The organism is Streptomyces scopuliridis RB72, assembly GCF_000718095.1.
Classification (GTDB): domain Bacteria; phylum Actinomycetota; class Actinomycetes; order Streptomycetales; family Streptomycetaceae; genus Streptomyces; species Streptomyces scopuliridis.
Map to the genome: position 1 here is coordinate 1 of NZ_JOEI01000012.1, position 57,671 is coordinate 57,671.

At 70.8% G+C, this 57,671-nt stretch carries 48 protein-coding genes and 2 tRNA genes (1 of these 50 running past the window's edge); 8 read left to right on the forward strand and 42 right to left on the reverse strand.

What is annotated here, in order from left to right; translation table 11 throughout:
* Both hemW and IF11_RS0116300 read right to left on the reverse strand, forming a co-directional pair.
* Positions 1 to 1,144 (reverse strand): radical SAM family heme chaperone HemW (gene hemW / locus IF11_RS0116295; RefSeq protein ID WP_030352326.1); only part of this gene is annotated, 1,144 nt, incomplete at its 3' end.
* A 63-nt stretch (positions 1,145 to 1,207) separates the two neighbouring features.
* Entirely contained in the window at positions 1,208 to 3,235 is a 2,028-nt protein-coding gene (locus tag IF11_RS0116300) for a SpoIIE family protein phosphatase (RefSeq protein ID WP_030352327.1), read from the reverse strand.
* A gap of 271 nt (positions 3,236 to 3,506) precedes the next feature.
* Here IF11_RS0116300 and IF11_RS0116305 point away from each other — a divergent pair, with 271 nt between their 5' ends.
* Entirely contained in the window at positions 3,507 to 4,091 is a 585-nt protein-coding gene (locus IF11_RS0116305) for a response regulator (protein ID WP_030352328.1), read from the forward strand.
* Between the two features lie 45 nt (positions 4,092 to 4,136).
* Here the strand turns inward: IF11_RS0116305 and IF11_RS0116310 are convergent, their stop codons facing one another.
* Both IF11_RS0116310 and lepA read right to left on the reverse strand, forming a co-directional pair.
* Positions 4,137 to 6,026, reverse strand: a complete 1,890-nt coding sequence (locus tag IF11_RS0116310) for an AMP-dependent synthetase/ligase (RefSeq protein WP_030352329.1) — start codon at positions 6,024 to 6,026, stop codon at positions 4,137 to 4,139.
* Positions 6,027 to 6,285: 259 nt separating this feature from the next.
* Positions 6,286 to 8,154, reverse strand: a complete 1,869-nt coding sequence (gene lepA / locus IF11_RS0116315) for a translation elongation factor 4 (RefSeq protein ID WP_030352330.1) — start codon at positions 8,152 to 8,154, stop codon at positions 6,286 to 6,288.
* Between the two features lie 203 nt (positions 8,155 to 8,357).
* Here lepA and rpsT point away from each other — a divergent pair, with 203 nt between their 5' ends.
* A complete protein-coding gene (rpsT, locus tag IF11_RS0116320; RefSeq protein WP_030352331.1) occupies positions 8,358 to 8,624 on the forward strand; it encodes a 30S ribosomal protein S20 in 267 nt (88 codons plus the stop codon).
* 204 nt (positions 8,625 to 8,828) lie between these two features.
* On the opposite strand, the gene holA is transcribed toward rpsT, so the two are convergent.
* From holA to leuS, 8 genes are all read right to left on the reverse strand, one after another.
* Positions 8,829 to 9,815: a DNA polymerase III subunit delta gene (gene holA / locus IF11_RS0116325; protein WP_030352332.1), complete on the reverse strand. Its 987-nt coding sequence runs from the start codon at positions 9,813 to 9,815 to the stop codon at positions 8,829 to 8,831.
* A 63-nt stretch (positions 9,816 to 9,878) separates the two neighbouring features.
* A complete protein-coding gene (locus IF11_RS0116330) occupies positions 9,879 to 10,124 on the reverse strand; it encodes a hypothetical protein (RefSeq protein WP_030352333.1) in 246 nt (81 codons plus the stop codon).
* Positions 10,125 to 10,209: 85 nt separating this feature from the next.
* Complete coding sequence (locus tag IF11_RS0116335; RefSeq protein ID WP_030352334.1) at positions 10,210 to 11,094, reverse strand: YceI family protein; 885 nt, start codon at positions 11,092 to 11,094, stop codon at positions 10,210 to 10,212.
* A 155-nt stretch (positions 11,095 to 11,249) separates the two neighbouring features.
* Positions 11,250 to 13,769, reverse strand: coding sequence for a ComEC/Rec2 family competence protein (locus IF11_RS0116340; protein WP_030352335.1), 2,520 nt, complete (start codon positions 13,767 to 13,769; stop codon positions 11,250 to 11,252).
* Complete coding sequence (locus IF11_RS38945) at positions 13,766 to 14,776, reverse strand: ComEA family DNA-binding protein (RefSeq protein WP_078490726.1); 1,011 nt, start codon at positions 14,774 to 14,776, stop codon at positions 13,766 to 13,768. Before IF11_RS38945 ends, IF11_RS0116340 begins: the two co-directional genes overlap by 4 nt.
* Positions 14,777 to 14,919: 143 nt before the next feature.
* Positions 14,920 to 15,765, reverse strand: coding sequence for a DegV family protein (locus IF11_RS0116350; RefSeq protein WP_030352337.1), 846 nt, complete (start codon positions 15,763 to 15,765; stop codon positions 14,920 to 14,922).
* Positions 15,766 to 15,840: 75 nt separating this feature from the next.
* Entirely contained in the window at positions 15,841 to 16,584 is a 744-nt protein-coding gene (locus tag IF11_RS0116355; RefSeq protein WP_030352338.1) for a hypothetical protein, read from the reverse strand.
* 137 nt (positions 16,585 to 16,721) lie between these two features.
* Positions 16,722 to 19,625: a leucine--tRNA ligase gene (gene leuS / locus IF11_RS0116360; protein ID WP_030352339.1), complete on the reverse strand. Its 2,904-nt coding sequence runs from the start codon at positions 19,623 to 19,625 to the stop codon at positions 16,722 to 16,724.
* Positions 19,626 to 20,233: 608 nt separating this feature from the next.
* On the opposite strand from leuS, the gene IF11_RS0116365 reads away from it, so the two are divergent.
* Together IF11_RS0116365 and IF11_RS0116370 are read left to right on the forward strand one after the other, a co-directional pair.
* Positions 20,234 to 21,919, forward strand: coding sequence for a ferric reductase-like transmembrane domain-containing protein (locus IF11_RS0116365; protein WP_051745984.1), 1,686 nt, complete (start codon positions 20,234 to 20,236; stop codon positions 21,917 to 21,919).
* Entirely contained in the window at positions 21,916 to 23,511 is a 1,596-nt protein-coding gene (locus tag IF11_RS0116370; RefSeq protein WP_030352341.1) for an NADH-quinone oxidoreductase subunit NuoF family protein, read from the forward strand. The genes IF11_RS0116365 and IF11_RS0116370 overlap by 4 nt, the downstream gene beginning before the upstream one ends.
* A gap of 154 nt (positions 23,512 to 23,665) precedes the next feature.
* Here IF11_RS0116370 and IF11_RS0116375 read toward each other — a convergent pair.
* Positions 23,666 to 23,738, reverse strand: a tRNA-Ala gene (locus tag IF11_RS0116375).
* A gap of 129 nt (positions 23,739 to 23,867) precedes the next feature.
* Between IF11_RS0116375 and IF11_RS0116380 the strand changes: the two genes are divergently transcribed.
* Positions 23,868 to 25,097, forward strand: coding sequence for a glycosyltransferase 87 family protein (locus tag IF11_RS0116380; protein ID WP_030352342.1), 1,230 nt, complete (start codon positions 23,868 to 23,870; stop codon positions 25,095 to 25,097).
* On the opposite strand, the gene IF11_RS0116385 is transcribed toward IF11_RS0116380, so the two are convergent.
* From IF11_RS0116385 to IF11_RS41310, 9 genes are all read right to left on the reverse strand, one after another.
* Entirely contained in the window at positions 25,066 to 25,299 is a 234-nt protein-coding gene (locus IF11_RS0116385) for a hypothetical protein (RefSeq protein ID WP_030352343.1), read from the reverse strand. The two genes, IF11_RS0116380 and IF11_RS0116385, sit on opposite strands and share 32 nt — an antisense overlap.
* A gap of 3 nt (positions 25,300 to 25,302) precedes the next feature.
* Entirely contained in the window at positions 25,303 to 25,467 is a 165-nt protein-coding gene (locus tag IF11_RS41300) for an IS1 family transposase (protein ID WP_116641144.1), read from the reverse strand.
* Positions 25,468 to 25,699: 232 nt separating this feature from the next.
* A tRNA-Ala gene (locus IF11_RS0116390) sits at positions 25,700 to 25,772 on the reverse strand.
* A 94-nt stretch (positions 25,773 to 25,866) separates the two neighbouring features.
* Positions 25,867 to 26,520: a histidine phosphatase family protein gene (locus IF11_RS0116395; protein WP_030352344.1), complete on the reverse strand. Its 654-nt coding sequence runs from the start codon at positions 26,518 to 26,520 to the stop codon at positions 25,867 to 25,869.
* Entirely contained in the window at positions 26,517 to 27,002 is a 486-nt protein-coding gene (gene rsfS / locus IF11_RS0116400; RefSeq protein WP_240627794.1) for a ribosome silencing factor, read from the reverse strand. The genes IF11_RS0116395 and rsfS overlap by 4 nt, the downstream gene beginning before the upstream one ends.
* Positions 27,003 to 27,101: 99 nt before the next feature.
* Positions 27,102 to 28,844, reverse strand: coding sequence for an LCP family protein (locus IF11_RS0116405; RefSeq protein ID WP_030352346.1), 1,743 nt, complete (start codon positions 28,842 to 28,844; stop codon positions 27,102 to 27,104).
* Positions 28,845 to 28,863: 19 nt separating this feature from the next.
* The gene (nadD, locus tag IF11_RS0116410) at positions 28,864 to 29,499 is read right to left on the reverse strand and encodes a nicotinate-nucleotide adenylyltransferase (RefSeq protein ID WP_030352347.1); all 636 of its coding nucleotides are present in this window, start codon (positions 29,497 to 29,499) and stop codon (positions 28,864 to 28,866) included.
* Positions 29,500 to 29,537: 38 nt separating this feature from the next.
* Positions 29,538 to 29,699 (reverse strand): hypothetical protein, encoded by a 162-nt coding sequence (locus IF11_RS41305; protein WP_030352348.1) that lies wholly within the window; start codon positions 29,697 to 29,699, stop codon positions 29,538 to 29,540.
* 84 nt (positions 29,700 to 29,783) lie between these two features.
* The gene (locus IF11_RS41310) at positions 29,784 to 29,936 is read right to left on the reverse strand and encodes a hypothetical protein (RefSeq protein ID WP_037727909.1); all 153 of its coding nucleotides are present in this window, start codon (positions 29,934 to 29,936) and stop codon (positions 29,784 to 29,786) included.
* Positions 29,937 to 30,090: 154 nt separating this feature from the next.
* Here IF11_RS41310 and IF11_RS0116425 point away from each other — a divergent pair, with 154 nt between their 5' ends.
* Entirely contained in the window at positions 30,091 to 31,209 is a 1,119-nt protein-coding gene (locus IF11_RS0116425) for a M48 family metallopeptidase (protein ID WP_030352349.1), read from the forward strand.
* A 36-nt stretch (positions 31,210 to 31,245) separates the two neighbouring features.
* Here IF11_RS0116425 and IF11_RS0116430 read toward each other — a convergent pair whose 3' ends face one another.
* From IF11_RS0116430 to proB, 5 genes are all read right to left on the reverse strand, one after another.
* The gene (locus IF11_RS0116430; protein ID WP_030352350.1) at positions 31,246 to 32,364 is read right to left on the reverse strand and encodes an SCO2583 family membrane protein; all 1,119 of its coding nucleotides are present in this window, start codon (positions 32,362 to 32,364) and stop codon (positions 31,246 to 31,248) included.
* A gap of 119 nt (positions 32,365 to 32,483) precedes the next feature.
* Positions 32,484 to 33,074, reverse strand: coding sequence for an SCO2584 family spore wall biosynthesis protein (locus tag IF11_RS0116435; protein ID WP_030352351.1), 591 nt, complete (start codon positions 33,072 to 33,074; stop codon positions 32,484 to 32,486).
* A 133-nt stretch (positions 33,075 to 33,207) separates the two neighbouring features.
* On the reverse strand, positions 33,208 to 34,491 hold the full coding sequence (locus tag IF11_RS0116440; protein WP_030352352.1) for a glutamate-5-semialdehyde dehydrogenase: 1,284 nt from the start codon (positions 34,489 to 34,491) through the stop codon (positions 33,208 to 33,210).
* Between the two features lie 72 nt (positions 34,492 to 34,563).
* On the reverse strand, positions 34,564 to 35,079 hold the full coding sequence (locus IF11_RS0116445) for a hypothetical protein (RefSeq protein WP_030352353.1): 516 nt from the start codon (positions 35,077 to 35,079) through the stop codon (positions 34,564 to 34,566).
* Between the two features lie 143 nt (positions 35,080 to 35,222).
* Complete coding sequence (proB, locus tag IF11_RS0116450; RefSeq protein ID WP_030352354.1) at positions 35,223 to 36,341, reverse strand: glutamate 5-kinase; 1,119 nt, start codon at positions 36,339 to 36,341, stop codon at positions 35,223 to 35,225.
* 391 nt (positions 36,342 to 36,732) lie between these two features.
* Between proB and IF11_RS36700 the strand changes: the two genes are divergently transcribed.
* Both IF11_RS36700 and rfbC read left to right on the forward strand, forming a co-directional pair.
* Positions 36,733 to 38,748 carry a glycosyltransferase family 2 protein gene (locus IF11_RS36700; protein ID WP_240627791.1) on the forward strand — a complete coding sequence of 672 codons (2,016 nt, stop codon included), beginning with the start codon at positions 36,733 to 36,735 and terminating at the stop codon, positions 38,746 to 38,748.
* A 62-nt stretch (positions 38,749 to 38,810) separates the two neighbouring features.
* Positions 38,811 to 39,410: a dTDP-4-dehydrorhamnose 3,5-epimerase gene (gene rfbC, locus IF11_RS0116460; protein WP_030352356.1), complete on the forward strand. Its 600-nt coding sequence runs from the start codon at positions 38,811 to 38,813 to the stop codon at positions 39,408 to 39,410.
* A gap of 73 nt (positions 39,411 to 39,483) precedes the next feature.
* On the opposite strand, the gene IF11_RS0116465 is transcribed toward rfbC, so the two are convergent.
* The 15 genes from IF11_RS0116465 to IF11_RS0116530 form a co-directional block, all read right to left on the reverse strand.
* Positions 39,484 to 40,278: an O-methyltransferase gene (locus tag IF11_RS0116465; protein ID WP_030352357.1), complete on the reverse strand. Its 795-nt coding sequence runs from the start codon at positions 40,276 to 40,278 to the stop codon at positions 39,484 to 39,486.
* Positions 40,279 to 40,435: 157 nt separating this feature from the next.
* Entirely contained in the window at positions 40,436 to 41,317 is an 882-nt protein-coding gene (gene rfbD, locus IF11_RS0116470; RefSeq protein ID WP_030352358.1) for a dTDP-4-dehydrorhamnose reductase, read from the reverse strand.
* Positions 41,314 to 42,300, reverse strand: coding sequence for a dTDP-glucose 4,6-dehydratase (rfbB, locus tag IF11_RS0116475; RefSeq protein ID WP_030352359.1), 987 nt, complete (start codon positions 42,298 to 42,300; stop codon positions 41,314 to 41,316). Before rfbB ends, rfbD begins: the two co-directional genes overlap by 4 nt.
* On the reverse strand, positions 42,297 to 43,364 hold the full coding sequence (locus IF11_RS0116480; RefSeq protein ID WP_030352360.1) for a glucose-1-phosphate thymidylyltransferase: 1,068 nt from the start codon (positions 43,362 to 43,364) through the stop codon (positions 42,297 to 42,299). The genes rfbB and IF11_RS0116480 overlap by 4 nt, the downstream gene beginning before the upstream one ends.
* A gap of 251 nt (positions 43,365 to 43,615) precedes the next feature.
* Positions 43,616 to 44,875, reverse strand: a complete 1,260-nt coding sequence (locus IF11_RS0116485; RefSeq protein ID WP_030352361.1) for a glycosyltransferase family 2 protein — start codon at positions 44,873 to 44,875, stop codon at positions 43,616 to 43,618.
* A 197-nt stretch (positions 44,876 to 45,072) separates the two neighbouring features.
* Positions 45,073 to 47,178, reverse strand: a complete 2,106-nt coding sequence (locus tag IF11_RS0116490; protein ID WP_078490728.1) for a hypothetical protein — start codon at positions 47,176 to 47,178, stop codon at positions 45,073 to 45,075.
* Between the two features lie 136 nt (positions 47,179 to 47,314).
* On the reverse strand, positions 47,315 to 48,820 hold the full coding sequence (locus IF11_RS0116495) for a bifunctional cytidylyltransferase/SDR family oxidoreductase (protein WP_030352363.1): 1,506 nt from the start codon (positions 48,818 to 48,820) through the stop codon (positions 47,315 to 47,317).
* Between the two features lie 323 nt (positions 48,821 to 49,143).
* Positions 49,144 to 50,580: a GTPase ObgE gene (gene obgE, locus IF11_RS0116500; protein WP_030352364.1), complete on the reverse strand. Its 1,437-nt coding sequence runs from the start codon at positions 50,578 to 50,580 to the stop codon at positions 49,144 to 49,146.
* A gap of 129 nt (positions 50,581 to 50,709) precedes the next feature.
* Complete coding sequence (gene rpmA, locus IF11_RS0116505) at positions 50,710 to 50,964, reverse strand: 50S ribosomal protein L27 (RefSeq protein ID WP_030352365.1); 255 nt, start codon at positions 50,962 to 50,964, stop codon at positions 50,710 to 50,712.
* A 14-nt stretch (positions 50,965 to 50,978) separates the two neighbouring features.
* Positions 50,979 to 51,299 carry a 50S ribosomal protein L21 gene (gene rplU, locus IF11_RS0116510; protein ID WP_030352366.1) on the reverse strand — a complete coding sequence of 107 codons (321 nt, stop codon included), beginning with the start codon at positions 51,297 to 51,299 and terminating at the stop codon, positions 50,979 to 50,981.
* Between the two features lie 257 nt (positions 51,300 to 51,556).
* Positions 51,557 to 55,129 carry an Rne/Rng family ribonuclease gene (locus IF11_RS36705; protein ID WP_425315192.1) on the reverse strand — a complete coding sequence of 1,191 codons (3,573 nt, stop codon included), beginning with the start codon at positions 55,127 to 55,129 and terminating at the stop codon, positions 51,557 to 51,559.
* 29 nt (positions 55,130 to 55,158) lie between these two features.
* A complete protein-coding gene (locus tag IF11_RS43205) occupies positions 55,159 to 55,437 on the reverse strand; it encodes a hypothetical protein (RefSeq protein WP_425315193.1) in 279 nt (92 codons plus the stop codon).
* Positions 55,438 to 55,669: 232 nt separating this feature from the next.
* Positions 55,670 to 56,452, reverse strand: a complete 783-nt coding sequence (locus IF11_RS0116520) for a TIGR03936 family radical SAM-associated protein (protein WP_030352367.1) — start codon at positions 56,450 to 56,452, stop codon at positions 55,670 to 55,672.
* A 258-nt stretch (positions 56,453 to 56,710) separates the two neighbouring features.
* On the reverse strand, positions 56,711 to 57,244 hold the full coding sequence (locus IF11_RS0116525; RefSeq protein ID WP_030352368.1) for a GNAT family N-acetyltransferase: 534 nt from the start codon (positions 57,242 to 57,244) through the stop codon (positions 56,711 to 56,713).
* A gap of 83 nt (positions 57,245 to 57,327) precedes the next feature.
* A protein-coding gene (locus IF11_RS0116530; protein WP_030352369.1) for a TIGR03960 family B12-binding radical SAM protein crosses the window boundary here: on the reverse strand, positions 57,328 to 57,671 show its end. 1,582 nt of this gene lie beyond the right edge of the window; 344 of the gene's 1,926 nt are visible here — the last part of the coding sequence; its start codon lies beyond the right edge, outside the window — the gene reads right to left on this strand; it ends in the stop codon at positions 57,328 to 57,330.

Below are 57,671 nucleotides of genomic sequence, written 5' to 3' on the forward strand. Positions count from 1 at the left end.
CCAACAACCCGTCCCCCACCGCCCGCCCCGCCGCCGCCAGCCCCGCCGGCGCCAGCAGTGACAGGTCGCAGCCGTCGGACAGCCGCAGCTCCAGCAGGATGCGCTCCACCCGGCGGTCCTCCGCCGTCAGGATCTCCCGCCCCGCGCCCGGCGACCGTCCCGACGCCAGCGCCGCCGCATACGCGCCCGGGTGCTTCACGTTCCACCAGCGCACGCCCCCCACGTGGCTGTGGGCGCCCGGACCCGCGCCCCACCAGTCCGCGCCGCGCCAGTACAGCTCGTTGTGCAGACAGCGGGCCGCCTCCGAGGTCGCCCAGTTGGACACCTCGTACCAGGAGAAGCCCGCCGCCGCCAGCACCTCGTCCGCGATCAGATACCGGTCCGCGTGCTCGTCGTCGTCCGTCATCGGGACCTCGCCGCGCCGGATGCGCCGGGCCAGCTGGGTGCCCTCCTCCACGATCAGCGCGTAGGCGGAGACATGATCGGGCCCCGCCCCCACCGCCGCGGCGAGCGATTCGCGCCAGTCGTCGTCGGTCTCCCCCGGCGTGCCGTAGATCAGATCGAGGTTCACATGCTCGAAGCCCGCCGCACGGGCCTCCGCGACGCACGCCTCGGGCCGCCCGGGGGTGTGCGTACGGTCCAGGACCTTCAGTACGTGCTGCTTCGCGCTCTGCATGCCGAAGGAGATCCGGTTGAAGCCGCCTTCCCGCAGGGCCGCCAGATACGCCGGGTCCACGGACTCCGGATTCGCCTCGGTGGTGATCTCGGCGTCGTCCGCGAGCCCGAACTCGTCGCGGATCACCCCGAGCATCCGTACGAGATCGGCCGCCGCGAGCAGCGTCGGCGTACCGCCGCCGACGAAGACCGTACGGACCTGCCTCGGGTCGTCGCCCAGCACTTTCCTGGCCAGCCGGACCTCGTCGGCGAGGGTCTCCGCGTAGTTGTCACGGGAGGCCAGGACACCGCCCGAGCCGCGCAGCTCGGTCGCCGTGTACGTGTTGAAGTCGCAGTAGCCGCAGCGGGTCGCGCAGTACGGAACGTGCAGGTAGAAGCCGAGAGGCCGGTCCGCCGCGCCCGCGAGGGCGTGCGGGGGCAGCGCGCCGGTCTCGGGCATGGGGTCGCCGTCGGGCAGTGCGGAAGGCATGCCCCCAGTGTCCCGTACGCGACGGGTGGACCGGGCCGGTGCCGGTCCACCGGGTCGGGCGGCTCAGGTCGCCTGGAGCACCAGCAGCGCCACGTCGTCCTCCGGCGGCGACTCGTCGAAGTCGTGCACCACCTGCCGTATCCGCTCCGCGACGCCCTGCGCCGTCAGCCCCACGCACCCCGCCAGGGCCCGCGCGAGGCCGTCGCCGTCGTCGAGCATCCGCCGGCCGGAGCGGCGCTCCGTGACGCCGTCGGTGACGCAGAGCAGGGTGTCGCCGGGCTCCAGGTCGAACGTGCTGCTCTCGTACGCGACCTGCTCGACGACCCCGAGCAGCAGCTGCGGCTCCGCCGCCGGGCGTACCGTCCCGTCCGGCCGCAGGAGCAGCGGCAGTGGATGGCCGGCGCTGGCGAGGGTGCACCGTACGGCGCCGCCCGCGCCCGGCAGTGGCATCAGCTCGCCGTACAGCAGGGACAGGAAGCGGGCCTGGCTGCCCTCGGACGGTGACGGCGGGGTCGCCGGCAGGGAGGACACGCCGGACGCGGCAGAGGCCGCGACCATCAGGGACGCGGACTCGGCCGCCTCCGTCGCGTCGTCCAGGAGCAGCCGGTTCAGCCGGTCCAGGACCGCGCCGACGCGGTAGCCCTCGCGGGCGAGCAGCCGCAGCCAGGGACGGGCCAGGCCGGTGACGACGGCGGCCTCGGGACCGCTGCCCTGGACGTCGCCGAGCATGAAGCACCAGCGGTCGCCCGGCGGGCACGGGAAGACGTCGTAGAAGTCGCCGCCCGCCAGACCGTCGTCGCTCGGCTCGTACACCAGTGAGCTGGCGATGCCCGGGATGCGCGCCACCTGGCTGGGCAGCAGTCCGCGTTGCAGGACCCGGCTGATGGTGACCTGACGGGTGTAGCGGCGGGCCGCGCCAATGGCGAGGGCGACGCGGCGCGCGAAGTCCTCGATGAGCGCGGTCACTTCGTCGGGGACCGGGCCCCGCCCCGGCCTGCCGAGCAGCAGCGTGCCGAGCGCGCGCCCGTTCGCGACGAGCCGACAGGCGAGCGCCGCCCCGGAGTCGGGACCGGAGCCGGAGCCCGAGTCGGCACCCGCCCCGGAACCCGCGCCCGGCCAGGGCATCCGCACCGGACCGCCCCTCGGCGAGACCGGTAACCGCGGCGGCTCCTTCTCCAGGATCCGGCGCAGCGGCTCGATCCTGGCCTCGTCCGCGTGCCAGACCCGCGCCAGCCGGGGCGCCGCGCCCTGCTGTCCGCCCTCGCCGTCCAGCCAGACCGCGCACCACTCCGCGAGCCGTGGCACCAGCAGCTGTCCGGCGAGCGCCGCGACGAGATCCTCGTCCAGCTGCCCGGCGAGCAGCTCGGACGCCTCGGCGAGGAACGAGAGGGCGCCCCGGCCGGTCCACTCGGGGTCGTCGCGCACCGTACGACGCGTCGCCGGCGCGAGGATCTCGGCGGCGCGCAGCCCGCGCCGCAGGGCGGGCTCGGTCCCCTGGTCCTGTCCCGGGTCCCGGCCTTCGAGCGGGAGGCGGGCCCAGACGGTCTTGAGGCCGGAGCGATAGGTGATGCCCCAGCGTTCGGCGAGCGCGGCGACCAGTTGCAGCCCGCGGCCGTACTCGGGGGTGCCGGCCGGTGCCTGTCCCGTCGCGTCGCTCTGTATGGCGCGCGCGGGGTGGTGGTCGGAGACTTCGAGGACCACGGCCGCGGGCTCCTCGCCCTCCCCATCCGGGGTCCCGGAGGCGTCCTCGCCGGGGTCTTCGAGCCGGCAGAGCAGATCGACGGTGGTGCCCGCGTGCACCACCGCGTTGGTGACGAGTTCGTCGACGATCAGCACCGCGTCGTCCGCGAGCAGATCGGTGCTGTGCTCCCCCGGGGAACAGCCCTCGTCCCCCTGGCAGAACGTACAGGTGGTGAGCAGCCCGAGACTGGTCCAGTCCGCCAGCGCCGCGCGGGTGAAGCGGCGTGCGGCGGACGGGGCCAGCGGGTTGCCCGGCAGGCTGGTACGTGATGTCGACCGCGTGTCCCTCCGTAACGGCACCTGGGATGCCGGTAGATGAAGGGTCTCGCGCGGGATCGGAATGCGCCCCACTGCGGCTCCTGATCCGGTTCTGGCGTTGTGCCGCTTACGATCCCGACAGAGTGACAGACGGAGCCCGCTCATACGCGCCGAGTCATGGAAGTGGGCAAGATTTGACCATGAACCGGAAGCACACCCGCCGTATCTGCGGTGGTACGGCGGGGAGCCCGGCCGGTGCGGTGGCGACACGGGGCCAAACCGCCGGAAGGACGTGCCAAAACGCTTCGCACAGAGCATTCTTGCCTCCCTGGCCTGAACGCGGGGGCCGGACAAGGGGAGCGGGATGAGCAGGACAACAGCCACCACGGACCGCGCGAGCATCCTGATCGTCGATGACCTGGAGGACAACCTCGTCGCACTGGAAGCGGTCCTCGCCTCGCTGGACGAGCCGCTGGTACGGGCCCGTTCGGGCGAGGAGGCGGTGCGGGCGCTGCTGCGGGAGCCGTTCGCGCTGATCCTGCTGGATGTCCGGATGCCCGGCATGGACGGCTTCGAGACCGCCTACCGGATCAAGCGGCTGGACCGGGCCAAGGACATCCCGATCATCTTCCTGAACGGTCCGGAGTCCGACAGCGGTTATGCCTTCCGGGGGTACGCCACGGGCGCGGCGGACTTCCTGACCAAGCCCTTCGACCCGTGGATGCTCCGTGCCAAGGTCAGCGTCTTCCTCGATCTGCACCGCAAGAACCGCCAGTTGGAGCGGCTGCTGGCCAGGGAGCAGGAGCATCTGGGGGAGATCACGGACCGGCTGGCAGCGATCGAGGACGAGTTGCGCGGGGGCGCCCCGGCCGGCCTCGACTCGGTGGGGAAGCAACTGTCCCGAATAGAGGAGACGCTGGACGAACTGCGGCGCGGCCGGGGCCAGTAGGGCGTATGGCGAAAGTCCCGGCCGGCCCCAGCTCCACGGCCGCCCTCAGGACTCCCGGGAGCCCTCGTACATCTCCTCGATCAGATCCTTGTACGTCCGCTCCACCACCGGCCTCTTGAGCTTGAGGCTCGGCGTCAGCTCACCGTGCTCGATGTCCAGATCGCGCGGCAGCAGCCGGAACTTCTTGATGGTCTGCCAGCGCTGGAGGCCCTCGTTGAGCCGCTTCACATAGCCGGCGATGAGCCGCTCGGCCGCCGGGGACGCGACCACCTCGGCGTATGTCCTGCCCGTCAGGCCGTTCTCGGCGGCCCAGCCGAGGATGGCCGGCTCGTCGAGCGCGATCAGCGCCGTACAGAAGTTACGGTCCGCGCCGAGCACCAGGATGTTGGAGACGAACGGGCACACCGCCTTGAACTGGCCCTCGACCTCCGCGGGGGCGATGTACTTGCCGCCCGACGTCTTGATCAGGTCCTTCTTGCGGTCGGTGATCCGCAGATAGCCGTCGGGGGACAGCTCGCCGATATCGCCGGTGTGGAACCAGCCGTCGGGCTCCAGTACCTCCGCCGTCTTCTCCGGCAGCCTGTGATATCCGGCCATGATCCCCGGGCCGCGCAGCAGGATCTCGCCGTCGTCGGCGATCCGTACCTCGGTGCCGGGCAGCGGCTTGCCGACCGTGCCGGTGCGGTACGCCTCCCCCGGGTTGACGAAGCTGGCGGCGCTGGACTCGGTCAGTCCGTAGCCCTCCAGGATGTGGATCCCGGCGCCGGAGAAGAAGTAGCCGATGTCGGGCGCGAGCGCGGCGGAGCCGGAGACCGCGGCGCGCAGCCGGCCGCCGAACGCCTCGCGCAGCTTGGCGTAGACGAGCGCGTCCGCTGCCTTGTGCTTGGCGCCGAGGGCGAACGGTACGGAGGCCGTGCCCGTACGCCGGAAGTTGTCCTGGGAGACCTTGGCGTACTCGCGGGCGACCCCGGCGGCCCACTGGAAGATCTTGTACTTGGCGGCGCCGCCGGCCCGCGCCTTGGCCGCGACCCCGTTGTAGACCTTCTCGAAGATCCGCGGCACGGCCGCCATATAGGTCGGCTGGACCACCGGCAGATTCTCGATGATCTTGTCGACGCGCCCGTCCACGGCGGTGACATGCCCGACCTCGATCTGTCCGGAGGTCAGTACCTTGCCGAAGACATGGGCGAGCGGCAGCCACAGGTACTGGACGTCGTCCTTGGTGATCAGTCCGGTGCCGGCGGTGGCCTTGGCCATGTACGACCAGTTGTCGTGCGGCAGCCGTACGCCCTTGGGCCGGCCGGTGGTGCCCGAGGTGTAGATCAGCGTGGCGAGCTGGGTGGCCGTGATCGCCGCGACCCGCTCCTTGACCGTCTCCGGGTGCGCGACCAGATACTCCGTGCCGCGCGCCTCCAGATCGGCCAGCGAGAGCACCCAGCCCTCCGGGTCGCCCTCGGCGGGGAGCGCGTCGGCGGCGTCGATCACGATGACATGACCGAGATGCGGCAGCTCCGCCCGGCTTTCGCGCGCCTTGGCGAGCTGGGCGGCGTCCTCGGCGATCAGTACCCGGCTCTCGGAGTCGGCGAGGATGTACGCCGACTCCTCGGTGTTGGTCGAGGGGTAGACCGTGGTGGTCGCGGTGCCCGCGCACATCACTCCGAGGTCGGCGAGGATCCACTCGACCCGGGTGGACGAGGCGAGCGCGACGCGCTCCTCCGGCCGTACGCCCAGCGCGATCAGGCCGGCGGCGATGGCGTACACCCGCTCGGCGGCCTCGCTCCAGCTCAGTGAGCGCCACTCGTCGGGGCCCCGGCCGGCCGGCGCGGGTACGGGGAAGCGGTAGGCCTCCGCGTCCGGCGTGGCGCTCACGCGCTCAATGAAGAGGGTCGCCACGGAGGGCGGCCGGTTCTCGATCAAGTTCTGTGTGTCGCTCACGACATCCTCCGGGCCCGCGGCAGCGCTGCGTGACTGACCTGATTGTGTGACTGGCGAGTAACTAACCGACGAGTAACTAGGCTCGGTGATCAGCCTAGAGGCCACCCGCCCGGTACGTAAGGGGCAGCGAGGCGCCGCTTCATAACGAACCCGCCCCAGGGGGCGCGGTCAACGCGAACGGGCCCCTGCGCCACAGCGCGGGGCCCGTCCTGTCCGTGTCCATGCCGATGGATCACGCCGTGCTACTACTCCTCCGCTCCTACTTCTTCGCCTTGCCGCCGGACTCGTCGCTGGAGAGCACCGCGATAAAGGCTTCCTGCGGGACCTCCACGCTGCCGACCATCTTCATCCGCTTCTTGCCCTCCTTCTGCTTCTCCAGCAGCTTGCGCTTCCGGGAGATGTCACCGCCGTAGCACTTGGCGAGGACGTCCTTGCGGATGGCGCGGATCGTCTCGCGGGCGATGACCCGCGAGCCGATGGCCGCCTGGATGGGCACCTCGAAGGCCTGCCGCGGGATCAGCTCGCGCAGCTTGGCGACCAGCCGGACACCGTACGCGTACGCCTGGTCCCGGTGGGTGATGGCGGAGAAGGCGTCCACCTTGTCGCCGTGCAGCAGGATGTCGACCTTGACGAGTTGGGCGGTCTGCTCGCCGGTGGGCTCGTAGTCGAGCGAGGCGTAGCCCCGGGTCTTGGACTTCAGCTGGTCGAAGAAGTCGAAGACGATCTCGGCGAGCGGCAGCGTGTAGCGGATCTCGACCCGGTCCTCGGAGAGGTAGTCCATGCCGAGCAGCGTGCCGCGACGGGCCTGGCACAGCTCCATGATCGAGCCGATGAACTCGCTCGGGGCGAGGATCGTGGCCCGTACGACCGGCTCGTGCACCGAGTCGATCTTGCCCTCGGGGAACTCGCTCGGGTTGGTGACCGTGTGCTCCTTGCCGTCCTCCATCAGCACGCGGTAGACCACGTTGGGGGCGGTGGCGATCAGATCGAGCCCGAACTCGCGCTCCAGGCGCTCCCGGATCACATCGAGGTGCAGCAGCCCCAGGAAGCCGACGCGGAAGCCGAAGCCGAGGGCCGCGGAGGTCTCCGGCTCGTAGACCAGGGCCGCGTCATTGAGCTGGAGCTTGTCGAGGGCGTCGCGCAGCTCGGGGTAGTCCGAGCCGTCCAGCGGATAGAGGCCGGAGAACACCATCGGCTTGGGGTCCTTGTAGCCGCCGAGCGCCTCGGTCGCCCCCTTGTTGAGGGTGGTGATCGTGTCACCGACCTTGGACTGCCGTACGTCCTTCACACCGGTGATGATGTAGCCCACCTCACCGACACCGAGGCCGTCGGCCGGGGTCATCTCCGGCGAGGAGACCCCGATCTCCAGCAGCTCGTGGGTGGCGCCGGTGGACATCATCCGGATCCGCTCGCGCTTGTTGAGCTGGCCATCGATGACACGTACGTACGTGACGACACCGCGGTAGGAGTCATAGACGGAGTCGAAGATCATCGCGCGGGCGGGCGCGTCCGCGACACCGACCGGCGGCGGGACGTCCTTGACCACGCGGTCGAGCAGCGCGTCCACGCCGACGCCGGTCTTCGCCGAGACCTTGAGAACGTCCTCCGGCTGGCAGCCGATGAGGTTCGCCAGCTCCTCGGAGAACTTCTCCGGCTGGGCGGCCGGCAGATCGATCTTGTTGAGCACCGGGACGATGGTGAGGTCGTTCTCCATCGCCAAATAGAGGTTGGCGAGGGTCTGCGCCTCGATGCCCTGGGCGGCGTCCACCAGAAGGACCGTGCCCTCACAGGCCGCGAGCGAACGGGACACCTCATAGGTGAAGTCCACGTGGCCCGGCGTGTCGATCATATTGAGGACATGCGTCGTGCCCTCGCCCTCACCCGTACGGGGAACCCAGGGCAGCCGGACCGCCTGAGACTTGATCGTGATGCCGCGCTCGCGCTCGATGTCCATCCGGTCGAGGTACTGGGCGCGCATCTGCCGCTGGTCGACCACTCCGGTCAGCTGGAGCATCCGGTCGGCGAGCGTCGACTTGCCGTGGTCGATGTGCGCGATGATGCAGAAGTTGCGGAGCAGGGCCGGGTCCGTACGGCTCGGCTCGGGCACGTGGAGAGGGGTCGCGGGCACGCAGGGTCCTGATTCTTGAGACGCGCGGCGTCTCGTCTCGGGTCGACTCGGATCGATACGTAGGCTCCATGGTCCCACGGGTACGGGACTGCGCCCGGTTTGGGCCGGTCGGAGGGTGACTGGTAGCCTGAACAGCTGTGTCTCGTGCCGTCTCGGCGCGGGACGGCTCAGTCAAGATTCACCGAACCTGAAAAGGCTCTTTCGTGGCGAACATCAAGTCCCAGATCAAGCGGAACAAGACCAACGAGAAGGCACGCCTGCGCAACAAGGCTGTCAAGTCGTCGCTCAAGACCGCGATCCGCAAGGCCCGTGAGGCCGCTGCCGCGGGCGACGTCGAGAAGGCCTCGCTGGCCGCTCGTGAGGCGTCCCGCAAGCTCGACAAGGCTGCCTCGAAGGGTGTCATCCACAAGAACGCCGCCGCCAACAAGAAGTCGGCGCTGGCTGCCAAGGTTGCCTCCCTCCAGGGCTGAGCGCTCTCTTGATTTGACCGCCGGACGGGACTCAGCGGGCCCTCTCTACCGCTCCTGACCGGCGTCCCCGAGCTCGTACGCGACTGCGTTCGCCACGCGGGTGCGAGTTCACCGGCTTTGACGTCGAGGCCCCGGCCCCGTCCTCCCCAGGACGGGTCACCGGGGCCTTCGGCGTACGCGCGCTCGTATGCGCTCGTGTGGTGGTTACCGGTTCGACCGGGCGGCACGGGCGATCGCGACGACCGCCTTCTCCAGCGCGTACTCCGGGTCGTCACCGCCCCCCTTGACCCCCGCGTCGGCATCGGCGACCGCCCGCAGCGCCGTCGCCACCCCGTCCGGGGTCCAGCCGCGCATCTGCTGGCGCACGCGGTCGATCTTCCACGGGGGCATCCCCAGCTCACGCGCGAGATCGGCGGGCCGGCCGCCGCGCGCGGAGGAGAGCTTGCCGATGGCCCGTACCCCCTGGGCGAGGGCGCTGGTGATCAGTACGGGCGCCACCCCGGTCGACAGCGACCAGCGCAGCGCTTCGAGGGCCTCGGCGGTCCTGCCCTCCACGGCGCGGTCGGCGACATTGAAGCTGGACGCCTCGGCGCGGCCCGTGTAGTAGCGGCCGACGACCGCGTCGTCGATCGTGCCCTCGACATCCGCCGCGAGCTGGGACACGGCGCTCGCCAGCTCCCGCAGATCGCTGCCGATCGAGTCGACCAGCGCCTGGCAGGCCTCGGGCGTGGCCGAGCGGCCCAGCGCGCGGAACTCGGAACGTACGAAGGTGAGCCGCTCCGCGGGCTTGGTCGTCTTGGGGCAGGCGACCTCACGGGCCCCCGCCTTGCGCGCGGCGTCCAGCAGGCCCTTGCCCTTGGCGCCTCCGGCGTGCAGCAGAACGAGCGTGATCTCCTCGGCCGGGGCGTCGAGATACGCCTTGACGTCCTTGATCGTGTCGGCGGAGAGGTCCTGCGCGTTCCGTACGACGACGACCTTGCGCTCGGCGAAGAGCGACGGACTGGTCAGCTCGGCGAGGGTGCCGGGCTGGAGCTGGTCGGAGGTGAGGTCGCGTACGTCCGTGTCGGCGTCGGCGGCGCGGGCCGCCGCCACCACCTGCTGCACGGCGCGGTCGAGCAGCAGGTCCTCCTGGCCCACGGCGAGCGTGAGCGGGGCGAGCGGGTCGTCGGAAGAAGTCTTTCTGGTGGCCATCGCGGTCCAGCATCGCACGGGCCACTGACAGCCGGGGCGGCCGGTGACACCGCGCGGTGGGCGCTACGGGGCTTCCCGCCAGCCGTCCCAGTCCGCCACGAACGCGTCCAGGGCCTCGGCGTCCATCCGGGCCTCGGGGTCCTCCACGACGACCAGCCACTGGGCGTCCTCGGCGTCGTCCTCGCCGGCCAGGGCGTCCCGTACCAGCCGCGGTTCCTCGGCCGCGCCGAATCGCTCGCCGAGCGCCCGCGCCACCTCCTCCGCGGCATCGCGGTCGGGCAACACCAGCACATGTCTCACATCGCTCACGACCGCATTCTTCCAGTCCGCCCGGGGAGGAGCGGGCCGAGGCCGGTCGTGGGCTCCGGCGTCGGCTCCGGCGTCAGCTCTGTCGTCAGCTCTTGGGGATGATCTGGATATCCATCTCGATCTTGATGCTGGAGCCGACGACCGCGATGCCGCGCGCCAGCATCGACTGCCAGTTGACGGTGTAGTCCTCGCGGTGCAGTTCGGTGGTGGCGCGGACGGCGGCGCGGGTCTCGCCCTCCATGCCGTTGCCGATACCGAGGTACTGGGCGTCGAGTGTGACCGTACGGGTGACGCCATGAAGCGTGAGCGCTCCGGTGATCGCCCAGTTGTTGCCGCCGCGGTGGACGAAGCGGTCGCTGTAGAACTCCAGCGTCGGGAAGTTCTCCACGTCGAGGAAGTCGGCGGAGCGCAGATGGTCGTCGCGCATCCGCACGCTGGTGTCGATCGACGCGGCGCCGATGACGACATGCATCGCCGACCGGTCCATCGTCTCGCCGATCCTGATCGCGCCGGCGAAGTTGTCGAACCGGCCGTGGACCCGGGCCAGTCCGATATGACGGGCGATGAACCCGATCCGGGAATGGGCCGGTTCGATCTCCCAGTCACCGGGCGCGGGCAGCGGAAGCGACGGGGCCACCTGGAGCGTGATGTCCCCGAGTCCGCTGGGCTCCGCGCCGTCGGTGATCGACACATTGCCCCGGTACGGGGAGAAGCTCTCGGCCGAGATGGCGAGCCGGTACTCCCCGAAGGGCACCATCGCCACGATCAGCCCGAAGGGGTCAGTCTCACCACTCACGATCTTGCGGCCACCGCTGTCACTCACCGTGAACTCGGCCTGCCCGACAGGCTCGTTGACGGGGTCGAGCACCCGGCAGGTGAGCAGCCCCGCGCCCGAGGGCACCGAGAGCCCGGCGAGCGGGTTGCTTCGCTGATGAGCGGCCGTCCGTCGGCCTAGAAGGCGGCTGATCATGGTGTACGTACCCCTGTGCGTTCGGGCTCTGGCGGGGCCGCGCACGGGAGACGTCGTCGTCTGGGGCGGCGACCCATGACGAATAGGCATTCGATCACCCTTGCGTTGTTCGAGGCAAACGTACCGACTGGTACAGGACTTCGCGGAGTCGATTGTCACCCGTTGTTAAGCAGTCGTCCTCGGGGCACGGCCCGTAGCCCGGCCCCGGCTCCCACTACCGCGATCGCTCCGTCCGTATCCGTACGGAGCACCGCCGCTCCCCCGGCGCGGAGCGCGTCGACGGTACGGGGCGAGGGGTGTCCGTACGGGTTGTCCCGCCCCGCCGAGATGAGGGCCAGACGAGGGCGTATGTCACGCAGGAGCCCCGGGTGCTGGAACGGCGAGCCGTGGTGGGCCACCTTCAGCACATCCACCGGTGGCAGCGTCGGATAGTCACGCGACAGGCCCCGCTGGGCGGGTGGTTCGAGATCGCCGAGGAGCAGCAGCGTCGGGCCCCGGGCGACCCGTACGAACAGGGTGACGCTGGAGTCGTTCGGCTCCCCGGCCGCCGGGGCCGTCCCGGCCCGTGGCCACAGCACCCGCCAGGTCAGCGGTCCGATCCGCCGCTGCTCGCCCGGCCGCGCGCGGACGACGGGCACGCGCGCCCCGGCCGCCGTTCTCCGTACGAACGCGGCCTGTTCCGGGGGGTCTTCGGAGACCGTCGTCTGGATCGCGCCGATCGCCCGGCCCCGCAGGACGCCGGGCAGCCCCGCGACATGGTCCGCGTGGAAGTGGGTGAGCACCAGCAGCGGGACGCGCGTGACGCCGAGATCCCGCAGACAGCGGTCGGCGGGCCCGGGGTCGGGTCCCGCGTCCACGACCACGGCCGTGGAGTCGCCCGCCGCGAGCACGGCCGCGTCGCCCTGACCGACGTCGCACATCGCGAACGTCCATCCCGGCGGCGGCCATCCGGTGACGATCCGGGTGAGCGGCGGCGGCCGCAGGACCGCGAGCAGCAGCAGTACGGCGCAGACGGCGGCCGTCCAGGGATGGCGCGGGACGCGCCGGAGGGCGAGCAGGACGAGGACCGTCACCACGGCGAGCAGCAGCCCCCCGCGCCAGCCGCCGGGCCAGGCGGCCTCCGCGCCCGGCAGGGCCGCGCCGGCGCGCGCGACGGACGCGATCCACCCGGCCGGCCACCCCGCACAGCGGGCCAGCACCTCGGCCACGGGCATCGCCACGGGCGCCACGGCGAGCGCGGCGAAGCCGAGGACCGTGGCCGGGGCCACCGCCAGTTCGGCGAAGAGATTGCAGGGGATCGCCACCAGCCCGACCCTGGCCGCGAACACGGCCACCACCGGCGCGCACACCGCCTGCGCCGCGCCTGCCGCGGCCAGCACCTCCGCGAGCCGTGGCGGTACCCCGCGCCGCATCAGCGCCGCGCTCCACCGCGGCCCGATGGTGAGCAGGGCGCCAGTGGCCAGTACGGAGAGGAGGAAGCCGTAACTCCGGGCCAGCCAGGGGTCGTAGAGCACCAGCAGCAGTACGGCGGCCGCCAGCGCCGGAAGCAGGGTTCTGCGCCGGCCCGTACCGATGGCGAGGAGAGTGATCGCCCCGCAGGCGGCGGCCCGCAGCACACTGGGCTCCGGCCTGCAGACAACCACGAAGGCGAGCGTGAGCGCGCCACCGAGCAGCGCCGTCGACCGCAGTGAGATCCCCAGACGCGGGGCGAGCCCGCGCCGTTCGGCTCTGATCGCCAGCCCGGCCGGCCCGATCAGCAGAGCGAGCACGATCGTCAGATTGCTTCCGGAGACGGCCATCAGATGCAGCAGATCGGTCGCCGCGAACGCGTCGTGCAGCTCGGGCGGGACCCGTGAGGTGTCGCCGACGACCAGCCCCGGCAGCAGGGCACGGGCATCGGGCGGCAGTCCCTCGGTGGCCTCACGCAGCCCGGCGCGCAGCTCTCCGGCCGTGCGCTGTACGCGGGTTGGCTCTCCGATGACCGGCGGCGGGCCCGTCCCCTCCACCCGTAACGCCGCGGCGTAGCGGTCGTCCTCGCGCAAGGGAGGCGCGAGCTTCCCGGTCAACCGCAGCCGCGTGGAGGGCAGCAGGCGCTGCCATCGGCCGGAGTGCTCACCGGGCGCGACGATCACCAGGACGGGCGTCCGGCCGGTGGTGGTCCCGTCCCGGGGCGTCATCACTTGGGTGAGGTCCGCGTCCAGGACGAACCCGCCACCCGCGATCCGATCCCCGCGGACCTTGGGACGCGTGGGCCGGGGGTCGGAAGTGACCGTCAACTCCGTGGTGACACGGGCGTACCGCTCCGCGAGGTCCGGGACGGGCCCCCGGTGCGGATCGGCGCCGTGCAGCCCGGCGGACGCCGCCCCGGCGGCGGCGCACAGCAGCACCCCCGCGACGGCCACCCCATTGAGCCGTCGCCTGGGCTGTCGCTCGCCCCCTCGCTCGCCCGCTCGATCCGGCCCGGCACCGGGCCACACCAGCAGCAGACCGGCACCCAGCAGACAGGCGAGCACGCCGAGGGCGGTCCAGCGCCCCGGGGTTCCCAGCGCCAGGGCCGCCGCGCCCCACGCCGCCAGGGCGAGCGGGACCAGCCGGAGGTCGGCCGGCGCCTCCTGGTGGGGGTTGGCGGACCCCAGGCGGTGGCCGGCCGTCGCGTGAACCACCGGGCGCGTCATGGCCGTACAAGGGACTGGAGGTCCGCGAACCTGCGCTCCCCGATGCCGTTGACCTCGCGCAGTTCATCAACGGACCGGAAACCGCCGTGCCTGCCCCGGTAGTCGATGATGTGTTGAGCGAGCACCGGACCGACGCCGGGGAGCGTGTCGAGCTGTTCGGGCGTGGCGGCGTTGAGGCTCACCGGCCCCGCCGCGGCCGGGGCGCCATTGGCCGCGCCCGTGCCGACGCCCGCCCCCGGTGGAGCGGGGCCGCCCACCAGGACCTGTTCGCCGTCCATCAGCACCCGCGCCCGGTTGAGCCCGGTCAGATCCGCGCCGGGCTTCGCTCCCCCGGCGGCATGCAGTGCGTCGGCGACCCGTGACCCTGCGGGCAGCCGCAGAACTCCGGGCCGCCGCACCTTCCCGCTCACATCGACGACGACACGGTCCGACGGTGTGGGCGAGGGCAAGGTCTCCGGCGGGGCCTTGGGGATCACGGCCTCCGCGCCGACGTTCTCCGGAGCCTTGACGGTCCCCGGCCGACCGCTCCAGAAGTGATGACCGGCCAGGATCACGCCCACCACCAGAACCACCGCGAGCGCCGCCAGGGTCCGGGGCTCCAGACCGCATCTGAGCTGTACCCACAGGGGCAGCCGCTCGCGCAGGGCGGACAGCGCCCACGCGCGCCGACGCCCCGCCCGGTCCGCGTCCGACACCACGGCCGCGTCCGCCCCGCGCGTCACGGTGCCGTTGCCACCACCCGTCCCGGATGTCGCACCGGCGAAGAGCGCCTCCGCACGGCGGCGCACATCCGTCCGGGCAGGAGGCGGGTCCGGGGCAGCGGGCGGCATGGTGTCCAGGACCGGGGTCGTACCGCCCGCGCCGCCGACGCGCGGCAGCTCCGTACGCGGGCGGGTTCGTACACCGCCGGGTCGGCCATGGCGCCCATGGCGGGCCCGGCCGTCGGAGCCCAGGGCACGGCCGGGGCCGCTGGTGACAGAGGTTACGGAGCGTGTTCGGAGAGCCATGCCACAAGACGGTAGGCACATCTGCCCGACCCCGCTGAGCAGGCCGAATTGTCGTGGACAACAAGCGAGTTGTGGATAACTCCATCACTCGTACGAGTGGCATCACGCCTACTAAGCCGACGACCGGCCACCCGCCAACCCGGTCAGCGCGGGGAGATCACAGCCCCCAGCAACCCCGGCCCCGTATGCGCCCCGATCACCGCGCCCACCTCGCTGACATGCAGATCCACCAGCCCCGGCACCCGCTCACGCAGCCGCTCGGCCAGCGTCAAAGCCCGTTCGGGTGCGGCCAGATGGTGCACGGCGATGTCCACCTCACTCGTGCCCGCCCGTTCGGCGACGATCTCCTCCAGCCGCGCGATCGCCTTCGAGGCCGTACGCACCTTCTCCAGCAGCTCGATACGCCCGCCGTCCAGCTGGAGCAGCGGCTTCACGGCGAGCGCGGAGCCGAGCAGCGCCTGGGCGGCGCCGATGCGGCCGCCCCGGCGCAGATAGTCCAGCGTGTCCACATAGAAGTACGCGGAGGTCCCGGCGGCCCGCTTCTCGGCGGCGGCCACCGCCTCGTCGAGCGTGCCGTCCCCCTCCGCCGCCTCGGCCGCCGCCAGCGCGCAGAACCCGAGCGCCATCGCCACCATGCCGGTGTCCACCACCCGTACCGGCACGGGCGCGTCCTTCGCCGCCAGCACGGCGGCGTCGTACGTCCCCGAGAACTCGGCCGACAGATGCAGGGACACGATCCCGGTCGCACCGGACTCGGCCGCCTCGCGGTACGCGGCGGCGAAGACATCCGGGCTCGGCCGCGACGTGGTCACGGAGCGTCGCTTCTGAAGCGCCAGGGCGACCGAACGGGCCGAGATCTCCGTGCCCTCCTCCAGCGCGCGGTCACCGAGCACGACGGTCAGCGGCACCGCGGTGATGCCGTGCCGCTCCATCGCCTGCGGCGGCAAGTAGGCCGTGGAATCGGTGATGATCGCGACATGGCGGGACATGAGCGGGAGGTTACCCGTCGTCGCCCCCGGTCGGCAGCCCGCCCCCATGTCAGTGATCGTTTCTGCCCCGGACCCTCACGTCGTGGTCTCGGGCTTGGCCTGCCCCGGCGCCTTCTGCCAGGGGTACGTCTGCTGCCGCCGGGGATCGGGCGGCTCGATCGCCTCGGGCCTGCCCTGGTCACCCGTCGGGCCCGCCTGCTCCGCCCCGGCGGCCCCGGCCCCGGAGCCCTCCGGCTCAGGCCACACCATCGGCTCACGCTCCGGCTGTTCCTCCGCCGACGACCAGTGCCGCAGCGCCCCGGACTCCACATCGATCTGCGCGCTCAGCGACGACAGATCGTCCTCCGCGAACTTCCGCGCCCGGTCCCGCGCCGCCCACCGCAGCGAGTCCGCCGCGTGCGTGATCCGTTCCGTACGCTCGCGTACGTCCTGGAGCCGCTCCGCGACCCTCGCCCGGTCCGGGTCCCGCTCCAGCTGCCGCAGCTCGTCGTCCAGCTCATGGCCGTGCGCGCTGAGCCGCTGGAAGAGCTCGACCGACTCCGACAGCGAGGCGTCCTCCGCCACACCGGCCTGGAGCGCGTCCTGCGTGGCCCGCATCGAGGTCCGCAGCCGCAGCCGCAGCTGCGCCAGCTCCCCCGCCGTGCCCGTCTGACCGATGCTTCTGGCGCGCAGCGTGGTGTCCTCGACGGTCCGGCGGGCCTGCGAGATCGTACGGTCGACGCCCCTCTTGGCCGCGCGCACCGCCTTCACGCTCACAAACACTCCCAGCGCGACGAAGGCGACGAAGAGCAGCGCCACAATCAGGATCACGACGTCCATGGGCGCCCCTTCGCGTTCGGTCATGTTCGAGAGCGGCTTCCCGCTTCTTCCACCGTAAACGGAACAGGCAGGCCGAGGGTTCCGTAGGAACCCCCAACCTGCCCGTAGGGGAAAGCCCTGTGTCCCGGTACGCGGTTCTACGCGGGGACGATGTTCACCAGCTTCGGCGCCCGCACGATCACCTTCCGGATGCCCCCGCCGCCCAGCGCCGCGACCACCGCCGCGTCACCCAGCGCCAGCGCCTCCAGCTCCTCGTCCGAGATGGACGGGGAGACCTCCAGCCTCGCCTTGACCTTGCCCTTGATCTGCACCACGCAGGTCACGGTCTCGTCGACCACATACGCCGGGTCCGCGACCGGGAAGTCCTGGTGGACGACCGAGTCGGAGTGGCCCAGCCTGCGCCACAGCTCCTCGGCGATATGCGGGGCCAGCGGCGCGATCAGCAGCACCAGCCGCTCGGCGACCGACCGCGCGACCGGGCCGCCCGTCTTGGTCAGGTGGTTGTTCAGCTCGGTCAGCTTCGCGATGGCCGTGTTGAACCGCAGCCCCGCCATGTCCTGCGAGACCCCGTCGATCGCCTTGTGCAGCGCGCGCAGCGTGTCGGCGTCCGCCTCGGGATCCAGCTCCGTGTCCACGACGGTGACCTCGCCCGTCGTCTCGTCCACCACATTGCGCCACAGCCGCTGCAGCAGCCGGTACTGGCCGACCACCGCGCGGGTGTCCCACGGCCGCGAGACATCCAGCGGGCCCATGGCCATCTCGTAGAGCCGCAGCGTGTCCGCGCCGTACTCGGCGCAGATCTCGTCCGGAGTGACCGCGTTCTTCAGGGACTTGCCCATCTTGCCCAGGACGCGGCTGACCTTCGCGCCCTGGTACCAGTACGCGCCGTCCCGCTCCTCGACCTCGGCGGCCGGCACCGCGATGCCGCGGCTGTCCCGGTAGACGAACGCCTGGATCATGCCCTGGTTGTACAGCTTGTGGAACGGCTCGACCGAGGAGATGTGCCCCAGGTCGAACAGCACCTTGGACCAGAAGCGCGCGTACAGCAGATGCAGTACGGCGTGCTCGGCGCCGCCCACGTACAGATCGACACCGCCGTGCGGCTGGCCCTCCCTGGGGCCCATCCAGTACTGCTCGATGGCCGGGTCGACCAGCTTCTCGCTGTTGTGCGGGTCCAGGTAGCGCAGCTCGTACCAGCACGAACCGGCCCAGTTCGGCATGGTGTTGGTCTCCCGGCGGTAGCGCTTGACGCCCTCGCCCAGACCCAGGTCCAGCTCCACATCGACCCAGTCCGCGTTCCGTGACAGCGGCGTCTCCGGCTGCGTGTCCGCGTCGTCGGGGTCAAACGTGCGTGGCGAGTAGTCGTCGACCTCCGGCAGCTCCAGCGGCAGCATCGACTCGGGCAGCGCGTGCGCCGTACCGTCCTCGTCGTAGACGATCGGGAACGGCTCGCCCCAGTACCGCTGACGGCTGAACAGCCAGTCGCGCAGCCGGAAGTTGACCGTCCCCTCGCCGATACCGCGCGCGGCCAGCCACTCCGTGATCCGCGCCTTGGCCTCGGTGACACCCAGGCCGTCCAGCGAGATGTCCTCGCCGGTCGAGTTGATGAGACGCGCGTCGTACGAGGCGAACGCGTCGTCCCACTCGGCGGGGTCGGTGGAGCGGCCGTCCGAGGGCTCGACCACACAGCGCATCGGGAGCTCGAAGGCGCGCGCGAACGCGAAGTCACGGCTGTCGTGCGCCGGTACGGCCATGATCGCGCCCGTGCCGTACCCCATCAGCACATAGTCGGCGATGAAGACGGGTACGCGGTCGCCGCTGACCGGGTTGGTGGCGAACGCGCCGGTGAAGACACCGGTCTTGTCCTTCGCCTCGGCCTGCCGCTCGACGTCGGACTTCGACGCGGCCTGCTTGCGGTACGCGTCGACGGCCTCGGCGGGGGTCGCGTGGCCGCCCGTCCATACGTCGTGCGTGCCCTCGGGCCAGGCGGCCGGGACGATCTTCTCGACCAGGTCGTGCTCCGGCGCCAGCACCATGTACGTGGCGCCGAACAGCGTGTCCTGACGCGTGGTGAAGACGGTGATGGCGTCCATGTGACCGTCATCACCGACATGGACCGGGAAGTCGACGCGCGCGCCCTCGCTGCGCCCGATCCAGTTGCGCTGCTGGAGCTTGATGGCCTCGGGCCAGTCCAGCGCGTCCAGATCGTTCAGCAGCCGGTCCGCGTAGGCGGTGATGCGCATGTTCCACTGGCGCAGCTTCGCCTTGAACACGGGGAAGTTGCCGCGCTCGGAGCGGCCGTCCGCGGTGACTTCCTCATTGGCCAGGACGGTGCCCAGTCCGGGGGCCCAGTTGACGGGCGCGTCGGAGGCGTACGCCAGCCGGTACTCGCTCAGCACGTCGGCGCGCCCGGCGGCGTTCAGCGCGCTCCAGGGGCGCCCGTCGGGCGTCGCGCGCTCCCCGCTCTCGAACTGCGCCACCAGCGTCTCGATCGGCCGCGCCTTGTCCGCGTCCTTGTCGTACCAGGAGTTGAAGATCTGTACGAAGATCCACTGGGTCCACTTGTAGTAGTCCGGGTCGATCGTCGCCACGGACCGGCGCTTGTCGTGGCCCAGCCCCAGCCGGCGCAGCTGGACCTTCATGTTGTCCATGGCGGCCTCGGTCGACACGCGGGGGTGCGTGCCGGTGGCGACCGCGTGCTGCTCGGCCGGCAGGCCGAAGGCGTCGAAGCCCAGCGTGTGCAGCACGTTGTGCCCGGTCATGCGCTGGTGGCGGGCGAACACATCGGTGGCGATATAGCCCAGGGGATGACCGACGTGCAGCCCCGTGCCCGAGGGGTACGGGAACATGTCCATGATGAACTTCTTGGGCTTAGCGACCAGCTCCGGGTCGCCGGCCAGATCGCCCGTCGGGTTCGGCGCCTCGTACGTGCCCTCGGCGTCCCAGAAGTCCTGCCAGCGTGCCTCGATGTCGGCGGCCATGGCCGCCGTGTAGCGGTGCGGCGCCACCGGCTCAGCGGCAGCGGAATTCGTCTCGCTCATGATTCTCTGAAGCTCCATCGATCGTCTCTGCCAGCGGATTCGGCCGTGCCATTCGGCGAATGGCGGCGCCGGTCGGTGAACGAAAAAGGCCCCTCACACAGGAGGGGACGCCGCGCCGATTCCGACCGGATCTCTGTCATCCGTCGGGACTGATCAGCGCGGCCCGCTAAGCAGAAGGCGTACGGCACGCATGGCGTCAGGGTACCGCAGCGCCCGGACGGCCCGCACCGGCGTATCACGCGGGGCCACGTCCGGCCAAGATCACGCCCGAGATCCGCCCCCGGAAGGGGAGAGTCCGGGGAGACAGCGGGGAGGAGACAGGGAGGGACCGGGGAGAGTGTGCGCAGAGATGGGGCGAGGGCGGGCGAAAGGGTTGACAGAAGGGCTTGACAGGGAAGCGGCGTTGGGCATATCGGAGGCCCACGCGAGAACGCCGCGGCGATCGCCGCACCCGGCTTACTCCGCGTATCAGCCCCTATCCGGGCAACCGCGGAGTCGGATAACTCACCTTGCCCCGGCTAAACCCGCAAACCGGGTACTGACCGGTATGGCGCCACCTAGCATGCGGCAACGGGACCGCTTTCCCGAGCCATTCGGAGTTGCCCCCCATGAACCCTCAACGCAAGCCCAGTTCGTCGCTCAGCCTGGATCCCGCCAAGAGCCGGCAGATACAGGGCGGAGTATCCGTCGCCGCGCTGGTACTGGTACCGCTACTCGCCGTAGCGGGAGGCGACGATTTCCGTGCCTTCCTCGATTTCGGCGCCGGCGTGCTCTCGCTGCTGTCCCTGTCCGGGGCCGTCGTCTGGGGCCTGATAGCCACCGACCGGTTATTGCTCTCCCCACGGCACCGGCTGCTGGCCCAGGCCGTCCACCGGGCGACGGCGGTGGCCTCGCTCGGCTTCCTGCTGCTGCATGTCACCGTCAAGGTCTCCCTCGGACATGTGGCGCTGATCGGCGCCCTCGTGCCGTTCGGACTCGGTATCAACGGCGCCAACGGCCTCATCGGCTTCGGTTCGCTCGCCGGACTGCTGATGATCATCGCCGCCACGACCGGTGCGATGCGCAGCGCCTTCGCCCTCCCCGGCCGGTTCGCGGGCCGCTGGCGGGCGGTGCACATGCTGGCCTACCCGGCCTGGTGCTTCGCTCTTGTGCACGGCCTCTTCGCGGGCCGCCCCGCGGCCACGTATGTCACCACGCTGTACTGCCTCACCCTGGCCGGCGTGGCCGCCGCCGTGTCCGTACGGCTCTTCCCCCGCCCGGTCAAGCGCCGGATCGCCGACAAGATCGTGTCGCTGACCGGCGCGAACGGGGCGACCGGCGCGGCCGGGGCCGCCCGTGACGCGGCGGAGACCGAGCCGTCCCGGCGCGATCTCGCCTCGGACCCGCTGCCGGGCGCGACGGGCGTTCCGCCGCAGCCCCGGTACGCGGGGCGCCTCCAGCGCGAGCCCGCCATGCCCGGCCCGTCGCTGGGATTGCCGCTCGACCCGCCCCGTACGCCGCCACGGCTCGCCGCCCCTTCCCCGCCGCTGTACGAGGCGCCCCGGCCGCCGGCCGATCCCTTCCCGGCGGTCGACCCGCTGGCCGACACCTTCGTCGCCCCCCGCCCCGGCGCGTACCAGGACCTCGGGGCCGATCCGCTGTCGGACACCGGTACGGGTATCTCCGCCGGCTACCGCGCGGTCTCGCTGGGGACCGAGGCCACCACACGGATGCCGGTGCCGCCCCCGGGGCCGCCTCCCGGCGGGATACCGCTCGCCGAGCGGATACCGATGACCGAGGAGATCCCGGTCATCCCCGAGGAGCCCACGGGCAGGGCGGGCGGCTGGCCGGCCCCGTCCCCGCCGCGGCCGGCGCAGGCCTTCGCCCCGCCCACGTCGACCCCCTACGACTCGGGCGCGATCCCCACGTACGAGAGCGGCGCGAGCCCCGCGCCGCAGTACGCCCCGGATTCGCCGCCCCCGTACGACGCGGGCCCCACCGCGGCCTACGGCCCGACGGGAGCGTCCCCTTACGGCACCGGCGCCTATGACACCGGATCCGTCCCCGCGTACGGGACGGGCGCCGTTCCCTCGTACGACACCGGCTCCACCCCCGCGTACGACAGCAGGTCCTACGACGGCGGGTCGTACGACGGGCAGGCGTCGGCCTCCCCCGGCCCGGCCTTTCCCGGGCCCGCCGCCGACCCGGCCTTCCCCGGGCCGGACACGCCCGATGCCGCCGATCCGCCGCCCGGTCCCCTCTATCCGCCCCCGGCCGGGGAACCCTGGCACGCACCCGCAGGAGACCGACCGTGAACACCCCGCTCCCTGATGTCCCCGAAGTCCGCGTCGTCGGCCTCCCCCAGCTGACCCAGGGATTCGACCTGGTCGAACGCCTCGATCTGCCCATGCACCTCAAGGTGCACGGCCCGCTGGAGCCGATGACCGGCGAGCGGCTGGCACAGCTCGCCGAGAACATCTCCCTGACCGGCCGCGGCGGCGCGGGCTTCCCGTTCGGCAAGAAGCTGCGGGCGGTCGCCAAGGCCGCGATCCGCCGCGGTGTCCGGCCGGTCGTCGTGATCAACGGCAGTGAGGGCGAGCCCCCCTGCCGCAAGGACACCGTCCTGATCAACCGCGCCCCGCATCTCATACTCGACGGCGCGCTGCTGGCCGCCGAGGCGCTCGGCGCCCGCACGCTGGTCGTCGCCGTCACCCGCAACTCCACCGAGGTCTCGATCCGCGCGGCCCTCGCCGAACGCGGACTGTCCGACCGGCGCGGCCAGGCGCTGCGCGCGCGGGTGGTCCGTACCCCCGAGCGCATGGTCTCGGGCGAGGCGTCGTCCGTGATCCGGGCCATCGGCGGCGGGCCCGCCCTGCCGCCCGGCCGCCGTGAGCGCGCCGCCGAGTCCGGGGTGGGCGGTCTCCCCACGCTGCTGTCCAACGCCGAGACCTTCGCCCAGCTGGCCGTCGCCGCCCGTATCGGCGCCCGCCGTTACGGCCACACCGGGCTCGACAGCGAGCCGGGCACGGTCATGCTCACCATCTCCGGCGCGGTCGCCCGTCCCATGGTGGTCGAGGCACCGTCGGGGGTGCCGCTGCGGTACATCCTCCAGATGGCCGGCGCCCCGCCGATGCCCCAGGGCGTGCTGACCGGCGGCTACCACGGCAACTGGATCGACGCGATGGCCGCCCATGAGGCCGTCATCTCCAAGGAGTCCTTCGCGTCCTTCGGCGGCGCGCTGGGCGCGGGCGCGATCCTGCCGATCGGCCCCGAGACCTGCCCGCTGGGTGAGGCGCTACGGGTCGCCAACTGGCTGGCGGCCGAGACGGCGGGGCAGTGCGGCCCCTGCAAGCTCGGGCTGCCCGCGGCGGCGGGCGGCCTCTCCGATGTCATCAACGGCGGCGGCCAGGCCGCGCTGGAGGCGCTGCGCGCGGTGACCCAGGCGGTCAAGGGCCGTGGCGCCTGCAAGCACCCCGACGGCTCCGCGCGGTTCTTCGCCTCCACCCTGTCCGCGTTCACCGACGACCTCGCCGCGCATGTGCTGGACGGCGGCTGCGGGCGCGAGACGACGGGGGTGCTGCCGCTGCCGGGACCGGGCTACCAGGAGGCGGAGGAGTCCATTCCGAGCGGGGAGAAGCTCGCGGTGGACTGGACGCTGTGCCAGGGCCACGGTCTCTGCGCGGACATCGTCCCCGAGCTGATCCGGATGGGACCCGACGGCTATCCGGCGCTCGCGGACGCGTCGGTTCCGATGCATCTGCGCGGGCGTGCGCAGCGCGCGGTGCGCCGTTGTCCCGCGCTCGCGCTCCGTATCGAGCAGCCCGCCCCGGCACGCCCCGAGCGGTCCCCGCGCGCGGCGCTGCCGCCCAGTGGTGGCCGCAAGGCCCTGGGCCCCGGGCGCGGTTGAGACATCCGGCCGGCGAGCGCCCACCGCGGGCGCCCGCCGGCCCGGGGACATCCATGACAGACATCCCTGACACAGAAGCGGGCCACCCGATCCGGGTGACCCGCTTCTTGTACTGCTGAATATCGCTGAACCGGCTGCGACAGCCGAAGAGATGTGGAGCTAAGGAGAATTGAACTCCTGACCTCCTGCATGCCATGCAGGCGCTCTACCAACTGAGCTATAGCCCCTTGCGGTGTGCCGCCCTCCGGGCTCTCCCCTCGGCGGCATCGCCAACATTACACGGTCCCTCGGGGTCACCACCAAATCGTTTCCCGTCTGAACGGATAAGACCGATACGCCCGGTACTGTCGCCCTTCGTGACTGTCGCCACGCTCCTGCGGAACACGCTCCGCACCCCCTCAGGCCGGCGCCCCCTCCTGCTCGCCGCCTCGGTCTGCCTGCTGTCCTTCGCCACGTTCTGGGCGGCGCAGCGCGCGGCCGGGGTCTCCATGATCGACCTGATGGTCTATCGCGCCGAGGGCCGTACGGTGCTGGACGGCCGGGACCTGTACGCGATGCGCGCGACCTCCGTCCAACTCCCCGCGACCTACCCGCCGTTCGCCGCGCTGCTGTTCACCCCGCTCACCCTGCCGGGCGTTCCCGGGCTGCGTACGCTCGCCACCGCCGGGAATCTGCTGCTCCTGGTCGTGTTCGCGCAACTCTCCCTGCGACTGACACTCCCCGCCGACCGGCTCCCCCGGCCATGGGTCACCACGCTCTGGGTGGCCGCGGCCGCCGTCTGGTGCGAGCCGGTCTGGACGACCCTGCGCTACGGGCAGATCAATCTGCTGCTCGCGGTGGCGGTGCTGTGGGACCTCACCCGCCGCGACGGGCACCGCTGGGCGGGCGCGGGCACCGGCTTCGCCGCCGCGGTCAAACTCACCCCCGCGCTCTTCGCCGTCCTGTTCCTGATCGTCGGGCTGGTACGGGCCAGGGAGGACGGCTGGAACCCGTGGCTGCGGCGGGCCGCGACGGCCGCGCTGGTCTTCTGCGCGGCGACGCTGACGGCCGCCGCCGCTCTCCCCCGCGACTCGCTCCGCTTCTGGTCCGTGACCCTCTTCGAGACGCACCGGGTGGGCAGCGCGGAGAACACCGCCAACCAGTCGCTGCGCGGGGTCCTCGCCCGGCTGCTGCACACCGGCGAGCCGGCGCTCTGGTGGACCGCCACGGCCGCCGCGATGGCCGTGCTCGGCCTCGCGACGGCGGTCGCGGCGGCGCTGCGCGGGGAGCGCGCAGCCGCCATGGCCGCCTGCGCGGCGACGGCGCTGCTGATCAGCCCGGTCTCCTGGTCCCACCACTGGGTGTGGTGCGTACCGATCGCGCTGTTCCTCTGGACGCGCGCCGGGGCCCGGTGGGCGCTCGCCGCGGCGCTGGTCTTCTGCTCGTACGCCCTGTGGTGGGTCCCGCACGGCACCGGCCGCCCTGAACTGGCCCAGGGCGCCGCCCAGATGGCGTTCTCCGCGCTCTATCCGCTGACGGCCACTGCCCTCATCGGGTACATGGCCGTCTCCGTGGTCAGGCCGTGGCGAACGAGTAGAACCGCTTGAGCGTGCAGTGCTCGTCGAGGAGCCGGCCGTAGATCGGCTCGCCCTCCAGCTCCCGGTACGTCTCGATGGGGTCGCCCTTTATGATCAGCGCCCGCGCGCACTCCTCGCACCAGTACTGGTACTCGGGGTTGAGCGGATCCATGTCCCGGACGATCGGCGTACCACTGCCGCACCAGTCGCATTTACGCCTGTGTGCACCCATCACTCAGCTCCAGCTGTGGCCGCAGGCCGTGCACACGTAGGAAATTCCGCCATTGTCACCAAGTACTTGAGCCACATGGGACGAGCCGCACGAAGGGCAGCTGAGGCCGGTGCGCGCCTCCGCCGCGGCGAGCAGCTCATCGGGTTCCTCGACGCTGCTGGCGGACATGTACGCGCTCCCTCCCCATGCGGTCCGTCGCCCCCCTCCGGCGGTCCGATTCTGCCACGCCGAGGACTGGGGAGCAGCCTGAAAAAGCCTGCCTGTTAGGGCTTATACCGGACGCGGGACCGCGTGCCGCGAGTCCACGGGGCGAGGGAGGGGGCGCGTGCGGGGACGAACGTCCCGAAACCAGAAATCCCGCCCCTTGCCAGGGACGGGATCCGAAGGATGAAGCTGATTGTGGAGCTAAGGAGAATTGAACTCCTGACCTCCTGCATGCCATGCAGGCGCTCTACCAACTGAGCTATAGCCCCGCGTGTTCCCCGCGCTCAGCGCCGCGAACAAGAAGAACTTTAGCCTGCGACCAGCCGGAAAGTGAAATCCGGCCCCACCGCCGCGGGGGGCGGCTCAGTCGTCGTCACCGAGGACCGGTTCCGGCAGGGTTCCCGCGTTGTGCTCCAGGAGCCGCCAGCCGCGCGCGCCCTCGCCGAGGACGGACCAGCAGCAGTTGGAGAGCCCGCCGAGCCCCTCCCAGTGGTGGGATTCCAGGCCCAGCAGATGGCCGATCGTGGTGCGGATCGTGCCGCCGTGGCTGACCACAACGAGCGTGCCGTCGTCGGGCAGCTTGTCGGCGTGGTGGAGCACGACCGGCGCGGCGCGCTCCGCCACCTCGGTCTCCAGCTCACCGCCGCCGCGCCGGACGGGCTCGCCGCGCTTCCAGGCCGCGTACTGGCCGCCGTACTGCCCGACGATCTCTTCATGGGTCAGGCCCTGCCAGGCGCCCGCGAAGGTCTCGCGGAGCCCGACGTCGTACGCGATGTCGTGCCCGGTGATCGCGGCCAGCTCACGGGCCGTGGCCGCGGCCCGCCGGAGGTCGGAGGCGATGATCGCGTCCGGCTTCAGGGAGGCCAGCAGCCGGGCGGCCCGGTGCGCCTGGGCGACACCGGCGTCGGTCAGCTCGATGTCCGTGGTGCCCTGGAAGCGGCGCTCCAGATTCCACGCCGTCTGGCCGTGCCGCCACAGGATGATGCGGCGGCCCCTGCCGCCCGTTCCGCCGTTCAGCTCAGCTCACCGTCCGTGTCGCCGAAGACCCCGGCGCGCTCCCCGCCATCGCCCGCCGACTCGGCGTGCTCCGCGGCCTTGCCCCGGGTCTTGACGGCGTCCTCGGGAAGCGGCAGCTCGGGGCAGTCCTTCCAGAGCCGCTCCAGGGCGTAGAAGACCCGCTCCTCGCTGTGCTGCACATGCACGACGATGTCGACATAGTCGAGGAGGATCCAGCGCGCGTCCCGGTCGCCCTCACGGCGCACCGGCTTGGCGCCCAGCTCCTTCTGGAGCCTCTCCTCGATCTCGTCGACGATCGACTTGACCTGACGGTCGTTGGGCGCCGAGGCGAGCAGGAAGGCATCGGTGATCGACAGCACATCGCTGACGTCGTACGCGATGATGTCGTGCGCGAGCCGGTCGGCGGCCGCCTGGGCGGCGGCGTTGACGAGCTCGATGGAACGATCAGTAGCGGTCACAAGCAGGCTTCCGTCGGTGGTCATGGAGATACCAAGGATCTCACGGACCACCGACAGCCGGTGCGGCGCGGGAGCGGGGCCGGACCACGCGCCCGGCCCCCGTACGTTCGTCCCTCGCCGGCCTCAGTTGACCTCGTAGTCCTGGCCGAGGACGACCGACACATCCGCGTTCGTGGCGGCCTTGCCCTTCTTCACCGCGCCGACCGGCAGTCCGAGGGTCTTGGCGACCTCTTCCGCCTCCGGCTTCTTGGCCTCGTCACCGTAGGTGACCTGCGAGGATGTCAGGACCTCCGCCGTGCCCGCGTCCACGAAGCCATAGCCGCCGTTGACCAGCGAGATCCGGGCGGACTCCGCCGCGTCCTGGTCCCCGCTCGCGTTCTTCACCCCGACGCGTACGGCCGAGCCCTTCTCCGGGGCGGTGACCGAGCCGCCCAGGATGTCCTTCACCACACTCTCGGCGGCCCGCTCACTGAGCAGGCCGTTCTGCTGGACGGGCAGCAGCGTGGTCTTGTAGTCGCCGACCTTGGCGTGCTCGGCCAGCTTGGCGAGGGAGGCTCCCAGGTCCTTCTCGGGCAGCGAGGGATCGAGGATCTGCGCCAGGGTCTCGACGGTGACCGTCGCGGCCTGCGGGTCGTCGGACATCTTCCGCAGCACCCCCTGGAGGACCTGGCCGAACCGCTGGAGCTGCTTGGCCTCCGGCTCGCCGGGCGCGCTGTACGTGGCGTAGGCGACGGCCATCCGTCCGCTGAGCGTCTGGTTCTCGCCCTTCTTGACCACCGGGTCGTCGCCCTTCTTCGCCCCGGGCACCTCGACATCGGTGGTCAGGTCGATCGTGCCGACGAGTTCGACGAGGTTCTCCAGATACGGGGTGTCGAGCCGCCAGGTTCCGGTGATCTTGGTGCCGAGCAGCGTGCCGATGGCATCGCGCGTTCCCTCCGAGCCGTCGTCGTCGACGGACTTACCGAGGGGGGTGGAGACGCCGTCGTCATCGGCGACGGCGAGGGAGTTGGGCAGCAGGACGGTGGTGCCCTGGCCGGTCGTGGCGTTGTTGACCAGCAGCGCCGTGGAGGTGCCCTTCTCCTTGGTGTTGTGCAGATGCACCACGATCACATCGCGCTTCTGCGGCCCCGTGGCGGTGGTCTTCTTCTCGTCCGCGGTGCCGAGACCGGGCAGCTTGCCCGCGTACCAGAGATAGCCGACGCCGCCGGTGACCGCGAGGGCGAGAACGACGACGAGGGCGACGATCCGGCTGCGGCCGCGCCGCTTGGCCTCCTCGCGCCGCTCGGAGCGGCTCTCGGTGAACTTCAGCCAGTCGATGACGTCTTCGGAGTCCTCGTCCGGCTCCTCTATGAACGAGAACTGCTCGGTGCGGTAGTCACGGTCCTGGCCGTCGGGGCGCCGCTGCTCCGGTACGGGTACGGACGCGGGCGCCTGAGCGGGCGCGGCGGCGGCCGGCTCGGGCGCCGGCTCCTCGGTCTGCCGCTGCTGCTGCGGGATGTTCCACTGCTGGGTCGTGTCGACGCTCACGGGCTGCTGCTGCCCGGTGTCGTAGCCGTAGCCGTCGTATCCGTATCCCTGCTGCTGCGGCGGCTGTTGCTGCTGCTGCGGTGAGGGCTGGGCGTACGGGTCGTACTGCTGCGGGGACTGCGGGGACTGCGCGGTCTGCTGGGGCTGGGCGTACGGGTCGTATCCGTACCCCTGTTGCGGCTGCGCCGGCTGTTGCTGCTGCGGCTGCCCGTAGGCGTCGTACTGCTGCTGCGGCTGGGGCTGTTGGTACACCGGCTGCCCGTACTCGTCGTAACCGACGATCCGGGGCTGCGTGTAATACGGGTCGTACGGATCGTACGGCTGCTGCTGGTCGTTCACCGGTGCCCCTCTCCGTGGCTCATGCGCCGCGGTACAACTGCCGCTTGTCGATGTAGCGCACCACACCGTCCGGCACCAGGTACCAGACCGGATCGCCCTTCGCGACCCTCCCCCGGCAGTCGGTCGACGAGATCGCCAGCGCGGGCACCTCCACGAGGGAGACCCCGCCCTTGGGCAGTCCGTCGTCCGTCAGATCATGGCCCGGCCGGGTCACTCCGATGAAGTGGGCGAGCGAGAACAGCTCTTCGTGGTCCCGCCAGCTCAGGATCTGGGAGAGCGCGTCGGCTCCGGTGATGAAGAAGAGGTCCGCGTCGCCGTGGACGGCCCGCAGGTCCCGCAGCGTGTCGATCGTATAGGTCGGGCCGCCGCGGTCGATGTCGCTGCGGCTGACCGAGAACTGCGGATTGGACGCGGTGGCGATGACCGTCATCAGATAGCGGTCCTCGGCCGGGGAGACCGCGCGCTGGCTCTTCTGCCACGGCTGCCCGGTCGGCACGAAGATCACCTCGTCGAGGTGGAACAGGGCGGCCACTTCGCTGGCCGCCACCAGGTGTCCATGGTGGATCGGGTCGAATGTCCCGCCCATCACGCCGAGTCGGCGCTTGCCGCGACCGGACCCGGGTTCACGACCGCCGGCCGCTTGCTGCTCTCCCATGCGTGCAGAGCCTACTGGCACAAGATGACGCCCCGGTGTCAGCGGTCGCGGTTGAAGCGGGTGGTGATCCACAGCAGCAGAAGCAGCCCGAACAGGGCGCCGCCGCCGATGAGGAAGGGGCTGAGGCTTTCGTGGTTGCCGCCGTGCTCGGCGCCCTCGGCGAGCGTGACCAGGTGGGCGGCGGTACCGGTGAGGCTCATCTTCTACGGGCCCTTTTCTTCGCGGGTGGGAGCGGAGACTTCGCGCACATCGTATGCGGGGGCTCCGGGCACGCTCACGCCGACTCAGTCGTTGTGATCGTTGTCGCGGTATCCGCGCAACAGGAACCAGGCGAGCAGGACGACTCCGGCCATCGAGACGACCAGCACGATCCGCAACGTATCGCCCGGTCCCTGCTGGTCCGATGCGGCGGCGAGCAGGGTGACGGTTTCCGGCATGTCGGGTGTGCTCCTCGGTCTCGTCCGGCGGTGCCCGGGGTAACGGCTCCCGGGAAACACGGCCATGGGCCCCCGCCACACGGTAGACCCACCCCCTAGGGTGGGGGCCGTCAGGGGGACGAGCTTTGGACTCGTATGAACAGGGGATATCCATATGACCGAAGACAGTCACGAGGCAGCCGCCCACGAAAACGTGCCGAGCAGGCAGCGCAAGCGCTTCCCTGGCATTTCCTCACGGGCGTACGAACACCCCGCGGACCGCTCGGCGCTGGTCGCCCTGCGCAAGCTCACCGGCTTCGACACGGTGTTCAAGGCGATGAGCGCGCTGCTGCCCGAGCGCAGCCTGCGGCTGCTCTTCCTCTCCGACTCCGTACGCGTCAGCGACGCGCAGTTCGCGCATCTGCACGCCATGCTGCGGGACGCCTGCTACATCCTGGACCTGGAGAAGGTTCCCGCGATGTACGTGGCGCAGGATCCCAAGCCGAACGCCATGTGCATCGGTCTGGACGAGCCGATCATCGTGGTCACCACCGGGCTGGTGGAGCTGCTCGACGAGGAGGAGATGCGGGCGGTCGTCGGCCATGAGGTGGGCCACGCGCTCTCCGGTCACTCCGTCTACCGGACCATACTTCTCTTCCTCACCAATCTGGCGCTCAAGGTCGCCTGGATCCCGCTGGGCAATGTCGCGATCATGGCGATCGTGACGGCGCTGCGGGAGTGGTTCCGGAAGTCGGAGCTGTCGGCGGACCGGGCCGGACTGCTTGCCGGCCAGGATCTCCAGGCCTCGATGCGCGGCCTGATGAAGATCGCCGGTGGCAATCACCTGCACGAGATGAATGTGGACGCGTTCCTGGAGCAGGCCGCGGAGTACGAGGCGGGCGGCGATCTGCGGGACTCCGTGCTCAAGATCCTCAACGTGCTGCCGCGTACGCACCCCTTCACGACGGTGCGCGCGGCCGAGCTGAAGAAGTGGGCGGAGAGCCGTGACTTCCAGCGGGTCATGGACGGCCACTACCCGCGCCGCGAGGACGACAAGGACACCTCGGTCACGGACTCGTTCCGCGACTCCGCCGCGCATTACGCGGACACGGTCCGCAGCAGCAAGGACCCGCTGATGAAGCTGGTCGGCGACATCGCGGGCGGCGCGGGCGATCTGGGCGGCAAGCTGCGCGACAAGTTCACCGGTGGCGGCGGTAGCGGCGGCAACGGCAGCCGCGCCTCGGACGAGGGCACCGGCGGCGAAGGCCGGGACCAGGGCCCCGGCAAGAGCTGAACCGTACGGAGAGCAGGCCGAGCCCGGTCGTCCCCGTCAGGAGGCCGGGCTCGGTTCCGCCGCGCGGGACAGCGTCCCGCAGAGCGCCGTATTGGCCGGACCCGTCGCGTACGGGTCCGTGCCGGCCGGTTCACGGAGCTTGGCCCGCTGCCCGGCCAGCAGGGGCCGCAGCGTCGTCGGCGGCTCCGCCGAGCACGCCTGTGGCCCGGCCTGCACCTCACTGGTCAGCAGTCGCGCCGTATGGCGCGGCAGCGCGTCCAGGTCGAAGCGGAAGCGCAGCTCGCGCCGGACGGTGAAGAGCGAGGCGTCCCGTACGGGCTGCGCGTCGGAGCTCGCCGGGCGCAGCGCGTAGACGAAGACATGGTCCGAGACCACCTCCAGCGTCCCGGGCGAGGTCTCCTGGTAGCGCAGCGTGCCGTGCACCCGCACCTCGTCGTCGGCCTGGGCCACCTTCGCCGGGTCGAAGCGCACCAGCCAGCCGGTCGGCGCGTGCCGGCCGTCGTCGGCGGGCGCGGCGAATCCGGCGTCGAACTGGTCGAGCTGGTCGGCGTCGAGCAGCACCCGTACCGGCCGTTCCGAGCGGCCCTCGATGACGTCGGGGTCGAGCGAGGACGCCACGAGATAGTCCTTGACGGTGGTCAGCGCGGCCATCACCTGACTCTCCGAGAAGCCCCCGGTCTCCCGGACGGCGGGCATCGTGATCCCGGCCGCTCCCACGCGGAACTGCGCGGCCGGGCTGTGCTTGAAGAGATCCGCGGGGGTGCCGCCCGGCACGGGCCCCTGGGGCGCCAGCGGGATCACCGACATCCGCACCTGGTCCACGGAACGGCCGGTGGCCGGCCGGTAGGGATTGCGCAGGCCCAGATAGATGGCCGTACCGAACGCCAGGACCACCACCAGGACCAGCAGCAGAAGCTGTCGCGATCCGCGCCAGAAGATCCCCCGGGCCCGCCCTTTGGCCGGTGGCGGAGGCTGCGCCGGAGGAACCCTCCGGACGGCGTCGGCGTGATCGGTCATCCGCTCCCGCGCCGAGAACTCCTGAAGGCGGGCCTCCCGGATGAAGGATTCGTCGAAGACGACGGAGCGGTACTCGTCGTCATCGCCGCCGGGCAGCCCCTCAGGTTCCCCTTCGGGTGGGTCTCGACGCCCTGCCATACCTTCAGGGTAGGTCGGCGGGGCCGAACATAAACGCTGGGCAAGCCGGGAAGTTCCGGGAGCCACGCGATCGGCCGTTCAGGTCGTACCCGGCCGTCCGAGGGAGGTCCGGGGCGCGTTCAGGGCGTACGCGGCACCGCGGAGACCGCCGGCGCCGACTGGTTCGCGGACGCCGAGGGAATACCCGGGGCCGGCTTGTCGATCCCGGTCGTGGCGGGCTGCGGCACCTTGCCGTCGCGGCTGTTGGAGGCGCCTCGGTAGACGGCCGAGAAGGCCAGCGCGACCATCCCGATCCCCATCAGCAGGGCGAGCAGCCAGGCGACGGGGCGGTGCCAGCGGGCCGCGCCGCGGTACGGCCGCAGCGAGCCGCCGTGGCGTCCGTAGGGCCCGGAGAGCGCGTCGGGGTCATCGGGGTCGTACTCGCCGTCGTAGCCGGGGTCGGGTCCGTACGCGCCGTCCCGGCCGTACAGCTCCTCGTACAGCTCGTCCTCGGGCCGTCCCCCGCCGGACCGCGCGCGGGCCGCCTCGGCCTCGGCGCGCGCCTGGGCAGCGGCCAGCAGCCGTTCCACGGCGGAGGGTTCATGAATGGTGGCGGCCTTGACGAAGTCCTCGTCGAAGACCACGGGGGCGAAGTCCTTGTCCGCGCCACCGCGGTCGTCGTCGGGCTCCCAGCCGTCCGGGAACGGCTTGCCCCCCACGTCGTCCGGCACCCCTTCAGGGTAGACCTGGCGGGTCGTTTTGGGCAGGCGGAGTCCGAACTCTCCCGAGTTCGTCTTGGTCACATCGCGGTCCCGGCGCCCGCCCGTCGCCGCGGGCGCCCCTGCCGTATCAGTGGCCCCACCGCTATCGCGTGTGGCCGTCGCCGATCACGATGTACTTCGTCGAGGTCAGCTCCGGCAGCCCCATCGGCCCCCGCGCGTGCAGCTTCTGCGTGGAGATTCCGATCTCGGCGCCGAAGCCGAACTGGCCGCCGTCGGTGAAGCGCGTGGACGCGTTCACAGCGACTGTCGTGGAATCGACCAATTGGGTGAATCGGCGGGCCGCGGCCTGTGAGGTGGTGACGATCGCCTCCGTATGGCCGGACGACCAGAGCCGGATATGGGCGACGGCGGCGTCCAGCGAGTCGACGACCGCGGCGGCGATGTCGTACGAGAGGTACTCGGTCTCCCAGTCCTCCGCGGTGGCCGGCACGATCTCGGCCTTCGACCCCGCGCCGTACGCGAGCACCCGCTCGTCGGCGTGGACCGTGACCCCGGCGTCGGCGAGCGCGTCCAGCGCGCGCGGCAGGAACACACCCGCGATGTCCTGGTGGACGAGGAGCGTCTCGGCGGCGTTGCAGACGCTGGGCCGCTGCGCCTTGGAGTTGATCAGGATCTCGACGGCCATGTCGAGATCGGTCTCGGCGTCCACATACACATGGCAGTTGCCGGTGCCGGTCTCGATGACGGGGACGGTGGACCCCTCGACGACGGTACGGATCAGGGAGGCGCCGCCGCGCGGGATCAGCACGTCGACCAGGCCGCGGGCCCGCATCAGCTCCTGTACGGCGTCCCGCCCCTCGCCGGGCACGAGCTGTACGGCGTCGGCGGGCAGCCCGGCTCCGCCGACGGCGTCGCGCAGCACCCGTACGAGGGCGGTGTTCGAGGAGATCGCCGAGGAGGAGCCGCGCAGCAGCACCGCGTTGCCCGACTTCAGACAGAGCGCGGCGGCGTCCACGGTGACATTGGGGCGGGCCTCGTAGATGATCCCGACCACACCGAGCGGCACCCGCACCTGGCGCAGATCGATGCCGTTGGGCAGTGTCGAACCGCGTACGACCTCACCGACCGGGTCGGGCAGCGCCGCCACGTCCCGTACGTCCGCGGCGATGGCCCGCACCCGCTCCGGTGTCAGCGTCAGCCGGTCGATGATCGCCTCGCCGGTCCCGGCCTCCCGGGCCCGCGCGATGTCCTCGGCGTTGGCCGTGACGATCTCGTGGGTACGGACTTCCAGCGCGTCCGCGATCGCCAGCAGCGCGTCGTCCTTGGCCGCACGCGGCAGTGGCGCGATATCGGCTGCCGCGGCGCGGGACCGGTAGGCGGCCCTGGCGACCGGGGAGAGGTTGTCGTACGGCGAGAGCGAGGTCATGCCCGCAGGGTAATGCGCGCCCTGCGGGCATTCCGCACGTATTCCGGACTCCGAGACACTTCCGGAGGGGGATCAGAACGGATGAACGCCCACCGGGGCCGCCGGTGGCGGGCCGTAGCCCTCCGCGATCCGCTGGTGGTACGTCTCACGGTCGATGACCTCAAGACCGACGATCTTCCACGGCGGCAGCTTGGCGCTCGACCGGTGCTCGCCCCAGAGCCGCAGCGCGACGGCGGCGGCGTCGTGCAGGTCCCGGGCCTCCTCCCAGTACCGGATCTCCGCGTGATCGTTGGCGTACCGGCTGGTCAGCAGGAAGGGATGGTCATGGGCCAGTTGTTCCAGGCCACGCCGGACCTCGGGCAGCGGAGCCTCGGCGCCCGAGACGCTGAGCGTGATGTGCCAGAGCTTCGACAGCGCACGGCCCTCCGCGCGCGCGTCCGTTCTCGATACGACCTCCCGCTGTTGCTCGTCGTCGAAGTCGTCCCCCGCTTCGACGCTGGTCAGGGCTCGTTCCTCGCCCGCGGCCCTCCGGGCGTGGGCGCTGCCCCCGGTCCCTCGGGGCACCGCCCCCGGGCGCGCTCGTCTCACCAGCGGCCTCCTGTTGATGCGTTGTCGTGCTGTACCCCGTCTGTACCCCTGGGACAAAGTTGACCAGTCCCGGGCAGGGCATGGGGCGGTTTTGGTAAAGGTCCCTGTTCAAAGACCGGAGTTTCAGCCGTTTCAGGGGTGGGTCAGGGATGGAGGATGACCAAATCGTCTCTGTGTACGACCTCACGCTCGTAGGCGGGGCCCAGCTCGCGGGCCAGTTCGCGGGTGGAGCGGCCCAGGAGCTGGGGGATCTCCTTGGCGTCGAAGTTGACGAGACCGCGGGCTACCGGCCGGCCCGCCGTGTCCCGCAGCTCCACCGGGTCACCGGCGCTGAACTCGCCCTCGACGGCGGCGATTCCGGCCGGCAGCAGTGAGGTGCGCCGCTCGACGACGGCCCGTACCGCCCCGTCGTCCAGGGTGAGCGCGCCCTGCGGGGTGGAGGCGTGGGCGAGCCACAGCAGCCGGCCCGCGGAGCGCCGTCCGGTGCGGTGGAAGTACGTACCGGTGTCCCGCCCCGCGAGTCCGTCGGCGGCATGGCTCGCGGAGGTCAGCACCACCGGGACCCCGGCCGCGGCGGCGATCCTGGCGGCCTCGACCTTGGTGACCATGCCGCCGGTGCCCAGGCCCGCCCTGCCCGCGCTGCCGAGGGAGACGCCCGCCAGATCGGCGGGACCGCGCACCTCCGCGATCCGCGCGGCGCCGGGGGTACGGGGGTCGCCGTCGTACAGCCCGTCGACATCGGAGAGCAGGACGAGCAGATCGGCCCGTACGAGATGGGCGACGAGGGCGGCCAGCCGGTCGTTGTCGCCGAACCGGATCTCGTCCGTGGCGACGGTGTCGTTCTCGTTGACGACGGGGACGGCGCCCATGCCGAGCAGCTGGTCCAGGGTGCGGTAGGCGTTGCGGTAGTGGGCGCGGCGGCTGGTGTCGTCGGTGGTGAGGAGCACCTGCCCGACGCGGACGCCGTAGCGGGCGAAGGAGGCGGTGTAGCGGGCGACCAGCAGCCCCTGTCCCACGCTGGCGGCGGCCTGCTGGCGGGCCAGGTCCCGGGGGCGGCGCTCCAGTCCGAGCGGGGCGAGCCCGGCGGCGATGGCGCCGCTGGAGACGAGCAGGACCTCCTTCTCGTCACCGCTCCCGGCACCGCGTCTGACCTGGGCGAGTACATCGACGAGGGCGTCGACCCGGTCGGCGTCGAGCCCGCCGGAGGCGGTGGTGAGCGAGGAGGAGCCGACCTTCACGACGATCCTGCGGGCCTGTGCCACCGCGTCCTGCCGTGCCGTCACGCTCTGCCGTGCCGCTGCCACGTGCTGTGCCTCTGCTCTCACTGTCGGCCACACCTCACCGGCCGGCCCCCGCCGGCTGGTCGTCCGCCGGTCGCTCAGCGTACGCGGGCGATTCCCCGGCCGACGAGGCATTTCAGTGGGTGGGACGCGGCCGGTGGGCCGGTCTCCGCGTCAAACCCGCGACTCCGGCACAACCGGATGCCGGTGAAGACAGTCTGTCAGGTGTAACAACAGTCGGGAAACGTTCCCGCCCGGGCAGGGATAAGCTGGCCTCCACGGCGCCCGCGTGCTCGCCGATGGCGGCGACTCCCCCCACTTGTACCCCCCGCGCAACCACACACGAGATGGGCCATCAGTAATGCCAGTAAAAGTGAGCGTCGTCATTCCGGTGTACAACCCGGGTAAGTACATCGACCCCTGCATCGATTCACTGCTGGCCCAGACGCTGCCGGCCGCGGACTTCGAAGTGCTCTTCGTGAACGACGGGTCGACCGACGACAGCCCGGCCCGCCTGGACAAGCTGGCGGCCGAGCACCCTCATTTCCGGGTGATCCACATCCCCAACTCGGGCTGGCCCGGCAAGCCGAGGAACATCGGTGTCGCCGAGGCCAAGGGTGAGTACGTCCAGTTCGTGGACCAGGACGACCACATGGCGTCCGACGCGCTGCGACGCCTGTATGAGATGGGTCACCGCAACGGCTCCGACATCGTGATCGGCAAGGTCGCGTCCAATTTCCGCGGCGTCCCGCACGGCGTGTTCAAGAAGAACCGCGAGAAGTGTGATCTGAGCAATGCGCCGCTGTACGACAGCCTCACCCCGCACAAGATGTTCCGTACGGAGTTCCTGCGCGAGAACGGCATCGCGTACCCCGAGGGCAAGCGGCGCCTGGAGGACCAGCTGTACATGATGCAGGCGTATTTCCCCGCCAAGGTCGTATCGATCCTGGGGAGTTACACCTGCTACTACTACTCGAAGCGGGACGACGGCCAGAACGCCGGCTCCGCCAAGATCGTTCCGGCCGGCTACTACGGCAACCTGCGCGAGGTCCTCAAGGTCGTCGTGGAGAACACCGAACCGGGTGAATTCCGGGACCGGCTGCTGCGGCGCTTCTACCGGGTCGAGATGCTCGGCCGGCTGAGCGAGCCGTCCGTGGTCAACTACACGCCCGAGTACCTCGACGAGATGTGCGACGCGATCCGTCCGCTCGCCGAGGAGTTCATGCACGACGGCGTGCACAACGGCCTCGGTTCGCTGGTCAGACTCCGCTCCACCCTGCTGCGCGCCGACGACCGCCAGGGGCTGGTGAAGATCGCCCGGTTCGCCAAGTCGGTGAAGGGCGCGGCCCGGCTGGAGGACTTCGACTGGCAGCCGGACGGCACGGCCGCGATCACCGTGACCGGCCGCCTCGTCCACGGCGAGGACACGGAGCCGCTGCGGCTGGTCCGCCGCGACAAGCGCTACTTCCTGCACCCGGACATCACCGAGGGGCTGCTGCCTGACGGCGAACTCCTCGATGTCACCGACGACATGGACAGCTTCAAGGGCGAGGTCTCGCTGCGTAACCGCGAGACCGCCGTCGAGTGGCCGTGCGTCGCGGAGTTCACCGCCAAGGTCGAGGCGCTGGGCGACGACACGTACGAGGTCGTCCTGCACGGCACCGGCGTGGTCACCAGCGAGGCGGTCAAGGGCCGCGGCCGGGTCTCCCGCGGCTTCTGGGACATCTGGGTGCCGCTGCGCGGACTCGGGCTGGTACGGAAGGCCAGGCTCGGCGCGGACCGCGCCACGTCGGTCGACGCCAAGTGCCTGCCCGCGCTGCTCGGTTCGCCCGCGCGGCCGGTGATCCCGTACTTCACCGACCCGCACGGCAACCTGACCCTCGATGTCGCGGGCCGGGCCAAGAAGATGGCCACCTATCTCGCGGACCGGCCCGTGCGGCGGATGCCCGGCAGCCGTCCCGAGCTGCGCCTCGATGTGTTCACCGGCACCAAGTCCGGTTCGCAGGCGGTCGAGTTGGTGCTGACCCCGGCGGACGGCAACGCCATGACCGCGCCGTCCACGCTCCGTCCCGACCACGGCCGGGCCCACCTCGGTGTCCCCGCCCGGGTGCCGGACCTGCCGGCCGGGCAGGCGCAGCTGTCGGTGCGGCTGGACGGTCCGAAGGGCCCCGTGCTGCCGCTCTGCGAGGTGCCCGTGGCCCAGGGCGGCCGGATCCGGCTGGAGCAGAGCGGTCTGGAGACGGTCGATCCTCTTCTCGTCAGGGTGGTGACGGTGAAGCGCCGCCGGGCGACGCTGCGCCGGGTGCTCCGCTCGGCCGGCGGTCCGATCGTGCGCCGGCTGCCCTCCTCGGCGCGCAAGAAGGTGCGTCGGCTCGCCGCCCGTCTCTGACCGGCGTCGCCCTCTTCTCCCGAGCAATGAGCGACAAGCACACAGAACAAGGACGTGATCACATGCGGCAGCTCTCGGTCGCAGGCGCCTGGGTACATGAACCGAAGATCTTCCCGGACAGCCGTGGCAGCTTCCACGAGTGGTTCAAGGCCTCGGACTTCACCGAGGCGGCCGGCCACCCGCTGAACCTCGCCCAGGCGAACTGCTCGGTGTCCAGCCGCGGCACGCTGCGCGGGATCCACTTCGCCGATGTGCCGCCCAGCCAGGCCAAGTACGTGAAGTGTGTTCGCGGCGCGGTCCTCGACGTCATCGTGGACATCCGGGTCGGCTCCCCCACGTACCGGCAGTGGGAGGCGGTGCGGCTGGACGATGTGGATCACCACGCCGTCTATCTCGCCGAGGGGCTCGGCCACGCGTTCATGGCGCTGACGGACGACGCGACGGTGGTCTATCTCTGCTCCGAGGGATACGCCCCCGGGCGTGAGCACGGCATCAACCCGCTGGACCCGGCGCTCGGTATCGAGTGGCCCGAGGGCATCACCCCGCTGCTCTCCGACAAGGACGCGGCGGCGCCGACCCTCGCGGAGGCCGAGGCCCAGGGCCTGCTCCCGTCGTACGAGGAGTGCACGGCGTACTACACCGAGCTGGCCGCCCGCGGCTGAGTCGTACAGGCGCATACGGAAGGGGCCCGGGCGATCATGAATCGCCCGGGCCCCTTCCGTACGGTCCGCCGGATCAGCCGGAGACCGCCGCGATCTGCCGGCGCAGCGGCGCGAAGGCCGACCGCGAGCGGCGCAGATTGCGGGCGCGGGCCAGAGCGGGCCAGAACCCGGCCCCGAGCAGCGCCTCGGGCCGTACCGCGTTCTTGCGGACGAGCACCTCCTCGGGCACGTCCTGCGGGTCCGGTACGACGTACTCCTCGATGATCTTGTCGTACGCGTCCTTCAGCACCGTGCTCTCCGGGTTGGCGCCGAAGATGGCCACCACCCCGGTCGGCTCGGTGTCGACGTCGACGACCAGCAGGTCGGGGCGGTACCGCCGCAGGACCGTGGCCACCTTGTAGACGTCTCCGGCCCAGAACTTGGTGTGCCGGTCGCGCGCGGCCTCGTCGACGTCCCGCGGCAGCATGTCGTCCAGGACGATCACGCTGGACCAGCGGGAGTGCTTCTCGACGTTCATGAAGTCGCGCAGCGCGTACTCGAAGAGATGCATGCCGTCGATGAACGACAGCTCCAGCTTCGGGTCGCCGCCGAAGAGATTGACCGGGTCACGCCGGGCGAGCGCGCGGAACGGGTTGCGGCCGTTGCGCAGATGGATCAAGGGATCCTTGCGGGCGAAGAAATCGTCGCTGGTGGCCTTGACCAGATGGACATCGCAGCTGATGTCCGTGACGACCCGGAAAGCCGGGTCGACCGCGACCGACGGAACCCGGGACAGCGCCAGACTGCGGCCGTCATTTACCCCGATTTCCAAGTAGGTGCGGGGCTTGTACACACGGTGCAGTTGGCGCAGGAAGCCGTGGCGATCCACGTAAGGGGCCCTTCACTGAGAATCAACAACCAGGGATTGATTCTCAGTGAACTTAGTGGGCCCACAGGTTGTACGTAAACATCTACTGGCCAGTAACACCCATTTGGCGCTCAGGGCCTGTCCAGCGGGCTCTAGGTCCTGTCCGGCCGGACAGGACCTAGCCCCGCTCGGCCCGGACCAGCGCGGGGAACGCCTCGGCAAGCGCCGTACGCCAGTCACGGATCGGTTCGATCCCGGCGGCCTTCCACCGTTCGTGTCCCAGCACGCTGTACGCGGGCCGGGGCGCGGGGCGTACGAACGCCTCGCTGGTGGTCGGACGGACCCGCTCCGGGTCCGCGCCGAGCAGCCGGAAGATCTCCCTGGTGAAGCCGAACCAGGTCGTCTCGCCGCCGCTGGTGCCGTGGTAGACCCCGGCCGGGGCCGTCCCCGCGAGGGCCGCCAGACCCAGCAGGACCAGCCGGTCCGCGAGGTCGCCGGTCCAGGTGGGCTGGCCGAGCTGGTCGTCCACCACGTCCAGGGTGTCCTTGATCCCCTCCAGCTTGATCATCGTCCGGACGAAGTTGCCGCCGCCCGCGCCGTACAGCCAGGCCGTACGGACCACGAAACCGGTCTCCGGGAGGGTGTCCAGGACCGCGCGCTCCCCGGCCAGCTTGGTGCGGCCGTAGGCGCTGCGCGGGGCCGTGGGGTCGTCCTCGCCGTACGGCATCCGGGCGTCACCGGCGAAGACATAGTCCGTGGAGACCTGGATCAGGACGGCGCCGGACGCCTCGCACGCCTCGGCGAGCACCCGGGGGCCGGTGCCGTTGACGGCGAGCGCCTCGGCCTCCTTGGCCTCGGCGTCGTCCACGGCCGTCCAGGCGGCGCAGTTGACCACGACGTCCGGCGTATGGGTCTCCAGCGCGGTGCGCACCGCGCCGGGGTCCGTGATGTCCAGCGCGGTACGGTCCAGGCCGGCCGCGCTCTCCCCGGCCGTGGCGAGGCGGGCCAGCAGATCCTGGCCGAGCATGCCGCCGGCGCCGGTGACGAGCCAGCGGCTCACAGCGCGGCACGCCCCTTCAGCGGCTCCCACCAGGCACGGTTCTCGCGGTACCACTCCACGGTCTCCGCGAGGCCCGCGGCGAAGTCCTTGCGGGGCTCGTACCCCAGCTCCGTACGGATCTTGGAGCAGTCCACGGAGTAGCGGCGGTCGTGGCCCTTGCGGTCGGTGACGTACTCGACGCTGGTGTCCCAGTCCGCTCCGCAGGCCTCCAGCAGAAGCCCGGTCAGCTCCTTGTTGGACAGCTCCGTGCCGCCGCCGATGTTGTAGACCTCACCGGCCCGGCCCTTCGTACGGACCAGCTCGATGCCCTGCACATGGTCGTCGATGTGCAGCCAGTCGCGGATGTTGCCGCCGTCGCCGTACAGCGGGACCTTCTTGCCGTCCAGCAGGTTCGTGATGAACAGCGGGATGACCTTCTCGGGGAAGTGGTGGTGCCCGTAGTTGTTGGAGCAGCGGGTCACCCGCACATCGAGGCCGTGCGTGCGGTGGTACGAGAGGGCGATCAGATCGCTGGACGCCTTCGCCGAGGAGTACGGCGAGTTGGGCTCCAGCGGGTGGGTCTCGGGCCAGGAGCCCTCGTCGATCGAGCCGTAGACCTCGTCGGTGGAGATATGCACGAAGGTCTTCACGCCAGCGCGGTGCGCGGCGTCGATCAGCGTGTGCGTGCCCACGACGTTCGTACGGACGAACTCCGCGCCGCCGTCGATGGAGCGGTCCACATGCGACTCCGCGGCGAAGTGCACCACCTGGTCGTGCTCGGCCATCAGCTTGGCGACCAGCTCGGGGTCGCAGATGTCGCCCTGGACGAAGGAGAACCCGGGGTGGTCGCGGACCTCGTCGAGGTTGGCCGGGTTGCCCGCGTAGGTGAGCTTGTCGAGCACGGTCAGCTCGACATCGCCGGGGCCCTGGGGGCCCAGGACCGTACGGACGTAGTGCGAGCCGATGAAACCGGCACCGCCGGTCACGAGAATCCTGTCGGTCATGAAGAGATCTGCACCTTGCTGTGGTCACCGAGGACGAGTCGGTGGGCGGACGGGTTACGGGGCGCGGGGGTGATCTCGACATCGCGGCCGATCAGCGATGCCTCCACCCGGCGCACGCCGGTGAGCGAGGAACCCCGCAGAACGATGGAGTACTCGATCTCGCTGTCCTCGATCCTGCACCCTTCGGAGACCGAGGTGAAGGGACCGATATAGGCGTCGCTGATCACCGTGTCCGCGCCGATGATCGCGGGACCGACGATCCGGCTGCCGGTGACCCGCGCGCCCTTCTCGATCCTGACCCGCCCTATGATCTCCGTCGCCTCGTCGACGCTGCCGTCACGGCACGGCTCGACGGTCTCCAGCACCGAGCGGTTGACCTCCAGCATGTCGGCGACATTGCCGGTGTCCTTCCAGTAACCGGAGATGGTCGTGGAGCGGACATCGCGCTGCTGGTCGATCAGCCACTGGATGGCGTGTGTGATCTCCAACTCACCGCGCCAGGAGGGCTCGATCGAGCGCACGGCCTCATGGATGGCCGGGGTGAAGAGATAGACACCGACGAGCGCGAGATCGCTCTTCGGCTCCTTGGGCTTCTCCTCCAGGGCCACCACCCTGCCCGCGCCGTCGAGTTCGGCCACGCCGAAGGAGGTGGGGTTGGGGACCTTCGTGAGCAGGATCTGCGCCTCGGGGCGGTCCTCGCGGAAGCCGTCGACCAGGCCCGTGATGCCACCGACGATGAAGTTGTCACCGAGGTACATCACGAAGTCGTCCTCGCCCAGGAACTCACGGGCGATGAGGACGGCGTGCGCCAGTCCGAGGGGGGCGTCCTGCTGGAGGTAGGTGACCTTTATGCCGAACTGCGAGCCGTCACCGACCGCCTCGCGGATCTCCTGCGCGGTGTCGCCGACGATCACGCCGACCTCGGTGATCCCCGCTTCGGCGATGGCTTCGAGCCCGTAGAAGAGCACGGGCTTGTTGGCCACGGGGACCAGCTGTTTCGCTGAGGTGTGTGTGATGGGGCGCAGACGGGTACCCGCCCCGCCGGACAGTACGAGAGCCTTCACTATCCCTATCCCTGCTGAGATTCCGATGCTGTCCGGGCGTCGCCCGACAGTCCGATTTTACCTACGATTTCCGGTGCGGCCCGCCGCTGGTCACCTCAGGAGAGTGAACCGGTGCAAACGGGGTGCGCGAAAGGGCGCTCGGGCGTGCGCGGATGTGCACTCACCGGCCCCGCGCGGGCGGACGCGCGGGCCCTTATCGCCGTACCGCCCGCCGCGCCACCGCCGCACCACCCTCCGCACCGCCCAACTCCTCACCGTTCGAGCCTGGTTGGCGCCGGACCGTGCGACCTCAGCGCGGTCAGGGTCCGTAACTGGGTGCGCACCCGGCGCGCCACCCTGCGTGTCAGCGACTTGCGCCGGCGTACGGCCTTGGGCGCCTCGATGCGCCGCAGCCCCGGTTTGCCGAGCCAGTCGGGCACGGTCACCTCGTACGACGCGTCCTGGAGGCCGCTCCGCTTGTCGCCGAAGTGCGGGAAGACGAGATACGGCGTACGGGCGCGGCCCCGGTGGACCACCTCGGGCACGGTCCCGGCCCTGATGAAGGCCAGCATGTCCGCCAGCAGATCGAGCCGGCCCAGGGCGACGCACTCCAGCCGCAGCCGTTCGTTGACCTTGATGCGCGCGGCCACGCCGGGGGTCCAGTACCGCTCCATCAGCGGCGCCGCCAGCTCCAGCTTGTGCCGTCCGATCCGCTCGGGCTGCTTGAGCGTCCCGTGGCCGAACTGCTGGATCAGTCCGACCGTGAAGGGTCTGACCATCAGCCGGTCGCGCTTCGGACCGGCCGGAACCAGCGCGGTGATGAGCGCCATGAGAGCGCCCGTGGCCTCGAACCGGAGTGCGTAGCTGCCGGTCTTGGTCACGTGCTTGCCGTCGTCGCGGCCGACCAGGTAGTAGCAGGTGTAGTCGGCGATCACCGAGACACCGTTGCCCCGGATGTACGCCTCCATCGTGAACAGGGCGTCCTCACCGGTCTTCAGCGTCTCGTCGAACCGCAGCCCCAGCCGCTCGATCAGCTCGCGGCGGAAGAGCTTCTGCGCGCTCAGCGTGTAGATGACCTGTGAGGTGTAGATGTCGACGCGCTCGGCCGTACGGTTCCACATCGAGCCGGGAGCGCCTCGGTTCACGCCCTCGACCTTGCCGAGCACCACGTCGGTGCCTGCGCGGTCGGCCATGGCGACCATGCGCTCCAGCGATTCGTCGGCGAAGTAGTCATCGGCGTCGAGGAAGAAGACGTACCGGCCGCGCGCCATGCCGAGTCCGACGTTGCGCGGCCCGCTGGGACCGCCCGAGTTGGCCTGGCGCACCACTCTGGTCGGGATCGTCGTCCGCGCGGCGAACGCCTCCAGGTATTCGCCCGTGCCGTCGGTCGAGCCGTCGTCGATGGCGACGATCTCGATGCGATCGGGCCCCAGCGTCTGGGCCTCGACCGACTCCAGGCAGCGGATCAGATAGGGCATTGCTTCATATGCCCCGACGATCACACTGACGTCAGGAACAGACTTAGTGTTCATCGCAATTCAAGACAAGTGCCATCGAAAGTTGGTTGTCTCCCTTCGATCACCAGTGTGTGTGACGCCCGCCACATCCGCATGCCGGCCCCGCGCACATGGCGGCGTACATGGCGATGTGCAAGCGGCGGACATGGCAAAGGCCCGGCAGTACGCCCATAGGCGCCCTGCCGGGCCCGATCGCCTCTGTAGCCGGGGGCTCAGCCCCCCACGGGCGAGTCCTCGGCCCGGGGCTGGGACGGCGCGGAGTCGTCCGGCGCGGGGGCCGCCTCCGGCTCCGAGAGCCGCTGCTCGACCCCCACATTGCGGGCCAGCGACTTCGCCGCCAGCGCCCGCGTCGCCGCGTCGAACTGCTCGATCGAGGTCGGCTCGTCCGGACCCAGCAGATAGCGCTTCAGCTCATGACGGGCCTCGGCCAGCGGATCGGCGGACGGGTCCGCGACCGCGGCGAGCAGCTGGTCCAGCTCCTTGGCGCTGTTGGAGAGGATCACGGCGGCCCGTACGGCGGTGTTCTGCCGCTTGAACTCCTCCGCGCCCAGCTCCGCCGAGTCGGTGACCGCGTACGGCTTGCCGCTCGCGATGTAGTCCGACACGACGCTGGAGATGTCGGAGACCATGGCGTCCGACTCGTTGAAGCAGTCGTACAGCGCCGGCTCCGAGCCGCTGATGACCCGGTGCTCCCACCAGCCGAAGGAACGCCAGTACGCGCCGTTCCACTCGCGCCTCAGCCGCGTCAGCTCCGCCTGCCTGGCCGGGTCGGCCTTGGAGTCGCGCGACTCCTCCGCCTCGTCCCTGCTCGCGTCGGCCCCGCCGGACAGCTCGGTCAGCCGCGCGCCGATCCGGGCCAGCTCGGTCCGCGCCGCGCTCTGCTCCTCGCGGAGCCCGGCCGCGTCCTGGGCCCAGCGGGCGTCGGTGGCGCGCTCGGCGGCGGCCTTCTCGACCAGCGCGATGATCCGCTCGTGCACGGCCTTCGCCTTGGCACTGCGCGTACCGGTGAAGGGGTGCGGCTTGTACAGCACCCGGACAGGACGCTCGGCCTTCAGCAGCCGCTTGACGATGTTCTCGCCGGCCAGCAGGAGCGAGGTGTTGCCGGGGCTGTCGTCCCAGCCCTCCCACGTGGGCGCGTACAGCACCGTGGGGATGGGGTTCTTCGTCGAGCCGCTCGCCGACTCGATCGGGGCCAGCTGCGGGCGGCCCACCTCGACGATGTCCTCGTCCCGCACCCCGACATCGGCCAGCGCGTACCGGTCGCGTCCGGCCCGGCCCGCGGTCCACACCTCGTCGTACGCCTTGCTGAACGGGTTGACGCTGGCCAGCTTGTCGCTGTCGCCGTGCCCGATGAAGACATGCTTCATGGTCGGGACGCGCAGCATATGGATGTTCTTGCCGACGTTGGCCGCGTACAGCGCGACCCGGACCATCGAGAGATCCAGATTCATCAGATGCACGCCGCCGGGGACGCAGAGCACCGGCACGGCCGTCGGGCCCAGCTGCTGCGCGATGGCGCGCTCGCGCAGGACGATCAGCGGTCGCCCGTCGAGCTGTCCCATCGTCTCCAGCCACATGTTGACCTGGTACGCGGACTCCTTGGAGCCGGAGAAGTACAGCATCACGGTCGGCCGGTAGTCGGCCAGCCAGCCGTCCACCGCCTTGAGCACCTTCTCGGCGTTGGGCACGAGCCGGCTCGGCCGCAGATACGGCAGCAGCGCGACGATATAGCCGACGGCGAGGAGCACGCTGAGGCCGAGCCCGGCGAAGCCGTAGAGGTTGTCGCGGGTCTGGAGCGTGATGATCACGCCGACCATGGCGAAGATGTCCAGGTGGAGCATCTTCTCGGCGGAGCGGCTGAGCAGCCAGCGCGGCGGGGCGTTGGGGATCCGGATGGCGCCGAGGTCGATATTGCGGGTGACCACGGGCAGCCTGCGGCGCAGCCGGAGCAGGGTGACGATCGCGCCGTGCGGCGCCTGGAGCCCGTAGAACATCAGGACGGCGACGACGGTCACATAGAAGATCCGGTCCTCACCGAGGCCCGAGCGCGCGACCAGCAGCACCAGCAGCATCTGCCGGATCAGGAAGCGGATCGACAGACCGGCCCGCACCTTGGCGAGCCGGTTCACCAGATAGCTGCCGCGCTGGTGCAGATACGTGTCCGCGAGATAGCTCACCGCCGCGGCCGCGGCGAAGAACCAGACATCGGGAATTATCGCGGCGAGCATGACGCACGGGAAACTCAGACCCAGAAGAAGTGCGGCTGCCAGCTCTGATCCGCTGCCCACCCGGGCCAGGCGAATGGCTGTCGAAATCACGGAATACCTGCTCCAGACCGTGCCGGCTGATAGGACCTTGCGACGAAAATGTGAAGAGAGAACTTCACGAACTCGGGCCTCCATGGTTCGCGCGTCGGCGACCACAGAGGCCCGTGTCAAAGATTGTCAAGAATTATTACACATCTTCCTGACGGTCCAGGACAGCGGCCAGAGCCTGCTCGAAGTCCGAGGCCTCGGAGGCGCCCCGGGTCGGGTCCTGCTGCCGTACGTCGATGACATGGCCGGTCAGCTCGGAGAGCAGCACATCGAGGGAGGTCCTGGCGACCGCCTCGGAGGAGAGCAGCGAGCCCTCCGGCTCCTGGCCGAATGCCTTGGTGCGCATGGGAGTCGCGGTGCGCTCCGGATTCACGCAATTCACTCGGATTCCCTCGCCGGCCCATTCGTCGGAGAGCGCCTGGGTGAGATTCACCATGGCCGCCTTCGTGGACGAGTAGAGACTGTACTCCGCGCGGCCCCGGGTGTAGCTGCTGGAGGTGTAGAGCAGCAGCTGGCCCTTGGTCTCCACCAGATACTTGTACGAGGCACGCGCGATCTGCACCGGCGCCAGGTAGTTGACGTTCAGCGCTTCCTGGATGGTGGTGTTGTCCGTTTCGGCCAGCTTGCCGATGCGCAGCACACCCGCGGTGTTGATCACGTAGTCGATCCGGCCGGTCTCGGCGTAGGCGCGCGAGAGCGCGTCGTCGACATGCTCGGGGTTCTCGACATGCGTACCGGTGGTGGAGCGGCCCAGCGCGTACACCGTGGCGCCGAAGGACTCGGCGAGCTGCGCGATGTCCGCGCCGATGCCGTACGAGCCGCCGAAGACGACCAGGGTCTTGCCGGCCAGCAGCTCACGGTAGGAGTCGTCCGAGGACTGCTGCGGAGCGGCGGCGGAGGCCAGCTGGAAGAGCTTGTCGGCGATGAACACATCGACCGGCTGCGTGACCTTCATGTTGTACTCGTCGCCCGCGACGACATAGATCGGCACGTCCGGCAGGTACTTCAGCACCACCGAACAGTCGTCGGTGGCCTGGAAGTTGGGGTCGCCCGCGGCGACCTCGTACGCCCTGCGGATGGTGGAGAGCTTGAACGCCTGCGGGGTCTGGCCGCGCCGCAGCCGCGACCGGTCGGGGACGTCCGTGATGAACTCGCCGTCGCCGCCGTGCGTACGGGTCACGATGATCGTGTCCGCGGACGGGATGGCGACGTCCACGGCCTGGTAGCGCTCCAGCGCGTCCACACAGTCCTTGATCACGCGGTGCGACAGCAGCGGGCGCACGGCGTCGTGGAACAGGACGTTGCGGTCCTCGCCCGCGGCCAGGCCCTCGCCCAGGGCCGCGATGGCGCGCTCGGTGGTCTCGTTCCGGGTCGCGCCGCCCTCGATGATCCGGGTGACCTTGGTCAGTCCGGCCTTCGCGACGATCTTCTCCACGTCGGGCACATAGCCCGGCGCCATCAGCACGATCACATCGTCGATCGAGTCGCTCCGCTCGAAGATCGACAGCGTGTGCTCGATGACCGCCTTCCCCGCGATCTTCAGCAACTGCTTCGGGATCGACAGGCCCACACGCTGACCGGTGCCGCCCGCCAGGACGACGGCGGTGGTGCGGGACTTCGTGGGCGACGCGGATGTTGCAGACACAGGACTGACCTACCTTGCGGGCTCAGAGGATGTAGCGATGGTCCCACCCGCGGCAATCGTCGTGCAAGGTGGACCACAACCCCGCGACACCGGTACGCAACCCCTGATTCACCTGCGAAGACCAGTGCGCCAGTGGTGCGGCGCCGGGAGTCGTACGTGAAGGACACCACATAAGTTTCACGTCGGAGCACGGGGGCTCCCATATGAGAGCCTACGCGACGCGACGCCGTGCTCACCCACCGCGACAACGGCCCGGGTGACCACGGAGAAGAGCCGTGATCACCCGGGCCGGCGACAGGAACTCGCGGCTGCCGGGAGGGGCACTAGAAGGGGTCGAACTCGTCGTACGCGCGCTGCGCCTCGTCCCGTTCGGCGTCCCGGTCCCTGCGCCGCTGCGCCGCCGGACGGGGTGCCTCAAGACGGTGGTCCTCACCGCGGCGGCCGAGCATCTCCGCGCCCGCCATCATCGTCGGCTCCCAGTCGAAGACGACCGCGTCGTCCTCGGGCCCGATGGCCACCCCGTCGCCCGACCGCGCGCCGGCCTTCATCAGCTGCTCCTCGACCCCGAGCCGGCTGAGCCGGTCCGCGAGATAGCCGACGGCCTCGTCGTTGCTGAAGTCGGTCTGGCGGACCCAGCGTTCGGGCTTCTCGCCGCGCACCCGGTAGAGCCCGTCGTCCTCCAGGGAGACGGTGAAGCCCGCGTCGTCGACGGCCTTCGGGCGGATGACGATCCGGGTCGCCTCCTCCTTGGGCTTGTCCGCGCGGGCCTTGGCGATGATCTCGGCGAGCGCGAAGGACAGTTCCTTGAGGCCCAGATGGGCCACGGCCGAGGCCTCGAAGACGCGGTAGCCGCGCTTCTCCAGGTCCGGCCGGATCATCTCGGCGAGATCCTTGCCGTCCGGGATGTCGATCTTGTTGAGGACGACGATCCGCGGCCGGTTGTCGAGACCGCCGTACTGCGCCAGTTCCTCCTCGATCACATCGAGGTCGGTCACCGGGTCGCGGTCGGACTCCAGCGTGGCCGTGTCCAGCACATGCACGAGCACGGAGCAGCGCTCGACATGGCGCAGGAACTCAAGGCCCAGACCGCGGCCCTGGCTGGCGCCCGGGATCAGACCGGGCACGTCCGCGATGGTGTAGACGGTGGAACCCGCCGTCACCACACCCAGGTTGGGGACGAGCGTGGTGAACGGGTAGTCCGCGATCTTGGGCTTGGCCGCCGAGAGCACGGAGATCAGCGAGGACTTGCCGGCGCTCGGGTAGCCGACGAGCGCCACATCGGCGACCGTCTTCAGCTCCAGCACGACATCGCCGCTGCGGCCCGGCTCACCGAGCAGGGCGAAGCCGGGGGCCTTACGGCGGGCCGAGGCCAGCGCCGCGTTGCCGAGACCGCCGCGGCCGCCCTCGGCGGCGACGTACGTGGTGCCCTCCCCGACCAGGTCGGCCAGGACATTGCCCTTGCGGTCGAGGACGACCGTACCGTCGGGCACCGGCAGGACCAGGTCCTGGCCGTCCTTGCCCGAGCGGTTGCCGCCCTCGCCCGGCTTGCCGTTGGTGGCCTTGCGGTGCGGGGAGTGGTGGTAGTCGAGCAGCGTCGTCACCGACTGGTCGACGACGAGGATGACATCGCCGCCACGGCCGCCGTTGCCGCCGTCGGGTCCGCCGAGCGGCTTGAACTTCTCACGGTGTACGGAGGCGCAGCCGTGGCCTCCGTTACCCGCGGCGACATGCAGCTCGACGCGGTCCACGAAGGTGGTCATGGGGATTGCCTCCAGTACATACGGAAATGTCATACGTGCAACACGCGAAGGGCGGACCCGCTTCCCGTCACCGGGAAGTGAGGTCCGCCCTCGCGAAAAACCGTGCTACAGGCGCCTGATGCTCAGTGCTCAGGCGACCGGAACGATGTTCACGACCTTGCGGCCGCGGCTGGTGCCGAACTCCACCGCGCCCGCGTTCAGCGCGAACAGCGTGTCGTCGCCGCCACGGCCGACGCCGGAGCCCGGGTGGAAGTGCGTGCCGCGCTGGCGGACCAGGATCTCACCGGCGTTGACGACCTGACCGCCGAAGCGCTTCACGCCGAGCCGCTGAGCATTGGAATCGCGCCCGTTCCGAGTGGACGATGCGCCCTTCTTGTGTGCCATGTCTCCTCAGTCCCTTACTTCGCAGCCGCGGGGATACCGGTGACCTTGATCGCCGTGTACTGCTGACGGTGACCCTGGCGACGGCGGTAGCCGGTCTTGTTCTTGTAGCGAAGGATGTCGATCTTCGCACCCTTGTGGTGGTCCACGATCTCGGCCGTGACCTTGATGCCGTCCAGCACCCACGGGTCGCTGGTGACGGCCTCGCCGTCGACCACGAGCAGGGTCGAGAGCTCGACCGTGTCGCCAACCTTGGCAGTGGGAATCTTGTCAACCTCAACGATGTCGCCGACAGCAACCTTGTGCTGGCGACCACCGCTGCGCACGATGGCGTACACGCGGATCTCACTCTCGCTCGGAACGGAACCTCTGATGCCAGCCGCTCGCACGGGCCGGGGCCCGTGGCGATTCCTGACAGGACGAGCGGCCTCCCCCGGAAATCCGGGAGGTGGGTGCTCAGAGGTGGGCGCGCATAGGAACACACCGAAGGTTTAGAGTACGGGGCCCCTGTACAGGGGGTCAAACCAGCTCCCCGCGTCCCCGGTCGCCGTACGGGCCGATGCGCGGCCCGTACGGCGACCGGAGGACGACGGCGTCAGTCCTCCGTGGAGGCGGTGACGCCGGAGGGCGTCGTACGCTCGGCCGCCGCGGTCTTCTTCGTCGTCGACTTGGCCGTCTTCTTGGCCGTCGTCTTCTTCGCCGCGGTCTTCTTCGCCGTCGTCGTCTTCTTGGCGGCCGTCTTCTTGGCCGTGGTGGCCTTCTTGGCGGTCTTGGCGGTCTTGCGGACCGCCTTCTTGGCCGGGGCCGCGGGCTCCTCGGCGGCGGGCTCCTCGGCCGTGACCGGCTCCCCCGCCCCGGCCGACTCCACCACGACGATCGCCGCGTCCTCTGCGCCCGAGGGCGACCCGGCAGGAGCGGTGACCTTGCGGGTCACCCTGCGGCGCGCCCGGGGCGGAGCCGCGACCGGCGCCTCTTCGGCGGCGGGCGCCTCAGCCACGGCCGGCTCGGCCGCCACCGGCTCGGGTACGGTCTCGGGCTCGGCGGACACCGGCAGGACCACCTCGGCGACGGTCTCCGCGTCGGCGGCCTTCGGCGAACCGGCCGGGGCCGTCGCCTTACGCGTGGCCCGGCGGCGCGTACGGCCCTTGGGGGCCGCCTCCTCGGCGGGCGCCTCCGGTCCGGCGGCCGGAGCCACGTCCGGTACCGGTGCCGGTGCCGGTGTCTCCACCGGCGTCTCGACGCGCGTCTCGGCGGCCGGGGCCTCGGTCCTGGCCACCTGCGCCGGCACCTGCTCCGGCTCGGCGCTCCTCGGCGAGCCCGCCGGGGCGGACGCCTTGCGGGACGCCCGGCGGCGCGAACGGCCGCGTACGGAAGCCTCCGCCTCCGCCACGCTGCTGAACAGCTCCTCGTCCGGCGCGAACGTGTCCGACAGCGGCTCGGCCAGGGCGACCGGGGCCGCCACCTCCGCCGCCACCTCGGCCTCGGTCTCGATCTCGGTCTCCGCCGCGATCTCGACGTGCTCGTGCTCGTGCTCCGTACCGGCGCCGCCGCGACCGCGCTTCTTGGAGCGCTTGCCGTTGCCACCGCCACCGGGCGCCGTGGGCTGCTCCATGTGCACGATCACACCGCGCCCGTTGCAGTGGACACAGGTCTCGGAGAAGGACTCCAGCAGACCCTGGCCGACCCGCTTACGGGTCATCTGCACCAGGCCCAGCGAGGTGACCTCGGCGACCTGGTGCTTCGTACGGTCCCGGCCCAGGCACTCCAGCAGTCGCCGCAGCACCAGGTCCCGGTTGGATTCGAGCACCATGTCGATGAAGTCGATGACGACGATGCCGCCCAGGTCGCGCAGCCGCAGCTGGCGCACGATCTCCTCGGCCGCCTCCAGGTTGTTCCTGGTGACGGTCTCTTCGAGGTTGCCGCCCTGGCCGGTGAACTTCCCGGTGTTGACGTCGACCACGATCATGGCCTCGGTCTTGTCGATCACCAGCGAACCACCGCTCGGCAGCCAGACCTTGCGGTCCAGCGCCTTCATCAGCTGCTCGTCGATGCGGTACGTCGCGAAGACGTCGACCTCGCTCGTCCAGCGGGACAGCCGCTCGGAGAGGTCGGGCGCGACATGCTCGACATAGCCGCGGATGGTCTGCCACGCCTCGTCACCGCTGACGATGACCTTCGAGAAGTCCTCGTTGAAGATGTCGCGGACGACCCGGACGGTCATGTCGGGCTCACCGTAGAGAAGCGTCGGGGCGTTGCCGCTCTTCGACTTCTTCTTGATGTCCTCCCACTGCGACTGGAGCCGCTCGACATCGCGGCGCAGCTCGTCCTCGCTGGCGCCCTCCGCGGCCGTACGGACGATGACGCCCGCGTCCTCGGGGACGATCTTCTTCAGGATGGTCTTCAGCCGGGACCGCTCGGTGTCGGGCAGCTTGCGGCTGATGCCGGTCATCGAGCCCTCGGGCACATAGACCAGATAGCGGCCGGGCAGCGACACCTGGCTGGTCAGACGCGCGCCCTTGTGGCCGATCGGGTCCTTCGTGACCTGCACGAGCACCGACTGCCCGGACTTGAGCGCGGTCTCGATCCGGCGCGGGCCGTTGGCCATGCCCAGCGCCTCGAAGTTGACCTCACCGGCGTACAGGACGGCGTTGCGCCCCTTGCCGATGTCGACGAACGCGGCCTCCATCGACGGCAGTACGTTCTGGACCTTGCCCAGATACACATTGCCGACGTAGCTGGTGGCCTGCTCCTTGTTGACGTAGTGCTCGACGAGCACGTTGTCCTCAAGGACGCCGATCTGGGTGCGCTCGCCGTTCTGGCGGACGACCATCACGCGCTCGACGGCCTCGCGGCGCGCGAGGAACTCCGCCTCGGTGATGATCGGCACCCTGCGGCGGCCCTGCTCGCGGCCCTCGCGGCGGCGCTGCTTCTTGGCCTCCAGACGGGTCGAGCCCTTGATGGACTGCACCTCGTCGGAGCTGGTGCTCAGGTCGCGCTCTTCCTTCTTGCGCGGCTCGCGGACCTTGACGACCGTACGCTCCGGGTCGTCCCCGCCGGCCTCGGCCTCGGAACCGCCGTCACCGCTGCGACGGCGCCTGCGACGGCGGCGCCGGCTGCTGGAGGAGCCGCCGCCCGAGGGGGCCTCGGACTCGTCGTGGTCCTCGTCCTCCTCCTCGTGCTCGGCCCGCTCGCCGTCCTTGCCGGTGTCCTCGTCCTCGGCGTGGGCCCCGGACTCGTCCTGCTCGTCCGTGGTCTCCTCGGCGTCCGCGGCCTCGCCGCGGCGACGGCGACGGCCGCCCCGGCGACGGCGCCGCGAAGGGCGGTCCTCGTACTCGTCGGAGTCGTCGCCCTCGGCGGACTGCTCCGTGTCGGCCTCGGCCGTGGTCTCCTCGGCGTGCTCCCGCGGTGCCTCCGCGTCGGCCCGGGGGGCCTCCACGGCCTCCGCGGGCTCGCCACGACGGCGACGCCGGCGACGGCCCGAGGGCTCCGGAGCGGCGCCGGGCTCGCGCACCGCCGCGGTCTGCGTCTCTTCCTCGGTCTCGTCGAGGTCCTCGGCGTCGTCCACCGGTGTGACGGCGGCGGCCGCGGCGGCGGCCGTCTCCGGGGTCTGGAACATCGGCTCGGTGAAGACGGGCGCGCGGAAGACGGCCACGGCGGGCCGGGTGGCGCGGCGACGCGAGCGCTCGGGCGCCTCGGTCTCGCTCTGCGCGGCCTTCGGCGCGGGCTTCTCCTCAGCGGCGGTCTCCGGAGCGGCGGCGCGGCGGCGCGTACGGCCGCGCGTGGCCGCCTTCTCGGCGGCCTCGACCTCGGCCTCGTCGGCGGCGATCTGCGTGACGGCGCCCTGCGGCAGGCTCTCGCCCGCCGAGGCTCCGTTGCCGTTGCCGTTCGCGCTCGCGTTTGCTTCGGGCGCGGGCGCACCGGCGGGCGCGGTGGCCCTGCGGGTGGCGCGGCGGCGCGTACGGCCGGCCGGCGCCGTCTCCTCGGCGGGGCTCTCCTCGGAAGCCACGGCCTCAGGAGCCGGAGCCTCAGGAGCCGCGGCCTCGGGCACCTCGGTGGCGGCGGCCTCGACGGCGACGGGCTCGGGAGCGGCGGTCTTACGGGTGGCCCGACGGCGCGCACGCGGCGCGACCACCGGCTCCGGCTCCTCCACCGACACAGCAGGCTCCACGGCCTCAGGCGTCTCAGCAGCCTCGACGGTCACCTCAGGAGCAGGGGCCGCGCACGCGGCGCGGCCACCGGCTCCTCCGTCACACCCGTACCGTCGCTCGCTGCCGCCCCCGCGGCCTCGGCGGCCGGTACGGCCTGCGCGACGGTCTCCGTGACGCTCGTGGCGTCCTCGGCCCCCGCGGCAGCGGCGGGCGGTCCCGCCGGGCGGGACGCGGCGCGGCGCCTGCGGCGCGGCGGCAGCGTATCGCTGGGTGAGTTGTTCTCTTCGTTGGTGTCCCCGGGGGTACCGGGTTCAGTGGGCTCAAGCATGCGGGCGGTTCTCCCGTCACGCTCCCGGGCGCCACGCCTGATTCCGGTCCGGCCGCGGCTCGCGCGATGCGCGAATGCCGCCGTCCGGGGCGCGGGCGCCGCACGGGAGCTGTTATGTCTGGCTCGCCGGTTCCCTACGCGATGTACGTACGGCCTGGCGAAAGTCTTCTGGTCAGTGCGCCGCCCGACCCAGGTGGCTCCCGAGTCCCAGGGCTGCGCTACAACGACCGCCCTACGCGGTACCCGCACCTTCCGGCGCCTTCGCGGCGGCGGGTCCGGCGGCCATGGGTGGGGCGGGCCGGGCTGCCTCGCGGTCGGGCGCGAGCGGATCGGTCACCGTTCCGGACTCCTCGTCGAAGAGCCCCTGCGCCAGCCTGGTCACCGCTGCGGGGACCGGCGGCGCCAGGTCGGCCACAGCTCGGAGACCGGACAGGACGTCGTCGGGTCGCACGGCAGGTGTCACGTGCCGAACAACCAGCCGCAGTATCGCACAGGGCCCGTCCCCCGGCCTATCAGGCTGTGGACGAGCCACCTCCAGCGCGGCCACGGCGTCCCGTGCGTCGAAGGTCCGCAGACCGTTCTTCGTACGGCGCTCGACCTCTACCGCCTCGGCGGCCAGGAAGGCGGCCACGGCGTGCCCGGCCTCTTCCGGCCGCACGCCGTCCAGCCGCAGCTCCCATACGGAAGCGGTCAGCCGGTCGGCGAGCCCCGATGTACGTGCCTCGACAGCGTCGATGATGTCCAGGCCGGCCGGCAGCGACTCGTCGAGCAGCTCACGCAGCTTGTCCGGGTCGCACACCTCCACCAGGGCGATCTCCAGAAACTCGGCCTCACTGCCCGTGCCGGTGGGTGCGGCATTGGCGTACGACACCTTCGGATGCGGGGTGAACCCCGCCGAGTACGCCATGGGCACCTCGGCACGGCGCAGCGCCCGCTCGAAGGCGCGCTGGAAGTCACGGTGGCTGGTGAACCGGAGGCGGCCGCGCTTGGTGTAGCGCAGTCGGATGCGCTGCACCGCCGGTGCGGGCGGCGGGCCTTCGGGCTGTCGCTTGCCCAGTGGTTCTTCTCCTCGGTGCGGGCGGTACGCGGTGACGCGCCGCCCTCGGACGTGGGGGTGGCCCCGGATCCCGGTCAGCCCCGCTTTCGCGGGGAGATCTCGGGTGCGGGGTCCGCGCCGGGGACGATCGTTGTACTACCCAGAGTACGCGTACGGCCCTCCCACGGTTCCCCACCCTCGTACGGGCGGGGTCCGCCCCGCCGGAGCCCGGACGCCTCAGCCGTCCGTCCGGATCCAGTAGCGGAGCTTTCCGCCGCGCTGGTCCTCCAGCACCCCGCCGGCCGCCTCGATCACCTTCCGCGACGGAAGGTTGGTGGTGTCACAGGTGACCAGGACGGATTCGAGGCCGATGGCACGGGCGACGGGCAGGGACGCGGTGAGCATCGCGGTCGCATGGCCCTGCCGCCGCGCGGTGGGACGTACGGCATAGCCGATATGGCCGCCCAGCTCACGCAGGAACGGGTTGAGCCGGTGGCGGATGGCGAGACGTCCCAGAAAGGTTTCGCCCTCGACGTACCAGAGGGTGGTGTTGGGCACCCACCCCTCGATCCGCGGGGTCTCCTCCAGCGGTTCGGCGTTGAGCCGCGCCACATACGCGGCGAAGACCTCGGGCCGGTGCCAGGTCCCGCCGAACTCCTCCATCTCGTGCAGGAGCAACGAGCGTTCGCCCGCGCCCTCTTCGGTGAACTCCTTCATGGCGTCCAGGAAGGAGACATGGATCCGGGTGTCAGGCGCGATGAACTGCGGCATCAGCCCATTGTGCAGGCGCGCGGCGCCACCCGGCCACGGACGAACCGCCGCCGGGCGCGCCCCGCACGCCGTCGCGGCCGCCGCTACTTGACGACGGTGAGCGGCAGCAGCTTCTTGCCCGTGGGGCCGATCTGGATCTCGGTGTCCATCTGCGGGCAGACACCGCAGTCGAAGCACGGCGTCCAGCGGCAGTCCTCGACCTCGGTCTCGTCGAGCGCGTCCTGCCAGTCCTCCCAGAGCCAGTCCTTGTCGAGACCGGAGTCCAGGTGGTCCCAGGGCAGGACCTCCTCGTACGTACGCTCGCGCGTCGTGTACCAGGCGACGTCCACGCCGAGCTCCGGCAGCGTCTTCTCCGCGCAGGCCATCCAGCGGTCGTACGAGAAGTGTTCACGCCAGCCGTCGAACCGGCCGCCGTCCTCGTACACCG

What these genes read in the sequence shown, in the direction of transcription:
- IF11_RS0116305 (WP_030352328.1), top strand. Translation starts at nt 3,507, where the DNA reads ATGAGCAGGACAACAGCCACCACGGACCGCGCGAGCATCCTGATCGTC.
- holA (WP_030352332.1), bottom strand. Translation starts at nt 9,815, where the DNA reads ATGGCCACCAGAAAGACTTCTTCCGACGACCCGCTCGCCCCGCTCACG.
- IF11_RS0116335 (WP_030352334.1), bottom strand. Translation starts at nt 11,094, where the DNA reads ATGATCAGCCGCCTTCTAGGCCGACGGACGGCCGCTCATCAGCGAAGC.
- IF11_RS0116340 (WP_030352335.1), bottom strand. Translation starts at nt 13,769, where the DNA reads ATGACGCGCCCGGTGGTTCACGCGACGGCCGGCCACCGCCTGGGGTCC.
- IF11_RS38945 (WP_078490726.1), bottom strand. Translation starts at nt 14,776, where the DNA reads ATGGCTCTCCGAACACGCTCCGTAACCTCTGTCACCAGCGGCCCCGGC.
- IF11_RS0116350 (WP_030352337.1), bottom strand. Translation starts at nt 15,765, where the DNA reads ATGTCCCGCCATGTCGCGATCATCACCGATTCCACGGCCTACTTGCCG.
- IF11_RS0116355 (WP_030352338.1), bottom strand. Translation starts at nt 16,584, where the DNA reads ATGGACGTCGTGATCCTGATTGTGGCGCTGCTCTTCGTCGCCTTCGTC.
- leuS (WP_030352339.1), bottom strand. Translation starts at nt 19,625, where the DNA reads ATGAGCGAGACGAATTCCGCTGCCGCTGAGCCGGTGGCGCCGCACCGC.
- IF11_RS0116365 (WP_051745984.1), top strand. Translation starts at nt 20,234, where the DNA reads ATGAACCCTCAACGCAAGCCCAGTTCGTCGCTCAGCCTGGATCCCGCC.
- IF11_RS0116385 (WP_030352343.1), bottom strand. Translation starts at nt 25,299, where the DNA reads ATGGGTGCACACAGGCGTAAATGCGACTGGTGCGGCAGTGGTACGCCG.
- IF11_RS41300 (WP_116641144.1), bottom strand. Translation starts at nt 25,467, where the DNA reads ATGTCCGCCAGCAGCGTCGAGGAACCCGATGAGCTGCTCGCCGCGGCG.
- rsfS (WP_240627794.1), bottom strand. Translation starts at nt 27,002, where the DNA reads ATGACCACCGACGGAAGCCTGCTTGTGACCGCTACTGATCGTTCCATC.
- nadD (WP_030352347.1), bottom strand. Translation starts at nt 29,499, where the DNA reads ATGGGAGAGCAGCAAGCGGCCGGCGGTCGTGAACCCGGGTCCGGTCGC.
- IF11_RS41305 (WP_030352348.1), bottom strand. Translation starts at nt 29,699, where the DNA reads ATGAGCCTCACCGGTACCGCCGCCCACCTGGTCACGCTCGCCGAGGGC.
- IF11_RS41310 (WP_037727909.1), bottom strand. Translation starts at nt 29,936, where the DNA reads ATGCCGGAAACCGTCACCCTGCTCGCCGCCGCATCGGACCAGCAGGGA.
- IF11_RS0116425 (WP_030352349.1), top strand. Translation starts at nt 30,091, where the DNA reads ATGACCGAAGACAGTCACGAGGCAGCCGCCCACGAAAACGTGCCGAGC.
- IF11_RS0116430 (WP_030352350.1), bottom strand. Translation starts at nt 32,364, where the DNA reads ATGGCAGGGCGTCGAGACCCACCCGAAGGGGAACCTGAGGGGCTGCCC.
- IF11_RS0116440 (WP_030352352.1), bottom strand. Translation starts at nt 34,491, where the DNA reads ATGACCTCGCTCTCGCCGTACGACAACCTCTCCCCGGTCGCCAGGGCC.
- rfbC (WP_030352356.1), top strand. Translation starts at nt 38,811, where the DNA reads ATGCGGCAGCTCTCGGTCGCAGGCGCCTGGGTACATGAACCGAAGATC.
- rfbB (WP_030352359.1), bottom strand. Translation starts at nt 42,300, where the DNA reads ATGACCGACAGGATTCTCGTGACCGGCGGTGCCGGTTTCATCGGCTCG.
- IF11_RS0116485 (WP_030352361.1), bottom strand. Translation starts at nt 44,875, where the DNA reads ATGAACACTAAGTCTGTTCCTGACGTCAGTGTGATCGTCGGGGCATAT.
- obgE (WP_030352364.1), bottom strand. Translation starts at nt 50,580, where the DNA reads ATGACCACCTTCGTGGACCGCGTCGAGCTGCATGTCGCCGCGGGTAAC.
- rpmA (WP_030352365.1), bottom strand. Translation starts at nt 50,964, where the DNA reads ATGGCACACAAGAAGGGCGCATCGTCCACTCGGAACGGGCGCGATTCC.
- IF11_RS43205 (WP_425315193.1), bottom strand. Translation starts at nt 55,437, where the DNA reads ATGCTTGAGCCCACTGAACCCGGTACCCCCGGGGACACCAACGAAGAG.
- IF11_RS0116525 (WP_030352368.1), bottom strand. Translation starts at nt 57,244, where the DNA reads ATGCCGCAGTTCATCGCGCCTGACACCCGGATCCATGTCTCCTTCCTG.